Origin of the sequence: Streptomyces sp. NPDC001407 (assembly GCF_042895325.1) — a bacterium.
GTDB lineage: Bacteria > Actinomycetota > Actinomycetes > Streptomycetales > Streptomycetaceae > Streptomyces.
This window is the reverse complement of record NZ_JBIAWF010000026.1, coordinates 57,672-114,075: the sequence shown is the minus strand read 5'-3', so window position 1 is coordinate 114,075 and position 56,404 is coordinate 57,672. Positions and strand designations below refer to the sequence as shown.

The 56,404-nt window shown below is 71.7% G+C and carries 50 protein-coding genes (1 of these 50 running past the window's edge); 23 read left to right on the top strand and 27 right to left on the bottom strand.

What is annotated here, in order from left to right; all coding sequences use genetic code 11:
* Nucleotides 1-12 precede the first annotated feature (12 nt).
* Nucleotides 13-1,470 (bottom strand): adenosylhomocysteinase, encoded by a 1,458-nt coding sequence (gene ahcY / locus ACFY1P_RS29125; RefSeq protein WP_361528924.1) that lies wholly within the window; start codon nucleotides 1,468-1,470, stop codon nucleotides 13-15.
* 382 nt (nucleotides 1,471-1,852) lie between these two features.
* On the opposite strand from ahcY, the gene ACFY1P_RS29120 reads away from it, so the two are divergent.
* Complete coding sequence (locus tag ACFY1P_RS29120) at nucleotides 1,853-3,814, top strand: fructose-specific PTS transporter subunit EIIC (protein WP_390752259.1); 1,962 nt, start codon at nucleotides 1,853-1,855, stop codon at nucleotides 3,812-3,814.
* 34 nt (nucleotides 3,815-3,848) lie between these two features.
* Here the strand turns inward: ACFY1P_RS29120 and ACFY1P_RS29115 are convergent, their stop codons facing one another.
* The 6 genes from ACFY1P_RS29115 to ACFY1P_RS29090 all read right to left on the bottom strand — a co-directional run bounded on the left by ACFY1P_RS29115 (nucleotide 3,849) and on the right by ACFY1P_RS29090 (nucleotide 9,691).
* Nucleotides 3,849-4,817 (bottom strand): cation diffusion facilitator family transporter, encoded by a 969-nt coding sequence (locus ACFY1P_RS29115; RefSeq protein WP_361528930.1) that lies wholly within the window; start codon nucleotides 4,815-4,817, stop codon nucleotides 3,849-3,851.
* An 87-nt stretch (nucleotides 4,818-4,904) separates the two neighbouring features.
* Complete coding sequence (gene manA / locus ACFY1P_RS29110; protein WP_390752258.1) at nucleotides 4,905-6,110, bottom strand: mannose-6-phosphate isomerase, class I; 1,206 nt, start codon at nucleotides 6,108-6,110, stop codon at nucleotides 4,905-4,907.
* An 84-nt stretch (nucleotides 6,111-6,194) separates the two neighbouring features.
* Entirely contained in the window at nucleotides 6,195-7,343 is a 1,149-nt protein-coding gene (locus tag ACFY1P_RS29105; protein ID WP_361528936.1) for an SIS domain-containing protein, read from the bottom strand.
* 63 nt (nucleotides 7,344-7,406) lie between these two features.
* Nucleotides 7,407-7,583, bottom strand: a complete 177-nt coding sequence (locus ACFY1P_RS29100) for a Trm112 family protein (protein WP_361528939.1) — start codon at nucleotides 7,581-7,583, stop codon at nucleotides 7,407-7,409.
* 173 nt (nucleotides 7,584-7,756) lie between these two features.
* The gene (locus ACFY1P_RS29095) at nucleotides 7,757-9,115 is read right to left on the bottom strand and encodes a phosphomannomutase/phosphoglucomutase (RefSeq protein WP_361528942.1); all 1,359 of its coding nucleotides are present in this window, start codon (nucleotides 9,113-9,115) and stop codon (nucleotides 7,757-7,759) included.
* 135 nt (nucleotides 9,116-9,250) lie between these two features.
* Complete coding sequence (locus ACFY1P_RS29090) at nucleotides 9,251-9,691, bottom strand: DUF3499 domain-containing protein (RefSeq protein ID WP_361528945.1); 441 nt, start codon at nucleotides 9,689-9,691, stop codon at nucleotides 9,251-9,253.
* Nucleotides 9,692-9,963: 272 nt separating this feature from the next.
* Here ACFY1P_RS29090 and ACFY1P_RS29085 point away from each other — a divergent pair, with 272 nt between their 5' ends.
* The gene (locus ACFY1P_RS29085) at nucleotides 9,964-10,473 is read left to right on the top strand and encodes a metallopeptidase family protein (protein WP_390752257.1); all 510 of its coding nucleotides are present in this window, start codon (nucleotides 9,964-9,966) and stop codon (nucleotides 10,471-10,473) included.
* Nucleotides 10,474-10,578: 105 nt separating this feature from the next.
* On the opposite strand, the gene ACFY1P_RS29080 is transcribed toward ACFY1P_RS29085, so the two are convergent.
* The 3 genes from ACFY1P_RS29080 to ACFY1P_RS29070 all read right to left on the bottom strand — a co-directional run bounded on the left by ACFY1P_RS29080 (nucleotide 10,579) and on the right by ACFY1P_RS29070 (nucleotide 16,528).
* Nucleotides 10,579-12,153: a DUF5719 family protein gene (locus ACFY1P_RS29080; RefSeq protein ID WP_361528951.1), complete on the bottom strand. Its 1,575-nt coding sequence runs from the start codon at nucleotides 12,151-12,153 to the stop codon at nucleotides 10,579-10,581.
* Nucleotides 12,150-15,872, bottom strand: coding sequence for a glycosyltransferase (locus ACFY1P_RS29075; RefSeq protein ID WP_390752256.1), 3,723 nt, complete (start codon nucleotides 15,870-15,872; stop codon nucleotides 12,150-12,152). Before ACFY1P_RS29075 ends, ACFY1P_RS29080 begins: the two co-directional genes overlap by 4 nt.
* Nucleotides 15,873-16,264: 392 nt before the next feature.
* A complete protein-coding gene (locus tag ACFY1P_RS29070; RefSeq protein WP_004952403.1) occupies nucleotides 16,265-16,528 on the bottom strand; it encodes a WhiB family transcriptional regulator in 264 nt (87 codons plus the stop codon).
* Nucleotides 16,529-17,200: 672 nt separating this feature from the next.
* Between ACFY1P_RS29070 and ACFY1P_RS29065 the strand changes: the two genes are divergently transcribed.
* The 3 genes from ACFY1P_RS29065 to ACFY1P_RS29055 are packed head-to-tail and all read left to right on the top strand — an operon-like array spanning nucleotide 17,201 to nucleotide 20,063.
* Nucleotides 17,201-17,725, top strand: coding sequence for a cysteine dioxygenase family protein (locus ACFY1P_RS29065; RefSeq protein ID WP_361528957.1), 525 nt, complete (start codon nucleotides 17,201-17,203; stop codon nucleotides 17,723-17,725).
* 44 nt (nucleotides 17,726-17,769) lie between these two features.
* A complete protein-coding gene (gene cofD / locus ACFY1P_RS29060; protein WP_361528960.1) occupies nucleotides 17,770-18,735 on the top strand; it encodes a 2-phospho-L-lactate transferase in 966 nt (321 codons plus the stop codon).
* Complete coding sequence (locus tag ACFY1P_RS29055) at nucleotides 18,732-20,063, top strand: coenzyme F420-0:L-glutamate ligase (RefSeq protein ID WP_390752255.1); 1,332 nt, start codon at nucleotides 18,732-18,734, stop codon at nucleotides 20,061-20,063. The genes cofD and ACFY1P_RS29055 overlap by 4 nt, the downstream gene beginning before the upstream one ends.
* Before the next feature lie 318 nt (nucleotides 20,064-20,381).
* Here ACFY1P_RS29055 and ACFY1P_RS29050 read toward each other — a convergent pair whose 3' ends face one another.
* The 3 genes from ACFY1P_RS29050 to ACFY1P_RS29040 form a co-directional block, all read right to left on the bottom strand.
* Entirely contained in the window at nucleotides 20,382-21,284 is a 903-nt protein-coding gene (locus ACFY1P_RS29050; protein WP_361528535.1) for a DNA-3-methyladenine glycosylase 2 family protein, read from the bottom strand.
* A 74-nt stretch (nucleotides 21,285-21,358) separates the two neighbouring features.
* A complete protein-coding gene (locus ACFY1P_RS29045; RefSeq protein WP_390752254.1) occupies nucleotides 21,359-22,441 on the bottom strand; it encodes a sugar phosphate nucleotidyltransferase in 1,083 nt (360 codons plus the stop codon).
* An 81-nt stretch (nucleotides 22,442-22,522) separates the two neighbouring features.
* Nucleotides 22,523-24,019 (bottom strand): N-acetylmuramoyl-L-alanine amidase, encoded by a 1,497-nt coding sequence (locus tag ACFY1P_RS29040; RefSeq protein WP_390752253.1) that lies wholly within the window; start codon nucleotides 24,017-24,019, stop codon nucleotides 22,523-22,525.
* 137 nt (nucleotides 24,020-24,156) lie between these two features.
* Here ACFY1P_RS29040 and ACFY1P_RS29035 point away from each other — a divergent pair, with 137 nt between their 5' ends.
* From ACFY1P_RS29035 to ACFY1P_RS29005, 7 genes are all read left to right on the top strand, one after another.
* Nucleotides 24,157-24,909, top strand: a complete 753-nt coding sequence (locus ACFY1P_RS29035) for a TIGR03089 family protein (protein WP_361528530.1) — start codon at nucleotides 24,157-24,159, stop codon at nucleotides 24,907-24,909.
* A gap of 122 nt (nucleotides 24,910-25,031) precedes the next feature.
* Nucleotides 25,032-26,312 (top strand): LCP family protein, encoded by a 1,281-nt coding sequence (locus ACFY1P_RS29030; RefSeq protein WP_390752252.1) that lies wholly within the window; start codon nucleotides 25,032-25,034, stop codon nucleotides 26,310-26,312.
* A gap of 227 nt (nucleotides 26,313-26,539) precedes the next feature.
* A complete protein-coding gene (locus ACFY1P_RS29025; RefSeq protein WP_390752251.1) occupies nucleotides 26,540-28,330 on the top strand; it encodes an LCP family protein in 1,791 nt (596 codons plus the stop codon).
* A 152-nt stretch (nucleotides 28,331-28,482) separates the two neighbouring features.
* A complete protein-coding gene (locus ACFY1P_RS29020) occupies nucleotides 28,483-30,192 on the top strand; it encodes an LCP family protein (RefSeq protein WP_390752250.1) in 1,710 nt (569 codons plus the stop codon).
* A gap of 123 nt (nucleotides 30,193-30,315) precedes the next feature.
* The gene (locus ACFY1P_RS29015; protein ID WP_390752249.1) at nucleotides 30,316-30,777 is read left to right on the top strand and encodes a hypothetical protein; all 462 of its coding nucleotides are present in this window, start codon (nucleotides 30,316-30,318) and stop codon (nucleotides 30,775-30,777) included.
* Between the two features lie 4 nt (nucleotides 30,778-30,781).
* Nucleotides 30,782-31,132 carry a hypothetical protein gene (locus tag ACFY1P_RS29010; RefSeq protein ID WP_361528520.1) on the top strand — a complete coding sequence of 117 codons (351 nt, stop codon included), beginning with the start codon at nucleotides 30,782-30,784 and terminating at the stop codon, nucleotides 31,130-31,132.
* Between the two features lie 9 nt (nucleotides 31,133-31,141).
* The gene (locus ACFY1P_RS29005; RefSeq protein WP_361528518.1) at nucleotides 31,142-31,468 is read left to right on the top strand and encodes a DUF4288 domain-containing protein; all 327 of its coding nucleotides are present in this window, start codon (nucleotides 31,142-31,144) and stop codon (nucleotides 31,466-31,468) included.
* A gap of 42 nt (nucleotides 31,469-31,510) precedes the next feature.
* Here the strand turns inward: ACFY1P_RS29005 and ACFY1P_RS29000 are convergent, their stop codons facing one another.
* The gene (locus ACFY1P_RS29000) at nucleotides 31,511-32,527 is read right to left on the bottom strand and encodes a glycosyltransferase family 2 protein (RefSeq protein ID WP_361528516.1); all 1,017 of its coding nucleotides are present in this window, start codon (nucleotides 32,525-32,527) and stop codon (nucleotides 31,511-31,513) included.
* A 223-nt stretch (nucleotides 32,528-32,750) separates the two neighbouring features.
* On the opposite strand from ACFY1P_RS29000, the gene ACFY1P_RS28995 reads away from it, so the two are divergent.
* Entirely contained in the window at nucleotides 32,751-34,223 is a 1,473-nt protein-coding gene (locus ACFY1P_RS28995) for an LCP family protein (RefSeq protein ID WP_361528537.1), read from the top strand.
* Between the two features lie 104 nt (nucleotides 34,224-34,327).
* On the opposite strand, the gene ACFY1P_RS28990 is transcribed toward ACFY1P_RS28995, so the two are convergent.
* Nucleotides 34,328-34,876: an acyl-CoA thioesterase gene (locus tag ACFY1P_RS28990; protein ID WP_361528514.1), complete on the bottom strand. Its 549-nt coding sequence runs from the start codon at nucleotides 34,874-34,876 to the stop codon at nucleotides 34,328-34,330.
* A gap of 119 nt (nucleotides 34,877-34,995) precedes the next feature.
* Between ACFY1P_RS28990 and ACFY1P_RS28985 the strand changes: the two genes are divergently transcribed.
* A complete protein-coding gene (locus ACFY1P_RS28985; protein WP_361528512.1) occupies nucleotides 34,996-36,297 on the top strand; it encodes an LCP family protein in 1,302 nt (433 codons plus the stop codon).
* A gap of 18 nt (nucleotides 36,298-36,315) precedes the next feature.
* Here ACFY1P_RS28985 and ACFY1P_RS28980 read toward each other — a convergent pair whose 3' ends face one another.
* Nucleotides 36,316-37,104, bottom strand: coding sequence for a VOC family protein (locus ACFY1P_RS28980; RefSeq protein WP_361528510.1), 789 nt, complete (start codon nucleotides 37,102-37,104; stop codon nucleotides 36,316-36,318).
* Nucleotides 37,105-37,569: 465 nt separating this feature from the next.
* On the opposite strand from ACFY1P_RS28980, the gene ACFY1P_RS28975 reads away from it, so the two are divergent.
* The 6 genes from ACFY1P_RS28975 to ACFY1P_RS28950 all read left to right on the top strand — a co-directional run bounded on the left by ACFY1P_RS28975 (nucleotide 37,570) and on the right by ACFY1P_RS28950 (nucleotide 40,848).
* Complete coding sequence (locus ACFY1P_RS28975) at nucleotides 37,570-37,836, top strand: hypothetical protein (RefSeq protein WP_390752248.1); 267 nt, start codon at nucleotides 37,570-37,572, stop codon at nucleotides 37,834-37,836.
* Nucleotides 37,817-38,335 carry a DUF6879 family protein gene (locus ACFY1P_RS28970; RefSeq protein ID WP_338063981.1) on the top strand — a complete coding sequence of 173 codons (519 nt, stop codon included), beginning with the start codon at nucleotides 37,817-37,819 and terminating at the stop codon, nucleotides 38,333-38,335. Before ACFY1P_RS28975 ends, ACFY1P_RS28970 begins: the two co-directional genes overlap by 20 nt.
* 9 nt (nucleotides 38,336-38,344) lie before the next feature.
* Nucleotides 38,345-39,193, top strand: a complete 849-nt coding sequence (locus tag ACFY1P_RS28965; protein ID WP_361528507.1) for a helix-turn-helix transcriptional regulator — start codon at nucleotides 38,345-38,347, stop codon at nucleotides 39,191-39,193.
* Between the two features lie 862 nt (nucleotides 39,194-40,055).
* Entirely contained in the window at nucleotides 40,056-40,265 is a 210-nt protein-coding gene (locus ACFY1P_RS28960) for a DUF397 domain-containing protein (protein WP_102924229.1), read from the top strand.
* Nucleotides 40,266-40,519: 254 nt separating this feature from the next.
* On the top strand, nucleotides 40,520-40,654 hold the full coding sequence (locus ACFY1P_RS28955; RefSeq protein ID WP_390752247.1) for a hypothetical protein: 135 nt from the start codon (nucleotides 40,520-40,522) through the stop codon (nucleotides 40,652-40,654).
* Nucleotides 40,655-40,659: 5 nt separating this feature from the next.
* Nucleotides 40,660-40,848 (top strand): hypothetical protein, encoded by a 189-nt coding sequence (locus ACFY1P_RS28950; RefSeq protein ID WP_361528503.1) that lies wholly within the window; start codon nucleotides 40,660-40,662, stop codon nucleotides 40,846-40,848.
* A gap of 180 nt (nucleotides 40,849-41,028) precedes the next feature.
* Here ACFY1P_RS28950 and ACFY1P_RS28945 read toward each other — a convergent pair whose 3' ends face one another.
* Nucleotides 41,029-42,189, bottom strand: a complete 1,161-nt coding sequence (locus ACFY1P_RS28945) for an acyl-CoA dehydrogenase (RefSeq protein WP_361528501.1) — start codon at nucleotides 42,187-42,189, stop codon at nucleotides 41,029-41,031.
* Between the two features lie 206 nt (nucleotides 42,190-42,395).
* Between ACFY1P_RS28945 and ACFY1P_RS28940 the strand changes: the two genes are divergently transcribed.
* Entirely contained in the window at nucleotides 42,396-43,736 is a 1,341-nt protein-coding gene (locus ACFY1P_RS28940) for a UDP-glucose/GDP-mannose dehydrogenase family protein (protein WP_361528499.1), read from the top strand.
* 790 nt (nucleotides 43,737-44,526) lie between these two features.
* Here ACFY1P_RS28940 and ACFY1P_RS28935 read toward each other — a convergent pair.
* The 3 genes from ACFY1P_RS28935 to ACFY1P_RS28925 are packed head-to-tail and all read right to left on the bottom strand — an operon-like array spanning nucleotide 44,527 to nucleotide 47,440.
* On the bottom strand, nucleotides 44,527-45,708 hold the full coding sequence (locus tag ACFY1P_RS28935) for a dipeptidase (protein WP_390752246.1): 1,182 nt from the start codon (nucleotides 45,706-45,708) through the stop codon (nucleotides 44,527-44,529).
* A 5-nt stretch (nucleotides 45,709-45,713) separates the two neighbouring features.
* Complete coding sequence (gene purE, locus ACFY1P_RS28930; protein ID WP_361532935.1) at nucleotides 45,714-46,292, bottom strand: 5-(carboxyamino)imidazole ribonucleotide mutase; 579 nt, start codon at nucleotides 46,290-46,292, stop codon at nucleotides 45,714-45,716.
* Nucleotides 46,289-47,440, bottom strand: coding sequence for a 5-(carboxyamino)imidazole ribonucleotide synthase (locus ACFY1P_RS28925; RefSeq protein ID WP_361532932.1), 1,152 nt, complete (start codon nucleotides 47,438-47,440; stop codon nucleotides 46,289-46,291). Before ACFY1P_RS28925 ends, purE begins: the two co-directional genes overlap by 4 nt.
* A gap of 222 nt (nucleotides 47,441-47,662) precedes the next feature.
* On the opposite strand from ACFY1P_RS28925, the gene ACFY1P_RS28920 reads away from it, so the two are divergent.
* A complete protein-coding gene (locus ACFY1P_RS28920) occupies nucleotides 47,663-48,151 on the top strand; it encodes a GtrA family protein (protein WP_390752245.1) in 489 nt (162 codons plus the stop codon).
* A gap of 24 nt (nucleotides 48,152-48,175) precedes the next feature.
* Here the strand turns inward: ACFY1P_RS28920 and ACFY1P_RS28915 are convergent, their stop codons facing one another.
* Nucleotides 48,176-49,435: an ATP-binding protein gene (locus ACFY1P_RS28915; protein ID WP_361532926.1), complete on the bottom strand. Its 1,260-nt coding sequence runs from the start codon at nucleotides 49,433-49,435 to the stop codon at nucleotides 48,176-48,178.
* 61 nt (nucleotides 49,436-49,496) lie between these two features.
* Nucleotides 49,497-50,177 carry a response regulator transcription factor gene (locus ACFY1P_RS28910; RefSeq protein ID WP_361532923.1) on the bottom strand — a complete coding sequence of 227 codons (681 nt, stop codon included), beginning with the start codon at nucleotides 50,175-50,177 and terminating at the stop codon, nucleotides 49,497-49,499.
* 469 nt (nucleotides 50,178-50,646) lie between these two features.
* On the opposite strand from ACFY1P_RS28910, the gene ACFY1P_RS28905 reads away from it, so the two are divergent.
* Nucleotides 50,647-52,179 carry an oligopeptide:H+ symporter gene (locus ACFY1P_RS28905; RefSeq protein WP_361532920.1) on the top strand — a complete coding sequence of 511 codons (1,533 nt, stop codon included), beginning with the start codon at nucleotides 50,647-50,649 and terminating at the stop codon, nucleotides 52,177-52,179.
* 81 nt (nucleotides 52,180-52,260) lie between these two features.
* On the opposite strand, the gene ACFY1P_RS28900 is transcribed toward ACFY1P_RS28905, so the two are convergent.
* The 5 genes from ACFY1P_RS28900 to ACFY1P_RS28880 all read right to left on the bottom strand — a co-directional run.
* Complete coding sequence (locus ACFY1P_RS28900; protein WP_390752244.1) at nucleotides 52,261-53,247, bottom strand: neocarzinostatin apoprotein domain-containing protein; 987 nt, start codon at nucleotides 53,245-53,247, stop codon at nucleotides 52,261-52,263.
* Nucleotides 53,244-54,083 carry a hypothetical protein gene (locus ACFY1P_RS28895; protein WP_390752243.1) on the bottom strand — a complete coding sequence of 280 codons (840 nt, stop codon included), beginning with the start codon at nucleotides 54,081-54,083 and terminating at the stop codon, nucleotides 53,244-53,246. Before ACFY1P_RS28895 ends, ACFY1P_RS28900 begins: the two co-directional genes overlap by 4 nt.
* 640 nt (nucleotides 54,084-54,723) lie before the next feature.
* On the bottom strand, nucleotides 54,724-55,536 hold the full coding sequence (locus tag ACFY1P_RS28890) for an LPXTG cell wall anchor domain-containing protein (RefSeq protein ID WP_361534131.1): 813 nt from the start codon (nucleotides 55,534-55,536) through the stop codon (nucleotides 54,724-54,726).
* Between the two features lie 108 nt (nucleotides 55,537-55,644).
* A complete protein-coding gene (locus tag ACFY1P_RS28885; RefSeq protein ID WP_361534134.1) occupies nucleotides 55,645-56,139 on the bottom strand; it encodes an ATP-binding protein in 495 nt (164 codons plus the stop codon).
* 183 nt (nucleotides 56,140-56,322) lie between these two features.
* Nucleotides 56,323-56,404, bottom strand: the final stretch of a protein-coding gene (locus tag ACFY1P_RS28880) for an STAS domain-containing protein (RefSeq protein ID WP_361534137.1). It continues 287 nt past the right edge of the window; only the last 82 of its 369 coding nucleotides appear in the window; its start codon lies beyond the right edge, outside the window; it ends in the stop codon at nucleotides 56,323-56,325.

Genomic DNA, 56,404 nt, shown 5'->3' with positions numbered 1-56,404 from the left:
ACCGGGGCGGTGTCAGTAGCGGTAGTGGTCCGGCTTGTAGGGGCCCTCGACCTTGACGCCGATGTAGGCGGCCTGCTCCGGGCGGAGCGTGGTCAGCTTGACGCCGAGTGCGTCGAGGTGGAGGCGGGCCACCTTCTCGTCGAGGAGCTTCGGCAGGACGTAGACGTCCGTCGGGTACGACTCCGGCTTGGTGAAGAGCTCGATCTGGGCCAGGGTCTGGTCCGCGAAGGAGTTCGACATCACGAAGGACGGGTGGCCGGTGGCGTTGCCGAGGTTGAGCAGGCGGCCCTCGGAGAGGACGATCAGGACCTTGCCGTCGGCGAACGTCCAGGTGTGGACCTGCGGCTTGACCTCGTCCTTGACGATGCCGGGGATCTTCGCGAGGCCGGCCATGTCGATCTCGTTGTCGAAGTGGCCGATGTTGCCCACGATGGCCTGGTGCTTCATCTTGGCCATGTCGGCGGCCATGATGATGTCCTTGTTGCCCGTGGTGGTGACGAAGATGTCGGCGGTCTCGACGACCTCGTCCAGGGTGGTGACCTGGAAGCCGTCCATCGCCGCCTGGAGGGCGTTGATCGGGTCGATCTCGGTGACGATGACCCGGGCGCCCTGGCCGCGCAGGGACTCCGCGCAACCCTTGCCGACGTCGCCGTAGCCGCAGACGACCGCGACCTTGCCGCCGATGAGGACGTCGGTGGCGCGGTTGATGCCGTCGATCAGGGAGTGGCGGCAGCCGTACTTGTTGTCGAACTTCGACTTGGTGACGGCGTCGTTCACATTGATCGCCGGGAAGAGCAGCGAGCCGGCCTGCTGCATCTCGTAGAGGCGGTGGACGCCGGTGGTGGTCTCCTCGGTGACGCCGCGGATCTCGGACGCCAGCTGGGTCCACTTCTGCGGGTTCTCACCGAGCGTGCGGTTCAGCAGCGTGAGGATCTGGGCGTACTCCTCACTGTCGGCCGTCGACGGGTCCGGGGCCGCGCCGGCCTTCTCGAACTCGACGCCCTTGTGCACGAGGAGGGTGGCGTCGCCGCCGTCGTCCAGGATCATGTTGGGGCCGCCGGTGGCGGTGCCGGGCCAGGTCAGCGCCTGCTCCGTGCACCACCAGTACTCCTCCAGCGTCTCGCCCTTCCAGGCGAAGACGGGGACGCCCTGCGGGTTCTCCGGGGTGCCCTCCGGGCCGACGGCGATGGCGGCCGCGGCGTGGTCCTGGGTGGAGAAGATGTTGCAGGACGCCCAGCGGACCTGAGCGCCCAGGGCGACCAGCGTCTCGATGAGCACGGCCGTCTGCACCGTCATGTGCAGCGAGCCGGTGATACGGGCGCCTGCCAGCGGCTGCGCCTGTGCGTACTCCTTGCGGATCGCCATCAGGCCGGGCATCTCGTGCTCGGCGAGGGTGATCTCCTTACGACCGAAAGCTGCCAGCGACAGGTCCGCGACCTTGAAGTCCTGGCCGGTGGAGGTGGTGGTCATACGGGCTGCTCCTCCTGAAGGGGCGAGCGAGGTTGGGTACGGCTGTGCACGCGGTCAGTGTGCGGGCACGGCTGACTCCCCGCAGGTGGCTGGCACCTGCCCGGACACACCCGTCCCCTTGGCCGCAGCGCAGTCCGTCGGAGGCCCTCTCTCCCTCGGCCGGTCCGTCGCGCGGGCCGCCCGACCGCCATCAGCAGCGACGTCTGGCTCTGGTCACGAATCTACACCGATGGTGGTGGTGAACCCCAGCCCCGTCCGGCCCTGTTCCGCCCTCGGAGGTCGTGATCGCTTTTCTCCGCAGGCGTCGTGTTGCAGGATTCGATCAACGCGCGGACGGGGGATCCGTCGGCGCTGCCGCGTGCCGATCTGTGAGGAGATCCATGTGACCAGTCCAGCCGGCCCCGCCGAGGGCGCGGGGGTCAGGGGGCCGGGGCTCAGGCTGCTGGCGGTGACCGCCTGTCCGACGGGTATCGCCCACACCTATATGGCGGCGGAGAAGCTGGCGCAGGCCGCCGAGGCGCTCGGTCATGAGATCAAGGTGGAGACGCAGGGGTCGATCGGGGCGGAGAACGTCCTGACCGACAACGATGTCAGACAGGCGGACGGTGTCATCGTCGCCGCCGACAAGGACGTCGACCTGAGCCGCTTCGCCGGGAAGCGGGTGCTGTCGGTCGGGGTGGCCGAGGGGATCCATCATCCGGAGCGGCTGATCGAGCGGGTGCGGACCGCCCCGGTGTACGAGGGCTCCGGGGGCGGCGTGCCGCCGGCAGCCCGGGGCGGCGGCAAGGAGCGGGGTGCCGTCTACAAGGCGCTGATGAACGGCGTCTCGTACATGATTCCGTTCGTGGTCGTCGGCGGGCTGCTGATCGCGGTGTCGCTCGCGCTGGGCGGGCACACCACGGCGCAGGGGATCGTCTTCGACAACTCCTTCTGGAAGTCGGTCAACGACATCGGCACCATCGGCTTCACGCTGATGATCCCGGTCCTCTCCGGCTATATCGCCTATGCGATCGGTGACCGGCCTGCGTTGGTGCCGGGCATGGTGGGGGGCTGGATCGCGGGGCACGGGGAGCTCTACGACAGCAAGGCGGGCGCGGGCTTCATCGGGGCGATCGCGACGGGGTTCCTGGCCGGTTATCTGGTCCGGTGGATCAAGAAGGTCGAGGTCCCGGCGTTCGTCCGGCCGATCATGCCGGTGATCGTGATCCCGGTCGTGGCGACGTCCGCGCTGGGCCTGTTCTTCGTCTATGTGATCGGGCGGCCGATCTCCTGGGTGTTCGAGCATCTGACGAGCTGGCTGGGCGGGCTGACGGGCACGAGTGCGGCGCTGCTGGGCGTGCTCCTCGGTCTCATGATCGCTTTCGACATGGGCGGGCCGGTCAACAAGACGGCGTTCCTCTTCGGCACGGGCCTGGTCTCCAGGAACCCGGAGATCATGGGGATGTGTGCCGCGGCCATTCCCGTACCGCCGCTCGGGCAGGGGCTCGCGACGCTGCTGCGGCGCCGGCTGTACACCGATCAGGAGCGGGAGACGGGCCTGGCGGCGCTGTTCATGGGGTTCTTCGGCATCACGGAGGGCGCGATCCCGTTCGCCGCCGCCCGGCCGGCGCGGGTGATTCCCGCCAATATGCTCGGCGGCGCGGTGGCGGGGGCGGTCGCTGGGCTGGCGGCGGTGAAGGACAGCGTGCCGCACGGCGGTCCGATCGTCGCGGTGCTGGGGGCGGTCGGCGGGGTGCCGATGTTCTTCGTCGCGATCGCCGTGGGCACGGCGGTGACGGCGCTGACGACGGTCTCGCTGATGTCGCTCGGCGGCGGCCGTACGGCCGTGGGTGTGCCGGCGGCGGGCGCTGCCGCCGTCCCGCCGGAGGTTCCGCCGGCCGAGGAGGGCGCGGCGCTGTCCGGTTACCTCACCGAGCGGACCGTACGGCCGCGGCTCGTGGCGAGCGGCAAGGAGGCGGCGATCCGGGAGATGGCCGAACTGCTGGCGGCCTCCGGCAAGGTGACGGACGTCGAGGGGCTCGTGCGTGCCGCGCTCGCCCGTGAGGAGCTGGGGACGACGGGGCTCGGGGAGGAGATCGCCGTGCCGCACGCGAAGACGGACGCGGTCTCGGCGCCGGTCGTCGGTTTCGCGCGGTCCGCGGAGGGGGTCGAGTGGGGGGCGCTGGACGGCACGAGGGCCCGGCTGGTCTTCATGATCGCGGTGCCGGTGGCCGACGCGGGGGACGAGCATCTGCGGCTGCTGGCGATGCTGTCGCGGAAGTTGATGGATCCCGCGTTCCGGGAACGGTTGCTCGCGGCGGAGGAGCGGGGGGAGATCGTGGAGGCGCTCCGGGAGGTCGGGTAGGGGCGCTCCCCCACCCGGCCTCCGGGGGTTCTCGTCAGTGGCGGGCGGGGCCGCCCGGGGTCGCCGCCGGGTCCTCGCCCGCCGTCGCCGCTTCCTCGCTGTAGATGTCGGGTTCGAGGTAGATCGCGCGGACGATCGGGACCGCTTCGCGGATGCGGGCCTCGGCGGCGTCGATGGCGCGGGCGACCTGGGCGGCGGTGTCGTCGTGCCGTACGGCGATCTTGGCCGCGACGAGGAGTTCCTCGGGGCCGAGGTGGAGGGTGCGCATGTGGATGACGCCGGTGACGGTGTCGCCGTCCACGGCGGCGGCGCGGATCTTCGCGATCTGTTCCGGGCCCGCGGCCTCGCCGAGCAGCAGGGACTTGGTCTCGGCGGCCAGGACGAGCGCGATGAGGACGAGCAGGATGCCGATGCACAGCGTGCCGATGCCGTCCCAGACGCCGTCGCCGGTGGCGAGGGTCAGGCCCACGCCGAGGAGGGCGAGGACGAGGCCGATGAGGGCGCCGAAGTCCTCCAGCAGGACGACGGGGAGTTCGGGGGCCTTGGCCGTGCGGATGAAGGAGCGCCACGACTGCTTGCCGCGCAGGGCGTTGGACTCCTTGATCGCCGTGCGGAAGGAGAAGCCCTCGGCGACGACCGCGAAGACCAGCACGCCGACCGGCCAGTACCAGTGCTCCAGCTCGTGCGGTTCCTTGATCTTCTCGAAGCCTTCGTAGAGCGCGAAGACGCCGCCGATGGTGAACAGGACGATGGAGACGAGGAATCCGTAGACGTAGCGCTCCCGGCCGTAGCCGAAGGGGTGCTCCTCGCTCGCCTTCTTCTCCGCCTTCCTGCCGCCCAGCAGGAGCAGCAGCTGGTTGCCGGAGTCGGCGACGGAGTGGACTCCTTCGGCGAGCATGGACGACGAGCCGCTGAACGCGAACGCGACGAATTTGGCCACGGCGATGGCCATGTTGGCCCCCAACGCGGCGACGATGGCCTTGGTTCCGCCTGATGCGCTCATGGGTGCGGCATGTCCCTTTCGCCGGGGTGTTGCTTTGCGCTTCCTTTACGGCGGGTCATTGTCGCAGCCGTCGGGCGGGGTCCGGGGTCAGAGGGCGACCGTGGCGCGGAAGACGGTGGCGTCGTCGCCGGTGAGTTCGGCGCTCTCGCCGGCCCGTACGAAGGCGGACTCGCCGCGGCGAAGGCGCAGCTCGGTGCCGTCGGGGGTGCGCAGGGCCGCGGTGCCGAAGACGCACAGGAGGATCTGGGGGGCGCCCGCGGGGAGGGCGGCGGGGGTTTCGGAGGCGGGTGCGAAGACGTAGCGGGAGAGGCGGAATTCGTCGACGGGTGTCGCGTAGACCTCTTCGCCGCCGGCGTCGGCCTCGGGGCGCAGGACGGCGGGGTCGGTGCTCTCGAAGCGGACGACGCGGAGCAGTTCGGGGACGTCGATGTGTTTCGGGGTCAGGCCGCAGCGGAGGACGTTGTCGGAGTTGGCCATGATTTCGACGCCGAGGCCGTCGAGGTAGGCGTGGGGGACGCCCGCGCCGAGGTAGAGGGCTTCGCCGGGGCTCAGGCGGACGTGGTTGAGGAGCATGGCGGCGATGACGCCGGGGTCGCCGGGGTAGTGGCGGGCGATGGAGGCGTAGGCGGCGTACGCGTCGCGGTGCGGGCCGTCCTCGGCGGCGAGGCGGGCGCAGGCGGTGGCGGCGGCGTGGACGGTGTCGGCGACGGCGGTGTGTTCGGCGGTCAGGACGGCGGTGAGGACCTCGCGCAGGGCGTCGGCTTCGGGCTGTGCGTGGAGGAGGTCGGCGTAGGGCTTGAGGGAGTCGACGTCGAGGGCGGCGAGCAGTGCGGCCGTCTCGGCGGGGGCGCGGAAGCCGCAGAGGCCCTCGAAGGGGGTGAGGGCGCAGAGCAGTTCGGGTTTGTGGTTGGCGTCGCGGTAGGTGCGGTGGGGTGCGTCTGCGGGGATGCCGCGGGCTTCCTCGTCGGCGTATCCGGCCTTGGCCCGGTCGAGGTCGGGGTGGACCTGGAGGGAGAGCGGGGAGGCGGCGGCGAGGAGTTTGAGCAGGAAGGGCAGCTGGGGTCCGAAGCGGCGTACGGTCCCGGGTCCGAGTTCGGCTTCCGGTGCGTCGGCGATGGTGTCGCACAGGGGCCGGGGTCCACTGCCGCGGTCGACGCGGGAGGGGGCACCGGGGTGGGCGCCCATCCAGAGCTCGGCCTGCGGTTCGCCGGTGGGGTTGGTGCCGAGGAGCTCGGGGATCGCGGTGGTGGAGCCCCACGCGTAGGGGCGCACGGTGTTGGCGAGGCGGTCCATGGGGCGGCTTCCTGACTGTTCGTACGGCTGGCGTCGCGTTCACGAGCCCGGTCGTCGGTCACGGGTCCGTGCCCTTCCCGCGTTCTACGGGGTGGAGGCGAGCGCCAGATAGACGGCGGCGAAATCCGTGATGGCGAGGAGCTCCGCGGCGGTCTCCAGCGGGGTGCCGCCCTCGGTGGCCTCCAGCTCGCTGATGGGGGTCTCACGCTGGAGGACGAATTCGCGGGCGGCGGGTCCGGGTGAGGTGATGTCGGGGGCGCGCTCGCGGAGCAGCACGACGCGGGCGTGGAGGGCTTCGGGGTCCTCGACGCGGTCGCGGAAGAAGTCCTCGGGGTCGGCGCCCGCGGCGAAGTCCCCGGCGAGCAGGGTGCCGTGGGCGGTCAGTGCTTCGGGCAGTTCGGCGGCGAGGGCGGGGCGGCCGGAGAGTGCGGCGAGGACGGTGGCGAAGTGGCGGCCGACGGCGCCGGCGAGGTCGCCTTCGGACCAGATCAGCGGGAGGGTGCCCGCGAGCTCGGCCGCGAGGGTCTTGGCGGGGTTGCTGTAGGTGGCGTGGGCGGGGCCGCAGACCTCGGCGATCTGGTCGAGCCGGTCGGCGAGGGATTCGACGGCGCCCTGGTCGGCGGCGAGCAGGCCGATGCGGTCGGCGAGGGCGAGGAGCGGGGTGAGCAGGGCCCAGAGGGTGCCGGGGCCGACGGGGAGCGCGGCGGCGGTTTCCGCGCCGCCGGTGGGTGCCTCGCCGGGGGCTGCGGTCAGCGGGATGGTCAGGCCGCGAACCTGCTCGGTGGCGTCGGCCAGGGGGGTGCCGTCGGGGGTGACGCAGACGACGGAGCAGCCTCGGCGGTACGCCTGCTCCAGCAGGATCGCGAGGCCGGGTTCCGTGCCGTCGGGGGTGGCGACGAGCAGCAGGTCCAGCGGGCCCGTCCAGCCGGGGAGCGTCCAGCGCAGGGCGCCGGGGGCGGGGGCGACGCCGGTGGGGCGGATGAGGGTGAAGGGGGCGCTGCCGCCGGCGAGGGCGGTCAGCAGGTCGGCGGCGTAGCCGGCGGCGGGGGCGGGTCCGGCGAGGAGGACGGCGCGTGGGCGGCCGTCCGGCCGGAGCGCGCCGATGCCCGCTTCGGTGGCGTTGCGGGCGGCCGTGCGGACCCTGGCGCCGGATTCCGCGGCGCCGCGCAGGAGGCCGCGGAGATCGGCTCGGGAGAGGGCTTTCGGGTCATCGAGGAGTGACTCGTCGAACACCGTTGATCAGCCTCCGATCGCCGTGGCGTACGCCGTACGGGTGTGTGCCGGGCCGGGCGGGCGTCAGGCGGGGCGCCGGGCCTCGTCGACGAGCAGGACGGGGATGCCGTCGCGCACGGGGTAGGCCAGGCCGCAGGTCTTGCTCTCGCAGACCAGCTCCGCGCCCTGCTCTTCCTCGTGGAGGGGTGCGTGGCACTCCGGGCAGGCGAGGATCTCCAGAAGACCGGCTTCGAGCGGCATGGGGGTTCCCTTCGGCGTGTACGTCCCTTGCCCGGCAAGCGTAGTCGCTCGCGCTGGGGGTGGCGGTTATCCGGGGCGGGTGGGGCCGCGGCCGGCGCTTCGGGTGGCGGGTGGGACGGGCCGGTGTCGCGCCGGCCCGTCCTTTCCCGCTTCCCGGGGTCCCGCTTCTTGCGTTACGCGCGGACGAGGGCGAGGACCTCGTCGCGGAGGCGGGCCACCGTCTCGGGGTCGCGTGCCTCGACGTTCAGGCGGAGGAGCGGCTCGGTGTTGGAGGCGCGGAGGTTGAACCACCAGTCGGCGGCCGTGACGGTCAGGCCGTCGAGCTCGTCGAGCCGGACGTCGTCGCGGCCGGCGTAGGCGGCCTTGACCGCTGCCGCGCGCCCGGCCTGGTCGTCGACGGTGCTGTTGATCTCGCCGGAGGCGGCGTAGCGGTCGTACTGCGCGACGAGCCGGGACAGCGGCTCGTCCTGGCCGCCGAGGGCGGCGAGGACGTGCATCGCGGCGAGCATGCCGGTGTCGGCGTTCCAGAAGTCGCGGAAGTAGTAGTGCGCGGAGTGCTCGCCGCCGAAGATCGCGCCGGTGCGGGCCATCTCCTCCTTGATGAAGGAGTGTCCGACGCGGGTGCGGACGGCCTTGCCGCCGTGTTCCTTGACGACCTCGGGCACGGACCAGGAGGTGATGAGGTTGTGGATGACCGTGCCGCCGGGGTGCTTGGCGAGTTCGCGGGCGGCGACCAGGGCGGTGATGGCGGAGGGGGAGACCGGGTCGCCGTTCTCGTCGATCACGAAGCAGCGGTCGGCGTCGCCGTCGAAGGCGAGGCCGATGTCGGCGCCGACCTCGCGCACGCGTGCCTGGAGGTCGACGAGGTTCTTCGGGTCGAGGGGGTTGGCCTCGTGGTTGGGGAAGGTGCCGTCCAACTCGAAGTACATCGCGTCGAGTTCGAGCGGCAGGCCGTCGAAGACGGTGGGGACGGTGTGGCCGCCCATGCCGTTGCCCGCGTCCACCACGACCTTCAGCGGGCGGATGGCCGACAGGTCGACGAGGCCGCGCAGGTGCTTCGCGTAGTCGCCGAGGACGTCCCGCTCGGTGATCGTGCCGGGGGTGGCGGCGGGCTCGGGCGCGCCGGTCTCCATCCACCGCTCCGTGAGCGCGCGGATGTCGGAGAGGCCGGTGTCCTGGCCGACGGGTGCGGCGCCGGCGCGGCACATCTTGATGCCGTTGTACTGCGCGGGGTTGTGCGAGGCGGTGAACATCGCGCCGGGCAGGCCGAGGGCCCCGCTCGCGAAATACAGCTCGTCGGTCGAGCAGAGCCCGATCTCGGTGACGTCGACGCCGAGCGCCGCGGCGCCCCGCGCGAAGGCCCGGGACAGGCCGGGCGAGGAGGGGCGCATGTCGTGCCCGGTCACGATCGCGTCCGCGCCGGTGACCTTGGCGAAGGCAGCGCCGAACAGCTCGGCCAGCGGCTCGTCCCACTGGTCGGGGACGACACCGCGGACGTCGTACGCCTTCACGATCTGCGACAGATCAGCCACAGCCAACCCCTCCTGGAGTCCTTTACGGGGAGACAAACCTACCTGGAGGCACTGACAATCCGGGCATCGGAGGAGTGGAAGGCCGGGTGCGGACGGGTGTTGACGGCGGTGGGCCGGGGAACGGGCGCCGGGGCGTCAGGAGTCGGGCGAGCGCAGGACCCTGAGGTGGCCTCGGCGCGCGACCTCCATCGGGTCGGCCTCGCGGCCGCCGGGCGCCGGGGCGCCGGGGGTGCCGGCCGGTCCCGTCAGGCGCTCCTGCGGACGGGCCGCTTCCCGCACGGCGTTGGCCAGCGCTTCGAGGTCGTCACCGCTGGGGCGGGCGGGGCCGGTGTCGAGGGCGAGCCGGACCACGTCCCAGCCGCGGGGTGCGGTCAGGCGCTCGGAGTGCTCGGCGCACAGGTCGTAGCAATGGGGCTCGGCGTAGGTGGCGAGCGGTCCGAGAACGGCGGTCGAATCGGCGTAGACGTACGTCAGCGTCGCGACGGCCGGGCGGCCGCACGCGGTGCGCGAACAGCGACGTACAGGGCTCACGAGGTTGGACGGTACCGCACTCTTGAGCGGTCCGCGACGACTCACCCCCGGCTCACTCCTCCGTGTCGGCTCCGTTCGCCCCGTGGACGCCGCTTCCGTACCGCCTGGTTGAGCTGTGTGGAGGCCCTGCGGGCAGGGCGCACCGGCGGTGAAATCTGTCATCAAGCTGTCCGCACAGTGTCCTTCAACGAGCATGACACCGTCCTGCACATGGCCGTAATTGATCGCAGAAGTGACTGAAACATTCATCCGGCGACATTCGGCTGATATGCGATCACTACGTGCACACGGGCGGACGACGGCTACCCTCAGGAGTGATGGACAGCCCCGTACCTCCTCCGGTCACCTCCGGAGGCGCCCCCAGCCCCGCCGGACCGCGGCCGCGTCACCGCGACCGCCACGGACGCGGCATGCGCGGACCGATCGCCCCGCCCCAAGTGCCGCTGTCGGTCAGCCGGGGCGAGGCGTTCGTCGACCTGGTGCACGACTCGGCGGAGCGGCTGGAGCGGCTCTGGCCGCAGCTGTCCGCGGTCGACTTCGTCGTGCGCGAGGTCCCGGTGACCCCACGTGACGGACGCGGCACCATGAGCGACACCGAAGGGCTCGACGCCTTCGAGTTCGACGGCGAGACGGTGCCGCTCGGGCGGTACGTCGCCGCGCACGGCGACACCCCGGACCGGATCGTCATCTACCGGCGGCCGGTGGAGATCCGCACCAAGTCCCGCGACGAGCGCGCGCTGCTCGTGCACGAGGTCGTGGTGGAGCAGGTCGCCGAACTCCTCGGGCTGGCACCGGAGTCGGTGGACCCGCGCTACGGCCAGGACTGACCGCCGCGGCACCGGCCCGCGCTCCGGCGACGCCAACAGGGCATCCGCGCGGGAGGTTTGAGCGCCGGTGCCGCGCCAATGGTCAGAAGGTGACAGCCGGCCAGGTCACCGGTTCAGCATCGACAGGTCCTGACCGGCCTCCGGGACGGCCACCGTGGAGCGGTCGTCCGGTACGGGCTGGATCGTGAACATCGGCACGCCGTCCTTGGGCAGCGCGAGCATCCGCGAGGCGTGCACCGGGCCGCCCGAGACCTTCTCCACGGTCACCGCGTAGCTCCCCTTCGCGCCGGAGGGCTCTGGCGGCTCCACGGACAGCGTGGTGCCGGGCTTGACGGTGTACGTCTTGCTGACGGCACCGCCCCCGTCGCTGCCGGCCGAGGAGGTGACCTTCACCTGGGCCGCTTCCCTGCCGGGCGCGACCAGGGCGAGGGTGCTGCTCTTCGCGCGGTTGTCGGCGACCGTGCCGCGCTTGTCGACCGGCGGGGTGGCGGCGATGAAGGCCGTCTCCTGCTTGTCGTCCTTGCCCCGGGTGACCCGCACCGCGGCGACCACCGGCGTGCTGCCGCCGTCCGCCGTGAGCAGCAGCGAGCCCGCCTCGCCGCGGGTGACGTCCCCGAGGTCGACGGCCGTCGTCATGCCGCTCTTGACGTGCACGCTCTCGTGCCCGGCCGGGGTGATCGCGCTGTTCGCCCCGGCGAAGCGCAGCTTCAGGTCGGCGTCGTCGGAGCCGGGTGCGAAGACGTAGAGGCGGACGGACGTGGCGTCGCCCGGGATGCCCGGGAGCACGGCGTCGGGTGATGCCTCGGCGGAGGGCGGCAGCCAGTCGCCGCCGAGCTTCTCGTCGGACGCCTGGAGCGCCGCACCGACGCGTCCGGAGCGGGCGGCCACATGGAGCGTCGCGTTCTCCGTGGGGGCGTCCGTGAGGGTCGACAGGAGCACCGGCACGGTGGAGCGCGGCGGGATGTTGATGCCCTCGCCGGCGGCCGCCTGGATCCGGCCGTCCTTGCCGTACATCTCCAGGTCGACGACGGCGGGCGTGCTGTCCGGGTTGGTCAGGTGGACGTAGTCCTGGCGGCCCTTGGCGGTGCTCGCGCCCGGGAACCAGAAGGACGTGTCGGGTGCCGTGCAGGTGAGCCCGTGCAGTCCGCGGCCGCTGCCCGCGCTCACCACGGTGCTCTGCTGCGCGGTCCAGCCGGGGGCGAGAGTGCCGTCGGCGGTGCCGATGAGGGCGGGGGCGTCGGAGCGGTCGGTGGTGGCGGTGACGGGCTTGCCGGGCTCCTTCAGGGACAGCACCGTCGCACCGGCCGCCACCGCGCCCTGGGCGTCGTCCTTCTTCTTGCCCTTGGCGTCGGACTTGCCGTCGGACTTGGAATCCGGCTTGCCGTCGTCCTTCTTCGCCGGGCCCGCCGCCGTGCCGCTCGCCGCGAGCAGGTCCGCGGTGGCCTTGCGCGTGCTCGTGCGGACGGAAGCGCCGGCCGGAGTGAAGGCGGTGTACGTCGTCTCCCCCACGTCCGAGGAGGTGGGCGCCGGGCAGAGCAGCATCGAGCGCTCCACGGGCAGCCGGGCGGGCGCCTTCGCGGCCGTACCGGCGGTGCCCGACGGTGCCTCGAACACGGCGACGCCGGTGACCGCGGCGAGCGCCGCCACCGCGCCGAACAGGGACAGGGTGGTGCGCTTCACTGCTGCTCGCTCCCGTCGCGGTGCTGGTGCTGCTGCCGGCCACCGTCGCCGTACGTCGTGTCGTAGTGCTGCTGTCCGTAGCCGTACGGGTCGTACGTCTCCGCCGCGTACGGGTCGGCGGGATAGTGCGCCTGTTGCGCGTACTCACCGCCCTGCTGCTGGTACGAGCCGTCGTAGGCGCCGCCGTAACCGCCCTCCTGGTAGGGCTGCTGGTCGTACGTGTAGCCCTGGGCGTCGCCCCACTGGCCGTACTGCTGCTGTTGCGGGACGGCGGCGTAGGGGTCGGCGGTCTGCTGGGCGTACGGGTCGGCCGTGGGCTCGGGCGCGGGGGGCTCCGGTGCGGTGGGGGCGGGCGTTGCCTCCGCCTGGGCGGCGGCGCGCAGGCGGCGGGCCCGGCGGCCCTCTCCGGCGGCCGACTGCGCCGGTACGGAGGGTGCCGCGGGGGCGGCGGGCGCCGGGGCGCCGGTCTCCGGCAGGTCGTCGTCGACCTCGCGGCGGCGGCCCGGCAGGGCGAGCACCACCAGGACGGCGGCGAGGAGTCCCTGGGCCCAGAGCCACGCCGTGTGCGCCAGGGGGGCCTGGTAGGTCAGGGCGAGCTTTCCGCCTCCGGCGGGCAGTTCGAAGCCCTGCGCCCAGCCGTCGACGGTGGTGCGCTTGAGCGCGTGGCCGTCGAGGGTGGCCTGCCAGCCGGGCGCGGCCTTGTCGGCGACGCGCAGGACGCGGCCCTGGGGGCCGTCCGGGATGGTGGTGTGTGCCTCCACCGGGCCGGAGGCGACCGTCACGGGCGCGGACTGCTGTGCGGCGTTCTGCCCGGCGCCGGGGGTGATGGTGACGCGGGCGACGTCGCGGTCGACCCGCCACAGCGAGCTGCGGTCCTGGCGGCTGAGCCGGGTGAGGCCCGGGGTGGTGTCCAGGACCCGGCCCATGGAGCGTGGCGCGCTGTCGCGGACGAGGACGTAGCCGACGGCGTAGTCGCCGAGGATGCCGGCCTGGTCGGCTCCGGATCCCGCGACGAGGCCGGCGACGGCGGTGTCGAGCTTCTTGTCGCCTCCGGCGGCGACGGCCAGTTCGGCGTCGCCGGTCCGGGTGCCGGAGCCCCGGACCAGGGCGTAGCCGACGTGTCCGCCGGTGCCGTCGAGCACCAGGGTGCGGGCCTGGTCGCGGGTGCCCGCCTCCTCGGCGACGAACGCCGGTACCTGCTCCGGGGAGCGCCGCTCCAGCGGCCCGTCGGCCCCGGCCGCCATCCACACGGCGGCGGCGACCAGGGGGCCCGCCACGGCCGTCAGGGCGATCAGGGCGGCCACGGGCTGACGCCAGCCGAAGCTGAGGGCGGCGACGCGCTCGCGGGCGCCCTCGGCGCCCACGACGGCCGCCGCGATGAGCGCCAGGCAGTAGACCAGGGCCGCGGGCCCGGCCCAGCCGCTGCCGTTCGCCAGGGCGGCGCACAGGAGGGCGGCGAGCGCCACCGCCCAGGCGGTACGGACCGCGCGGGTCCGGTCGGCGCGCAGCAGGGCGGCGAGGGCGGCCAGGACGACGCCGGTGAGCAGCAGGCCGCCGAAGGTCTTCGGGCCGCCCGGGTCGCCCGCCAGGAGGTGCCAGGGCGCGGTCGTGCCGTGCCCGTGGTCGAGGCCCGCCTCGGTGAAGAAGCGGCCGGGGTCGGTGAACAGCCCGAGCGACCAGGGGGCGAGCACGAGGAGCGGGGTGAGGACGACGGCGAGGAAGCGCGGCCCGTGGAGGGTCAGCCACGCGCCGCCGCCCCGCACCGCGTGCACGGCGAGCGCGCCGAGGCCCAGGACGACGGCGAGCGGCCAGACGAGGGGGGTGAAGGCGGTGGTGACGGTGAGCAGGAGCGCGTACGTCCAGGAGGCGCGCCAGGTGGGGCGGGCGCCGGGGACGCGCAGTGCGGTGGCGGCGACGGCCGCGCGGGCCATCAGCGGCAGCAGGATCGCGAGGACGGCGGTGCCGACCCGGCCGGTGGCGAGGGCGCCGGTGGTGGCGGGCAGGAAGGCGTACGCGACGCTCGCCCAGGCGCGCAGCAGGCGGGAGGAGACGAGCGGGCGGGAGGCGAAGTAGGCGGTGAGTCCGGCCAGTGGCACGGAGCAGACCAGCAGGAGGGTGAGGGTGAAGCCGGTGGAGCCGAGGAAGAGCGTGCCCAAGGCGGCGAGTACGGCCAGGTAGGGGGGCGCGCTGCCGGTGTTGCCGACGCCGACGGGGTGCCAGCCGCCGGTGTAGCGCGCCCAGAGGCCGGAGACGCCGTCGGGCACGGGCAGCAGGGCGCCGCCGGACAGCGAGCCGCCGCCGAAGAGCGCGCGGCAGGCGATCACCGAGACGAGCAGCAGGAGGGCGAAGAGGACGGGGGCCGGCTTGCGGGCGATGCGCCGGAGCCGGGTGAACTGTTCGACTTCCAGGAAGTCCGCGTCGTCGCCGCCGGGTCCGGATTCGACGGCGCCGTGGCGTCCGGCGGAGGAGAGTTCCGCTTCGGAGCGGCCGCCGAGGTTGCTCGCGAGCTGTTCGACGGTGGCCCGGACGGTCGCGCCGGGTGGCGGGAACAGGGGCCGCAGTTCGCTCGCGGCGACGGTGGAGGCGCCCCGCCTCTTGCGGGCGGCGCGGAGCCGGCCGGGGCGCAGCAGGGTGCCGAAGAGTCCGGTGAGTTCGTCGAGTGCCTGTCCGGGTGCCTTGCCGAGGAGGTAGCCGACGGTGCGCAGCAGGGTGCCGAGGACGAGCCGGAGCATGACGTACGGCAGGAGCGGGCCGCGGGTGTTGGCGAGGAGGGCGTAGACGGCGCCCGCTTTGTCGACGCGGTGGGGGTTCACGGCGGAGCGGCCGGCGCAGTCGACGGGGCGGCGTTCGCGGGCGGCGGCCTCGGCGTGCCGCATGACGGCGTCGGGGGCGACGAGCACGCGGTGTCCGGCGGTGTGAGCACGCCAGCACAGGTCGATGTCGTCGCGCATGAGGGGCAGGCGGGGGTCGAAGCCGCCGAGCTGTTCGTAGACGTCGCGGCGGACGAGCATGCCGGCGGTGGAGACGGCGAGGACGGGGCGGACCTGGTCGTGCTGGCCCTGGTCCTGCTCGCGGCGCTCCAGGCCGGTCCAGCGGCGGCCGCTGCGGGCGATGGAGACGCCGACCTCCAGCAGCTGTCTGCGGTCGTACCAGCTGCGGAGCTTGGGGCCGATGACGGCGGCGTCGGGTTCGGCGTCGGCGACGCGCAGCAGTTCGTGCAGGGCGCCGGGTTCGGGGGCGCAGTCGTCGTGGAGCAGCCACAGCCACTGGACGGGGTCGAGGTCGTCGTGGCGGTGGTCGGCGCGGCCGCCCTGGTCGTAGGGGTCCTCCTGCCAGGTGCGGCTGACGGGGTCCCAGCCGCTTGAGCGCTTGAGGTACGGGAGTTCGCCGGGGTCCGGTGCGGGGACCGCGCGGACGGCCTCGTCGACGGCGGCGCCGAATCCGGCGCGGCGGGCGAGGTGCAGGACCCGGTCGGGGCCGAGGGCCTCGGCGAGCAGTCGCGCGGAGTCGTCGGTGCTGCTGGTGTCGGCGGCGACGGCGCTCTGGACGGGCCGTTCCTGGCCGAGCAGTCCGGTCAGCGCGTCGGGCAGCCAGCGGGCGCCGTCGTGGGCGACGAGCACGGCGGTCACGACGTGGCGTGGGAACGCCGGGGGGACTGCGGGGTCGAACGTGGCAGAGGTGGCCGGGTAGTGGGCCGCCGTATTGCTGTGCACGGACATCGAGGTACGGGCCCTCCGGCCGGGGTCCGGGGGTCGCCCCCCGGAGGACTGCTGTGCGGTTGCTGGCTGCGGTCGAGCGGTGCGCTCGACGGGCCACCACACTAGGGCCTCTCCGGCGGTGTGTGCCCCCGCGTGTCCCCGTCAGCGGGTGCGGGCTCCCGGGCCTCGGAACACGGTCGCGCCGGGTGTCCGTGCGGCGCCCGGCCCGGTGGCGGGGGTGCCGCCCCGGCGGGCGGATATGCCGTGTCCGGGCCGGTGGCCGCGAACGCGGCGGTCCGCCGCTCGCTGTGGAACGCGGCAGGCGGACCGTGCGTCACGAGCGGAGTGCGGCGTCGCTATTTCTCTTCGTCGGACTTCAATAAGACTGTCCACAGAACTGTTTGTCCGATCAATCAGACCGCTGCTTTCTTGAGGCGGCGGCGCTCTCGCTCGGACAAACCTCCCCAGATGCCGAAGCGCTCGTCATTGGCAAGGGCATATTCAAGGCACTCCGAGCGGACCTCGCAGGCGAGACAGACCTTCTTGGCCTCGCGCGTGGAACCACCCTTCTCGGGGAAGAAGGACTCGGGATCGGTCTGAGCGCACAGCGCGCGCTCCTGCCAGCCGAGCTCCTCGTCCGCCTCCTCGACCAGCAGTTGCTGAAACAGCTCGGTCATGTGCGCCCCTCGTCTGTCATTTGCGTCCCCGTGCTGCCTTCATCAAGTGCGGCAGAACAACACGGGTGAAATTACAAGTGTGCCGATCCGGGCCAGTCAAGCCGAGATCTGCTATTGGGCCCCTTATTCACTCTGCGGAACCAAAGCCAAGCAGAAAGTGTCCGAAACATTACAAGTCCGGACAGAATCCACCGCCCGTCCTCGACAGCCCCATCCTCTTCCTGAAGGAGAGGACGTCACGCACGGCAATCCCGTTGCACCGTCCGGCCGAATGATGTTTACGGCCGCGACTCGTGCGCCACCTGTCCGCGACCCCTGGGCCGCAAACCTTTCAGCACCCTCAGTTACCGGATGAGGTGAAAGATTAACCCCAAAACGGACACGCAGTTGACAGAGCGCGGTCGGGCCCGTCACCTTTGGTGGCATGCCAGCCATCGCCGCACTCAGCCTGACCCGTGACTACGGGTCCCGCTGCGCCGTGCAGGCACGCTGTCGCTGTTCCAGCTGTTGATGCCCACGAGCTCCGGCTGAGCTTTCCTCACGCTCCACCTCGTTCCACCCTTCCCGCCCGTCCGCAGGGCCAGCGCTCCCACGCCCGGACGCGTCCGTACGCGTCCGGCGCACCGCCTCCCGCGCGCAGCGCCCCAGCACACCCGCCGAGGAACCCCGCACATGAACAGCGACGTCCAGATCGCCGGTGACCCGCTCGCGATCCCGCACCTGATGCCGCCCGTCCCCGCGCACCCCGCGACCATCGCCGAGTTCGCCGGGCTGGCCCGCTCCATCGCCGCCGACACCACCTCCTGGGCGCACCTCGTGCAGTACGACGCCACCAGCCGCTGGTACCACCGGCTGCGCACCGGCCCCGGCTACGAGGTGTGGCTGCTGAGCTGGGTGCCCGGCCAGGGCAGCGGGCAGCACGACCACGGGCCGTCCTCCGGCGTGCTGACCGTCCTTCAGGGAGAGCTCACCGAGGTCAGCTGGGGCGGCGGCGCCCAGGGCGGCGCACGGCGTCGGCTGCGCGCCGGTGATCAGCGCGTCTTCGCGCCCGGCTACGCCCACGAGGTCGTCAACGACTCCCTCGGCCCGGCCGTGAGCCTGCACGTCTACTCCCCCGGCCTGACGGAGATGCCCATGCGTCACCGTCGGCCCGCGGCCGCCGTGTTGCCCGCCGACCGGGATGCCGTGCGCGGCTGACGCCCCTCACAGGGATGTCACAGGCGGCTGACACACTGTTCCGCATGCAGCGCATTGTGGTTCTGGCCGGCGGGATCGGGGGCGCCCGCTTCCTCCGTGGCCTCAAGTCAGCAGTCCCCGACGCGGACATCACCGTCATCGGGAACACCGGAGACGACATCCACCTCTTCGGCCTCAAGGTCTGTCCCGACCTCGATACCGTGATGTACACCCTCGGCGGGGGCATCCACGAGGAGCAGGGCTGGGGCCGGGCCGGGGAATCCTTCGCCGTGAAGGAGGAGTTGGCGGCCTACGGCGTGGGGCCCGAGTGGTTCGGGCTCGGCGACCGCGACTTCGCCACGCACATCGTCCGTACACAGATGACCGCCGCCGGCTATCCGCTCAGCGCCGTCACCGAGGCGCTCTGCCGCCGCTGGCAGCCGGGCGTGCGGCTGCTGCCGATGAGCGACGACCGCGTCGAGACCCACGTGCTGATCGACGACCCGGACGGCGAGGGCCGCAAGGCCGTCCACTTCCAGGAGTACTGGGTGCGGCTGCGCGCGGCCACCACCGCGCACGCGATCGTCCCCGTCGGCGCGGAGGAGGCGGGGCCCGCGCCCGGCGTGCTGGAAGCGATCGCCGCGGCCGACGTCATCCTCTTCCCGCCGTCCAACCCGGTCGTCAGCGTCGGCACGATCCTCGCCGTGCCCGGCATCCGCGAGGCCGTCGCCGCCGCCGCGGCGCCCGTCGTGGGCCTCTCCCCCATCGTCGGGGACGCGCCCGTGCGCGGCATGGCCGACAAGGTCCTGGAGGCCGTCGGGGTGGAGTCCACGGCCGCCGCCGTCGCCCGCCACTACGGCTCCGGGCTCATCGACGGCTGGCTGGTCGACACCGTCGACGCGGGCGCCGTGGCCGAGGTCGAGGCCGCCGGGATCCGCTGCCGGTCCGTCCCGCTGATGATGACCGACGTCGAGGCCACCGCGCGGATGGCCGAGCAGGCGCTGGCCCTCGCCGAGGAGGTGCGCGCGTGAGTGGCCTGCCGCAGGAGGACGTCCCGGCGTACCGGGTCTGGGCGCTGCCCGGCATCCCCGAGGTGCGGACCGGGGACGACCTCGTCAAGCTCATCGCCTCGGCGGCCGGTGCGGAGGGGCTGCCCGGCCTCGCCGACGGCGACGTCCTGCTCGTCACCTCGAAGATCGTCAGCAAGGCCGAGGGCCGGATCGTCCGGGCCACCGACCGCGAGGCCGCGATCGACGCCGAGGCCGTACGGGTCGTGGCCCGGCGCGGCACCCTCCGCATCGTCGAGAACCGGCAGGGCCTGGTCATGGCCGCCGCCGGGGTCGACGCGTCGAACACCGAGGCCGGCACTGTCCTGCTGCTGCCCGAGGACCCCGACGCCTCCGCCCGCGCCCTGCGCGCCGGGCTCAAGGACGCGCTGGGGGTCGATGTCGGTGTCGTCATCACCGACACCTTCGGCCGCCCCTGGCGCAGTGGGCTGACCGATGTCGCGATCGGCGCTGCCGGGGTGCGCGTCCTCGACGACCTGCGCGGCGGTGTGGACACCCACGGCAATCCCCTGAACGTGACGACCGTCGCCACCGCGGACGAGCTGGCCGCCGCCGGTGACCTCGTCAAGGGGAAGACGGCGGGGCTGCCGGTGGCCGTGGTGCGGGGGCTGCCGCACGTGGTGGGCGACGACGGCGCCGGGGCGCGCGCGCTCGTCCGCGCCCCCGCCGGCGACATGTTCCGGCTGGGCACCTCCGAGGCCGTACGGGAGGCGGTGACGCAGCGGCGCACGATCCGTGAGTTCACCGACGAGCCCGTCGACCCGGGTGCCGTGCGGCGGGCCGTCGCCGCCGCGATCACCGCGCCCGCCCCGCACCACACGACGCCCTGGCGGTTCGTCCTGCTGGAGTCCGAGTCCTCGCGGACGCGGCTGCTCGACGCCATGCGCGACGCGTGGATCTCCGACCTGCGCGGCGACGGCTTCAGTGAGGAGAGCATCGCCAAGCGGGTGCGGCGGGGCGACGTCCTGCGCAACGCCCCGTATCTGGCGGTGCCGTGCCTCGTCATGGACGGCTCCCACACGTATCCGGACGCGCGGCGCAACGCGGCCGAGCGGGAGATGTTCGTGGTCGCCGCCGGGGCCGCCGTCCAGAACTTCCTGGTCGCGCTGGCCGGTGAGCGGCTGGGATCGGCGTGGATCTCGTCGACGATGTTCTGCGCGGATGTCGTGCGGTCGGTGCTTTCGCTGCCTTCGGGGTGGTCTCCGATGGGGGCGGTGGCGATCGGGCACGCGGCGGCGCCGGCTCGGGAGCGGGTGGGGCGAAGCGTTTCGTCTTTTGTCGAGGTGCGGTGAGGTAGGGCCGGGGGTCTGTGGCTGGGCGGGGTGGTCGGGTGCGGGTTGCTTGCGCCTGCGGTGGGCTTTGTTCCCCAGCCCCGCCCCTTCCCGGAACTGGGGCGCTGCCCCAGACCCCGATGTGCGGGTACGTCGGCTGACGCGCAGCGCCTGCGGCGCTAGTCCTCAAACGCCGGACGGGCTGGAAAACCAGCCCGTCCGGCGTTTGAGGACAGCGCGCGAAGCGTGCTTCGGGGGTCTGGGGGCTTGCCCCCAGTTCCGGGAAGGGGCGGGGCTGGGGAACAAAGCCCGCCGCAGGCGCCACTGGCCCGCGCGCCCTCAGATCGCCCTGATGTCGTTCACCGAGAAGCGTGGTGCCCTGCGCGGCGGCGCCACCCCCGCGAGGAGGATCAGGCGGCACGCCCGGTGGCGTTGGCCCGCGTAGGGGGTCAGAAGGTCGAGCATCGCCGCGTCGTCCATCCCCCGCCGGCCCGTCAGCGCATAGCCGACGATCTTCGGAAGGTGCAGGTCGCCGACCGTGACCGCGTCCGTCGCGCCGTTGCTGCGCTGGAGGGTCTCCGCCGCCGTCCACGGGCCGATGCCGGGGACGGCCTGGAGGCGGGCGGCGGCCTGGCGTTCGTCCATGGTGGCGGCCTCCTCCAGGCGGGCGGCCACGCGTGCGGCGCGGACGATCGTCGCGGACCGCTTGCCGTCCACACCCGCCCGGTGCCACTCCCAGGAGGGGATCAGGGCCCAGCCCCGCGGGTCGGGCATGACGCGCATGCGGGGTGCCGGGCCGGGGGCGGGTTCGCCGTGGCGCTGGAGGAGGAGGCGCCACGCGCGGTACGCCTCGTCGCTGGTGACCTTCTGCTCCAGGACCGAGGGGATGAGCGACTCCAGGACCAGCCCGGTGCGGGCGAGCCGGAGCCCCGGGTTGCGGCGGTGGGCCTGGTGCACGAGGCGGTGGCGGGGCGTGAAGGCGGCCGGGTCGTCCGTGCCGCCGAGGAGGGCCGGGAGGTGGTCCAGCAGCCAGTCGGCGCCGGGGCCCCACGCCTCCGCGTGCACCTCGCCGCCGCGAGCGGTCACATGGAGCGTGCCCGGTCCTTCCGGCGTGCGGCTCGCGCGCCAGACGGAACCGTCCGCCCCCACTCGGTAGGCCGGGTCGCCGGGGCCGCGCGCGAGGACGCCGAGGGTGCGCCCCAGGTCGTACGGGCCCGGCGGGACCCACGTGCGCGTCGCCATCCAGCCAGCCTACGTCGGCGGACCGACAAATCGGATTCCCTGATTCCGCTCAACGCACCCCCGCCGGACGCGCCCTACTGGTCGGAGGAGAAGCGGATCGCCCCCGCGTCGATCCGCGCGTCGCACCAGATCCGCGCCCCCGCCCGGAGCTCGTTGTCGGCGCCCACCCGCGCGCCGTCGCCGATGACCGCGCCGTCGAGGACCGTGCGGGCCCCGATCCGCGCGCCCGCGCCCACCAGGGAGTCGCGCACCTGCGCGCCCGCCTCGATGACCGCGCCGTCGAGGACCGTGCTGCCGTCGACCCGCGCGCCCGGCTCCACCACGGCCCCGGCGCCGATCACCGTGCCGCCGGTGAGCTTGGCGTCGGGGGCGACGTCGGCGGTGTCCAGGACGAGCCAGTCGCCGCAGCGGCCCGGCACGGCCGGGGAGGGTGCCCGGCCGAGGACCAGGTCGGCGGAGCCGCGTACGAACGCCTGGGGGGTGCCCAGGTCGAGCCAGTACGTGGAGTCGACCATGCCCTGGAGGTGCGCGCCCGCCGCGAGCAGCCCGGGGAAGGTCTCGCGCTCGACCGAGACGGGCCGGTCCGCGGGGATGGAGTCGATCACCGAGCGGTTGAAGACGTACGCGCCCGCGTTGATCTGGTCGGTGACGATCTCCTCGGGCGTCTGCGGCTTCTCCAGGAAGGCCGTCACCCGGCCGGTGGCGTCGGTGGGCACCAGGCCGAAGGCGCGGGGGTCCTCGACCCGGGTCAGGTGCAGGGAGACGTCCGCACCGGTGGTGCGGTGGGTGTCGACCAGCGCCTCGATGTCGAGGCCGGTGAGGATGTCGCCGTTGAAGATCAGCACCGGCTCGTCCGGCGCCGAGCGCAGCCGGGAGGCGACGTTGCGGATGGCCCCGCCGGTGCCGAGCGGCTCCACCTCGGTGACGTATTCGAGGTGGAGGCCGAGGGCGGACCCGTCGCCGAAGTACGGTTCGAAGACCTCGGCCAGATAGGACGTGGCGAGCACGATGTGCTCGACGCCTGCGGCGCGGGCACGGGCCAGCTGGTGGGTCAGGAACGGGACGCCCGCCGCCGGGACCATGGGTTTCGGCGTGTGCATCGTGAGGGGGCGCAGCCGTGTCCCCTTGCCGCCCACCAGGAGGATCGCTTCAGTCACCTTGTCGTCTCTGCTTCCTGCTGGGGCCGGGCCTTGATCGGCGGCCAGTGTATGCAGACCGGCGGGCGCCGCCGTCCCCGGTCAGCGGCCCTGGAGGCGTGCGGCGGCCGTACGGGCCGTGCCGAGCTTGCTGTAGAGGCGATCGCCCGGGCACTCCGTGGCGTAGCCGTCACGGTGTCCGGAGATGGCCTTGAGCTTGACGGAGGTTCCCTTCTTGAAGAGGTTTCCGCCGCCGGACACCAGGGTCGCGGTGCCGCGCGGGTTGACGCCGAACAGGCCGAGTTTCCATGCGGTCAGGGAGGACAGGGCGTTCACCGCCGCCTTCGGCGGGGTGGAGCTGGCGAACGTTCCGAGAACGGCGATGCCCATGCTGTTGGTGTTGAAACCGAGGGTGTGCGCACCCATGACCGGCTTCGCCACACCACCGGCGCGGCCTTCGTAGATGGTGCCGCACTTGTCGACGAGGAAGTTGTAGCCGATGTCACGCCATCCGCTGCTCACGACGTGGTAGCGGTAGATACCCCGAATGACGGACGCGGACTCGGAGCAGCTGTAGTTGTTGCCGGAGGCCGTGTGGTGGACGAAGGCGGCCTTGACGGTCTTGGTGTACGCGAAGGCGCGCTCGCGGAGCGATTCGTCCGCGCCCCAGCCGGCCCGGGTGACGATGCGCGGGCGGGAGGCGGTGTAGCGGCCGTCGGGGGCGGTGTTCTCGTCGGAGTCGGAGGGGCCCTCCTGGTCGTAGCCGTCGTCGGGGTCCACGTTGCCGCGGGGGTCGCCGCCCTCGTCGCTGTCGTTCCAGTCGCTCGAGTCGTCGTTCTCGGTGTCCCCCTCGGGTTCGTCCGAGGGCATTTTGTTGCGGCCGGTGCCGGTGGCGGCGATGTCGGAGCGGGCGGCGTTCCTGCCCGCGGCGGGGATCTCGGTGGCGCCGAGCGGGGCGAGCGGGGCGTTGGCGGCGGAGCTGGCGCGTTCCTCGTCGGTGCCGGGCGGCACGACGGGGACGCGGCGGGAGCTCTGGGCCGGGGCGGCGGCGCCGGGGTCGACGAGTTCGAGGCGCATGCCGGTGGGCAGGGCGCGGCCCTCGGGGGTGCGTTCGGTGGCGGCGTCGGGGCGGACGCGCAGCTGGATGGCGTCGGAGGCGCCGACCCACAGGGGCGCGGTGGAGCCGCGCAGCCGGCCGTTGCGCGCTTCGCGGGAGTCGAGGTCGGGGCGGTCGTCGTCATGGGTCTGGACGTCCTGCCAGCCGGACCAGGCCCGGCTGCCCACGGCGCGGGTGCGCACCTGGGCGCGGCCGCGGAGTTCGGCCCCCGCGTCGTCCCACACGATGCCGATCAGGGAGAAGGGCTTGACCTCGCGCTGGGGCACGCCCTGTTCGGCGGGTCCGTTGGTGCGCGCCCGGTCGGAGCCGCCGAGGCGGACCAGCGGCACGGACTGCGTCGAGCCGGGGACGGTGTTCGGGGCACCGGTGACCGAGGTCGCACCGGAGGAGGCGCCCGCGGGGGCTGCCCCCGACGAGGTGGCCAGGAAGGGCAGGGTGAGGGCGGCGGCGCTGACCGTCGAGGAGACAAGGAATCCACGCATGAAAGAAATCCTGGACATATGCCGATAAGTCTGTCCATTCAAGGGAGGCGGAAAGTGACGGCCAGTCGGCCGCCGCACCGGTTCGCGCGCGCTTTCCCGACTGCCCGTCAGCGGCCCCGCCGCGTACCCTGGCGGCGATGAACGCCACCGATCGCACCCCCGCCGACCTGCTGCGTTCCGCGCTCGCCGCGGACCCGGCCCGCCCGCTCGTGACCTTCTACGACGACGCCACCGGCGAGCGCGTGGAACTGTCCGTGGCCACCTTCGCCAATTGGGTGGCGAAGACCGCCAATCTGCTCCAGGGCGAGCTCTCCGCCGAGCCCGGCGACCGGCTCGCGCTGCTGCTGCCCGCCCACTGGCAGACGGCCGTCTGGCTGCTCGCCTGCTCCTCCGTCGGCGTCGTGGCCGACGTGGGCGGCGACCCGGCCGCCGCGGACCTCGTGGTGAGCGGCCCGGACACCCTGGAGGAGGCGCGCGCCTGCTCCGGGGAGCGCGTCGCGCTCGCCCTGCGCCCCTTGGGTGGCCGGTTCCCCCAGCCGCCGGAGGGCTTCGCGGACTACGCCGTCGAGGTGCCCAGCCAGGGCGACCGCTTCGCGCCGTACGCGCCCGTCGACCCGGACGCCCCCGCGCTCGCGGTGGACGGCCTGGAGCTGACGGGGGCCCAGCTGGTCGAGCGGGCGCGCACGGACGCCTTCCAGCACGGGCTGGGCGCGGGCTCGCGGATGCTGTCCGGCCTGCCGTACGCCACCTGGGACGGCCTCTCCGCCGGGCTGTTCGCGCCGCTCGCCTCCGGCGGGTCGGTGGTGCTGTGCCGCAACCTCGACCGGCTCTCCGGCGGCGGCCTGGACAAGCGCCGGGAGAGTGAGCGCGTCACCGTGACGGCCCTCTGACGCTGCCGCATCGCCGGGACCGCGCGATGATCGGGGATACGCGCCGGCCCCAGCGCACCGCCGGCACCGCACGGAAAGGCCCGGCAGAAATACGTACCACCCCGTGAGGGAGGGACGCAGCTGTGAACGACGGCACCGACGCTCCCTCCCTCGCGCCCCGGCGGCGCCGCCGCTGGCTGCGCTGGCTGGCGCTGGGCCTGGCCGTGCTGACGCTCGCGCTGGCCGCGGTGGGCTGGGTGCTCTACGAGCGGCTCAACAGCAACATCCACACCGACACGGACACCGCGAACGAGCTGGCGCAGTACGAGCGGGAGCGCCCGACGGCCCTGGTGGCCGGGGCGCAGAACATCCTGATCATCGGCTCCGACACCCGGGGCGGGCCCGGCAACGGCCAGTACGGCGAGGACAGCGGGACCCAGCGCTCGGACACCACGATCCTGCTGCACGTCTCCGCCGACCGGCGGAGCGCGACGGCCGTCAGCCTGCCGCGCGACCTGATGGCCCAGATCCCCAGCTGCCGGCGCCCGGACGGCAGCCGGACGAACGAGCGGTTCGCCCAGTTCAACTGGGCCTTCGAGCTCGCGGGGCCGGCCTGCACGATCCGTACCGTCGAGAACATCAGCCACATCCGGATCACCCACCACGTGATCGTGGACTTCAACGGCTTCAAGCGGCTGGTGGACGCGGTCGACGGCGTCGAGGTGTGTCTCAAGCAGCCGATCGACGACCACGAGGCGCACCTGAAGCTGCCCTCGGGCCGTCAGGTCCTGCACGGGGAAGCGGCGCTGGGCTTCGTCCGCGCCCGCTACAGCCTCGGCAACGGCAGCGACACGGAGCGGATGGGCCGACAGCAGGCCTTCCTGGGCGCGCTGTTCACCGAGATGCAGAGCGACGGCGTGCTGCTCAACCCGACGCGGCTCTACCCCGTGCTCGACGCGGCGACCTCCTCGCTCACCACGGACGCCGGGCTCGGCTCGCTGCGGAAGCTGTACGACCTGGTGCGCACGGTGCGGGGCATCCCCGGCGACCGGGTGCAGTTCCTGACGGTGCCGCGCCGCCCGTATCCGTACAACACGGACCGCGACGAGCTCGTGCAGCCGGACGCCGACCAGCTTTTCCGGCAACTGCGGGAGGACAAGCCGGTGTCGGTCAGCGCGAACGTCCGCCCGGCCGACAGCAAGCCCGGCGGCGGTCACCCCGGCGGCGGCCCGGGACGGCACGGCAAGGCCGAGGAGCCCGGGGCGCCGGAGGGGACCGCGGGGCCGGAGGCGCCGGGCGGATACCAGGCACCCACCGATTCCGGCACTCCGGCAGACCCCTCGCCCTCACTGTCGCCCTCGCCCTCGCCCACCGCGCCCCCCACGTACGAGGGAACGACCGCCTCACGCGGCAACTGCGGATGAATGCCCCGAAACATACGATCGGGTTTTTCGCGGCGGCGAAAGGATTGGGCAGATTGCCCAGTTGTAGGGGAGTGGAATTTGTCACCGGCGTCGCTTGCCGCTGAACTGGGCGGATAGTGTGAGCGATCCGGTGCGCACGGCCGGGCTGACCGCGCACTGAAAGACGACGTGACCGAGCGCCTCGGGGGGCAGGCGCCGCGTGGCACCGACGGAGGATTCAAGCGACCGTGGACGCGCAAGGCCGTGGGCGGGCGGGCGGCATCGACCCCGCCGACCAGTGGGTCTTCGACCCCAAAACCGGCAGCTACGAGCTGCGCCTCGACCATGCCGAGGGGTCTGATCCGGCCTCCGAGCAGGGTTCGGCCCCCTCCGCACCCACCACCCCACCGGCCACGGCGAGTTCCTTCGTCCCCTCCGGAAGACTCTCCCCCAAGCGCCCGGGCTCCAAGGCACCCAAGCCGGTGCCCGGACAGCGCGGCACCGGCGGTGGCGGCGGCGGCCGCAGGGGCGGCGGGCCCAAGACGGCCGCGGGCCGGCGCCGGCCCAAGCCGAAGAAGACCGCGAAGAAGAAGGTCATGCTCTGGACGGGCGGCACGCTCGCCTTCGTCCTGGTCGGCGGCTCGCTGGGCGCGTATCTGCTCTACGAGCACTTCAACAACAACCTCAGCAAGGTCGATGTCGGCGTGGACAACGCCGCCGTCACCAAGGGCCCGGTGAACATCCTCGTCATCGGCACGGACAAGCGCTCGGGCAAGGGCAACGAGGGCTACGGCGACGACGGCAGCGTCGGCCACGCCGACACCACGCTGCTCTTCCACGTCTCCGAGGACCGCTCCAACGCCACCGCGATCTCCATCCCGCGCGACATGATCACCGACATCCCGGAGTGCACGACCAAGCAGGACGGCAAGACCAAGGCCATCCCCGGCTCCAAGGGCGTCCGCTTCAACGAGAGCCTGGGCCAGGAGGACCGCGACCCCGGCTGCACCTGGCGGACCGTCGAGGCGCTCACCGGGCTGAAGGTCAGTCACTTCATGATGGCCGACTTCAACGCCGTCAAGCAGCTGTCCAGCGCGGTCGGCGGCGTCGAGGTGTGCCTGGGCAAGGACATCGACGACCCCAAGTCGCACCTGAAGCTCAGCAAGGGCCGGCACGAGATCGCGGGCGAGGACGCGCTCGCGTTCGTCCGCACCCGGCACAGCGTCGGCTTCGAGAGCGACCTGGACCGCATCAAGCTCCAGCAGCAGTTCCTGAGTTCGATGATCCGGAAGATGAAGTCCGGGGACACCTTCTCCAACCCCAAGAAGCTCTACGACCTCGGCGACGCGGCGACCAAGTCGCTCACCGTCGACACGGGCATAGGCTCGGTCAGTGACCTGACCAAGCTGGCGAAGGACCTCAGCCGCGTCAACCTCAAGAACATCACCTTCGCGACCCTGCCGGTCCTGGACAACCCGGCCGAGGGCAAGAACCACAAGACCGTCGTCCTGGACAAGGCCAAGGCCGATCCACTGCTGGCCATGGTCAAGCAGGACGTCTCCCTGACCGAGGTCAAGGAGAAGGAGAAGAAGGCGCAGGACGCCCAGGACGCCAAGCAGCAGGCGCTGCTCAAGGGCCCCAAGGCCGAGCCCGCCGCCGTACGCGCCAAGGTGCTCAACGGCAGCGGCCGGATCGGCGCCGCCCAGGAGGCCGTCGCCTGGATGCAGAACTCCAAGGGCATGCCGCGCACCACCAACGGCGGCAACGCGCCCGGCGGCAAGAAGGTCGACAAGACCCTGCTGGAGTTCGCGCCCAACCAGGCCGACCAGGCGCGCCGGCTCGCCGACGCCATGGGCCTGCCGGCCGACGCCCTCAAGGAGACCACGGCCGACGCCGCTCCGATGGCGGACATGACGCTCACGCTCGGCGCCGACTTCAAGGCCGCCGGGACCCCCGTCTCCGCACCCGCGGCGCCCGAAAAGGCACCGGAGGGCATCCAAAAGGTCGAAGCGGACGACAAGAACATCTGCGCCAAGTGAACCTAGGCGTGGCACACACGCATCTCACTGGTCGGGCCACCCTCCGGTGAGGCGCGTGGCCCGCACGTGCGCGCGGAACCACCCGCGCCCACGGCGCACCTAAGACGGCATGCCTGCCCATCGGGCCGGAAGCACCATTCAGGGGAGGCCCGATGCGGCAGAGCAGTGTGCGGGGGTCGCGCTCGCGCGGCCGCGTCCCGGGAGCCCGTGACGGCGAGGGGAAGAAGAGCGGCAAGGGCGCACCCGCCGACGGCGCGAAGGTAGCGCCGCCCTCCCGCCGGGCGCGCCTGGCGCGAATAGCCCGCTGGACCGCGCTCTGCCTCGCGGTCCTGGTCCTCGGCACCTCCGCCGCGGGCTACTTCTACTACCAGCACCTCAACGGCAACCTCAAGAAGGACGCCCTCAACCTCGGGGACAAGCGCCTCGACCGGAGCGCCGCCAACGCCGACGGCCAGCGCCCGCTGAACATCCTCGTGCTCGGCTCGGACAGCCGTAACACCCCCGAGAACGTCGCACTCGGCGGCGCCCGCGAGGACGCCGACCGCAAGCCGCTCGCCGACGTGCAGATGCTGGTGCACGTCTCCGCGGACCGCAGCAACATGTCGGTCATCAGCGTCCCGCGCGACACCCGCACCACGATCCCCAAGTGCACCGACCCGGAGGACGGGAAGGTCTACCGCGAGACCAGCAGCCAGATCATCAACACCAGCCTCATGAACGGCGGTCCGGGCTGCACGGTCGCCACCTGGGAAGAGCTCACGGGCATCCCCATCGACCACTTCATGATGATCGACTTCTCGGGTGTGGTGAGCATGGCCGACGCCGTCGGCGGCGTGCCGGTCTGCGTCGACAACAACGTCTACGACGACAAGTCCGGGCTGCGGCTGACCAAGGGCGAGCACAAGGTCAAGGGCGAGCAGGCGCTCCAGTGGCTGCGCACCCGGCACGGCTTCGAGGACGGCAGCGACATAGGCCGGACCCACGCCCAGCACATGTACATGAACGCGATGGTCCGTCAGCTGAAGTCCGGCACCAAGCTCAGCGACCCGGGCCAGCTCACCGGCCTCGCCGAGTCCGCCACCAAGGCACTGACGGTCGACAAGGACCTCGGCTCGGTCAAGAAGCTCTACGACCTGGCCGAGGATCTCAAGCAGGTGCCGTCCGGCCGCATCACCATGACGACCATGCCGTGGGCCACCGACCCGCAGGACCCCGACGCGCACGTCGTGCCCAAGGCCGGTGACGCGGACAAGCTGTTCTCGCTCGTGCGCAACGACATCGCGCTCGACGGCAAGGACAAGAAGAAGGACCCCAAGCCCTCCCCGTCGGTCCCCGCCGCGCCCAAGGGCAGCGTCCCGGTGACCGTCTTCAACGGCACGGGCACCGCGGCCCAGCCCGTGGCCACCGGCCGGGGCAGCGACATCGCGGCGTTCCTCGTCGGGAAGGGCTTCACCAAGGCCACCGCCGACTCCACCCCCCGCTCGCAGCTGGACACGACGCTCAGCTACGCCAAGGCGTCCCAGCGCGGCGACGCCGAAGCGGTGGCCAAGGCCCTCGGGCTGCCGGACAGCGCGCTGCGCATGTCGACGGCCGTCGAGGAACTGACCCTGGTCATCGGCGCCGACTGGCGCTCGGGCACGGCCTACCCCAAGGACCACGCCGGCGCGGACGACAAGGACGACGCCGACGGCAAGGGCGACGGCGGCGCGTCGGGCGACAAGTCCGGCGACAAGAACGGCGACAAGTCCGGGGACAAGGGCAAGAAGAAGGACGCCGACGACAAGGCCCCCGAGAGCGCGGACCCGCTCAACGGCAACGACACCTCGGCCTGCATGAAGGTCAATTCGCTGAATCGTTTCTGACGGGGGCGTTCCCGGCCGGATCACCCTTGGCGGGTGAGAGTTCCGCGATCCCGGTGACTTCACGTAGTGAGCTCGGTACTCTCTGCGTCTGTGGCTCAGAAGCGCTCACGAAAGGCAGCTTGCATGAGGAACGTCTCCCGGGTCTGCGTACTCGCCGCGGTGAACCTGATGGCAGCCCTCGCGGCGGTGACGGGGTCGGCCACTGCCGCCCCCGCCGAGACCGCCCACGGCGTCCGGGTGTTCGAGGAGTGCCGCAGCGACGGCACGTCCTTCACCGACAGGCTCATCCCCGGCCACTGTCTCCGCAACGGCGGCTACCGCCTGGAGATGCAGTACGACGGCAACCTCGTGCTCTACTCCGGCTCCCGCGCCTGCTGGGCCAGCGGCACCGACGGGACCAACGAGGTCTACGCGAAGTTCTCCGGGGACTGGAAGCCCGACTCCCCCTACATGACGCTGGAGTCGCCCGTCGGGGAGCTGCGGAAGTACCGCGGGAAGTACACCGGGCTGCACAAGTCCGGGAACGTCAGCCTCAACAACAAGGGCGAGATCTGGATCGCCTACGGGAAGATGGCGGGCTGCTGATCGCATGCGTACCCCTCATCACGGACGCCGGGGTGCCGTGCGGGCGCTCCTGACCCGCTTCGCGCTGGCCGCCGTCCTGGCGGGCGGCGCGGCGGCCGGCCTGCCCACGGCCGCGCAGGCGGCCACCGCTCCCGTGAGCGTCGCCCCCGAACTCCGGCTCGGCGACGCCTGCGTGGCGAACGACAACCTGGGAGAGATCGCCAACAACTTCATCTCCCGCTGCCGGAAGGGCTCCATCCGCTCGGTGTTCCCCGGGCAGCACTACGGCGACACCCTCGGCTATCTCAAGGGCTGCCGCCTGAGCTCGTGCAACACCGCCTGGAAGCTCCTCAACGACAACCGCTTCAAGAAATAGCCCGGGAACATGAGCACTTACGTCGCTGTCCTGCTGTGCGAGTCCTCGGCCGGCACCGAGGGCCGCACCCCGCTCTTCCAGGAGAGCTTCGTCCTGCTGACGGCCGAGGACGAGGCGGAGGCCCGCGCGAAGGCCGAGGCGCACGGCAAGGGCCTGGAGACGAGTTACGAGAACGAGGCCGGTGAGCTGATCACCTGGCGGCTGCGGCACGTGGTCGACGTCAGCGAGGTGCTCGACGAGCGCCTGGCCGACGGCTCGGAGCTCTACGCCCGGCACTTCAGGAACTACGCCGCCTACCGCTCCTTCGAGCCGCTCCTCTCGGGGGAGCGGCTCTGACGCGTCCGTGGGGACCGGCGGCGTGGCCGGTCCCCACGGAGGTCAGCCGTTCTTGACGGCCGGGCGGCGGCTGGCGATGACCTTCTTCGCCAGGGAGCGCGGGCTGGTCAGGAAGCCGTACCCCCACGACATGTGCATGGTGGCCAGCGCCACCGGGATCTGCGCCCGCGCCTTGAGCGGCAGTCCCTTGCCCGCCGGGACCGAGCCCGCCACGATGGCGGCCAGATAGCCGCCGGGCACGACCAGCGCCCACGGGCTGACGGTCGCCCCCACGACCACGCCCGCCGCGATGGCCACGACGGCGGTCGGCGCCGCGAGGTAGCGGAGGTTGATCGAGCCCTGGTGGTAGCGGGCGACGACGTGCCGCCAGCGGCCGTAGTCCTTGTACTGCTTGGCCAGCGCCTTCACCGACGGGCGCGGCCGGTAGGAGACCTTGAGCTCCGGGGAGAACCAGATCAGGCCGCCCGCCTCGCGGATCCGGAAGTTCAGCTCCCAGTCCTGGGCCCGGATGAACTCCTCGTTGTAACCGCCCTGCTGCTCCAGCGCCTCGCGCCGGAACACGCCGAGATACACGGTCTCGGCGGGCGCGGCCGCGCCGCCGGTGTGGAAGGCGGCGTTGCCCACGCCGATCTTCGAGGTCATGGCGGCGGCGACGGCCATCTCCCAGGCGTTCTCGCCCTCGGCGTGCATGATGCCGCCGACGTTCTGCGCGCCGGTCTCGTCCAGCAGGCGCACGGCCGTGGCGATGTAGTCGGGCGAGAGCATGCCGTGCCCGTCGACGCGGACCACGACCGGGTGGCGGGACGCCTTGATCGCGGCGTTGAGAGCGGCGGGCGTCCGGCCGGTGGGGTTCGGCACGGTGTGGACGCGAGGATCTTCCCGCACGAGCTCGGCGGCGATCTCGTCCGTACGGTCCGTGGAGGGGCCGAGGGCGATCACGACCTCCAGCTCTCCGGCGTACTCCTGCTCCAGGATGTGCCGCACGGACGTGCGCAGATGCCGCTCCTCGTTGAGGACCGGCATGATCACGGAAACGGCGGGCGGCTGCTGTTCGGGCATGGTTCCTCGGGGGGTACGGGGGTCACCCACCCGGCTGGGCCGGGGTCGGCGGAATCGTCGGTCACGTTACCGCTAATGGCGGACACCGGCGTTCTCCGGCCGGGTGGCCGGGTGACCCGGAACGGCGTGGGGGCACGGCCCTTTGATCGTATTGACCTACCGTGACCGGTCCCTGGCCCGCCCCAGGTCGCCCCTGCTGCCGTCCGTCGCGGAGGTCTCCCCCATGACCGCACCGGCCCGCACGACCCGCCCGAACGGACCGCGCCACGGCGCTCCCCGCCGACCACGCTGGGGGGTGCGCGTCGCCGCGGGGGTGGCGGCGCTGATCCTGGGCACCTCGGGCGTCGGGCACGCGGTCGTCAGCGGGATCGACAGCCGCATCGGCCGGGTCGACGTCTTCCGCGGGCTGTCGAACCGGCCGGCGAGCGGCCAGGGCACCAATCTGCTGATCGTCGGCACAGACTCCCGGGACAAGATCACCCAGGAGGAGCGGCGGCTCTACCACCTGGGCGGCTCGCCCTGTCACTGCACCGACACGGTGATGCTGGCGCACCTCTCCGCCGACCACGACCGGGCCACCGTGGTCAGCCTGCCGCGCGACACCTACAGCGAGATCCCCGACCACGTGGACGAGGCGGGCCGCCCGCACCCCGCGCACGCGCAGAAGCTGAACGCGGCGTACGCGGAGGGCGGCCCGACGCTGACCGTACGCACGGTGGAGCACCTCACCGGCGTGCACATCGACCACTATCTGGAGGTCGACTTCACCAGCTTCATGAAGACCGTGGACGAGGTGGGCGGCGTGCGGCTGTGCACGGACCGGCCGCTCCAGGATCCCTTCAGCGGGCTGAACCTGCCGGTGGGCACCAGCACGCTCAACGGCGGCCAGGCTCTGCAGTACGTCCGCTCCCGGCACCTCGACGGCGCCGCCGACCTGGGCCGGATGCAGCGGCAGCAGCGCTTCGTCGCGGCGCTGCTGCACCGGGTGTCGCAGAGCGGGGTGCTGCTGAACCCGGTGATGTTCCAGCAGGTCGTCGACACGCTGCTGGGCTCGGTACGCGCCGACCGGAGCTTCGACAGCGGCGAGCTGATCGGGCTGGGCCAGGCCATGCGCAACCTCAAGCCCGCCGCGACGGAGTTCCTCTCGGTGCCGATCTCCTCCGCGAACTTCCCGGTGCCGCGTGTCGGCTCGACCGTGAAGTGGGACGACGTCGCCTCCGCCAAGCTCTTCCAGGCCCTGCGCGAGGACCGGCCGCTCACCGCGCACCCGTCCGCCCGGCTCCACGACGCGAAGGCCCCGGCCCGGCGGCAGGAGGCGCCGACGCCGGTGGACGTGGCGCCCTCGGAGGTGCGGGTGCAGGTCTACAACGGCAGCGGCCGCCAGGGCCTGGCCCGCGCCACGGACCTGGCGCTGCGCGCCACGGGCTTCAGCACGACGGGCCTCCCGACGGACGCGGCCCCGGGCCCCGCCCAGACGCGCACGGTGATCGCCTACGACCCACGCTGGGACCGCTCGGCCCGCTCCCTGGCGGCAGCCCTCCCCACGGCAGAACTCCACCCCGTCCCGGGCCAGGGCCCCCTGATGCGCGTCACGCTCGGCACGGACTTCACGACGGTCCACGAGGTCCGCGGCCGGACACCACAGGGAGGCGGCACGCCGGGGGTGACCACGGGGGACCGGGTGGTGTGCCCTTGAGCGGGGGGGGGCGGGCGGTGATCGGCGGGCCGGGCGGCTGACATCCTGCCTTGGTCCTGACCGCAGCCGCGCCCAGGCGCTCGCACCCGCGAACCCGCGGAACCCTAGTCCGCCAGCCCCTCCGCCTCGCGGGAAGAGCGCAGTTCCATGATCGCCCGGCGGCGGGCCAGCCGGTGCGTGCGGCGGATCTGCGCCTCCTGGTAGCGCCGCCGGTCCTTCTCCGTCTCCGGCTCCACCGGCGGCACCCGCCTCGGCTTGCCGCCGTCGTCGACGGCCGCGAAGACGAGGTACGCGCTGCCGACCTGGACCGCCGGGGTGGACTCGTTCCACCGCTCGGCCATCACCCGCACGCCGATCTCCATGGAGCTGCGGCCCGTCCAGTTGCACTGGGCCTGCACATGCACGAGGTCGCCGACCTTGACCGGCTCGAGGAAGGCCATCTCGTCCATGGAGGCGGTGACCGCGGGGCCACCGGAGTGGCGGCCCGCGACCGCGCCGGCGACGTCGTCCACCAGCTTCATGATCACGCCGCCGTGGACCGTACCGAGGAGGTTCGTGTCACCCGCGGTCATGATGTGGGAGAGGGTCGTGCGCGAGGCGGACGTCGGCTTGCCCGGTATGTCCGACTCCAGATCCGGGTCCTGAATGGTCATGTCCACCACTGTATGCCCGGGCGCTCCACGGGACCGGATTTGCATCAGCTCTGCAACAGCCCTGCCCCGATCATGTAGCCGTCCGCCTGTCGGCCGTACGGGCGGGCACACTCGACTCCATGAGTGATTGGCCCGAAGGACGGACGGACGAGCGGCGGGACCGGTACGGACGCGGCAGCGCGAGCGCCGAGCCGGAAGGCGTCCGCGCCATGCCGCATGTCCGCCGTGACGCCCCGCCGCGCCAGTACCGGCCCGTACCCGGCCAGAACTCCGGCGGCGGCACGAGCGCTCCCCGCGCCCCCCGCCCCGACGACGGCTACAACACGGGCCAGGTCTACGGGCACGGCGGCCCGGTGGGCCCGGACCGCGGCGCCGGTGGCGGCGGGGGCGACGGCCGGGGCCCGCGCGGCCGCGGCGGCCGGACCAGCCCGCCGAACTGGCGCAAGCGGATCACGGTCGGCCTGATCGCGTTCGTCGTGCTGCTGCTGGCGGTCTCCGTCAGCACGTACTTCTGGGCCGACTCGAAGATGCGCCGCGAGGTCGACCTCGGCAAGGTGCAGGACCGCCCCTCGGGCGGGAAGGGCACGAACTATCTGATCGTCGGCTCCGACAGCCGCGAGGGCCTGTCCGACCAGGACAAGAAGGACCTCCACACCGGGTCCGCCGACGGCAAGCGCACCGACTCGATGATGATCCTGCACACGGGCGACAACGGCACCACGATGCTGAGCCTGCCCCGTGACTCGTACGTCACGATCCCCGCCTTCACCGGGCCGAAGTCCGGCAAGCACATCCCGCAGTCCACGCACAAGCTCAACGAGGCGTATTCGGACGGTGGGGCGGAGCTGCTGGCGCAGACCATCGAGTACAACACCGGGCTGCACATCGACCACTACGCGGAGATCGGCTTCGGCGGCTTCCGCAATCTGGTCGACGCGCTCGGCGGTGTCGACATGTGCCTGGACAAGCCGGTGAAGGACCGCGACTCGGGCGCGGACTTCAAGGCGGGCTGCCAGACGCTGAACGGCGCGCAGTCGCTCGCCTTCGTACGCCAGCGCCACCAGGAGGCCGACCAGGACCTGGGGCGGATGCGCAATCAGCAGAAGTTCCTGAACACCCTGGCCAAGCAGGCGGCCTCGCCGTCGACGGTCCTCAACCCCTTCCGCCTCTACCCCGTCATCGGCTCCGGGCTGGACACGCTCGTCGTCGACAAGGACATGGGGCTCACCGACCTGATGTCGATGTTCTGGTCGATGAAGGGCGTCACGGGCGGCGACGGCAAGCAGCTGACCGTGCCGATCTCCAACCCCAACCTGCCCACCCGGAGCGACGGCGTGGCGGTCAAGTGGGACTCGGTCAAGGCCAAGCAGCTCTTCGACCAGCTCAAGAACGACGAGAAGGTCACCGCCGCCGACAAGTGACGCCGGGCGCGCACCGGGTCAGGCGGCTTCCGGCCCGGTCGCGTTGATCACGGCGAAGATGCCGCCCTGCGGGTCCTGCACGACGGCCATCCGGCCCGCCATCATGTCGAACGGCGGCTTGAGGACATTGCCGCCCGCGCGGACGAGGGCGTCGACCGTGCTGTCGGTGTCGTCGACCGCGAAGTACGTCAGCCAGTGCGAGGGCGTGCCCTCCGGGAGCTTGTCGAGCCCCTGCATCCCGCCGACCGTCCGTCCGTCGACGTTGAGCGCGAAGTAGCCGTCCGCGCCCTCCATGGGCTCCGCCTTGATGCCCAGGGCGGCGGAGAGGAAGGTCGAGGCGGCGCCGGTGTCGCTGGTGTCGAGCTCGTTCCAGATCAGCGCGCCGGGCTCGTTGACGACGCCCGCGCCGGGGAAGTCCCGGGCCTGCCACAGTCCGACGACCGCGTCGGTCGGGTCGGAGACGAGCGCCATCCGGCCGAGCGCCATCACGTCCATCGCCGGCATCATCACCTTGCCGCCCGCCTTCGTGACCTTCCGCTCGGTGGCGTCGACGTCGGCGGCCGCGAGATAGGTGGTCCACACGGTCGGCGGCGTCGGCCCGCCGTCCGGCGACATCGCGGTCATGATGCCGGCCACCGGCTTGCCGCGCAGCGTGCAGACGGCGTACCCACCCGTCTCCGGCGGCCCGACCTCGCCCTGCCACCCGAAGAGGTCGCGGTAGAAGTCCAGGGCGGCTTGCTGGTCGGGCACCATGAGATCGACCCAGCAGGGGGTGCCGGGCGCGTACGGGCCGGTTACATCGGGCATGTCGACTGCCTCTCGGGGGTGCGGTTCGAAGACCCCCCGCCCCCACCCTCCGCGCCGCACCACCCCTTCGCCAGCGGCGGGCGGCCGTACGGGGCGTGGAGCGGCTACGCCTCACGCGGTCAAGCAGCAGTACGGCCCCCGGCGATCACGCCGGGGGCCGTACTGCTGCTTGACCGGGCAGGCTACTTCGGCAGGTTCCTCGCCATCACGATCCGCTGCACCTGGTTCGTGCCCTCATAAATCTGCGTGCTTTACCGGCCATACGGCTCTGACCTGCATGGATACCCCTCCCGAAGGGGTACTCCCCAGGATTCCCCCAGGATCGCCACTGCGTTGCCCCTGCCCAGGGTCGTGCATGGAGTCTCGCGCGGCTAAGGCCCTCCGCCTGCCCCCCCTTGACGGTGCTCAGCCGGAAGAGTGAGGCTCGTGCACATCCGTGCAACCGACTCGGTAGAGGAGTGCCCAATGGCCCTAAGGTTCTTGGGGATTTGGCCCAACACCCCCGATGACGGCTCACCCACGATCTGGCTGGACGACACAACCGGCGACCTGATCATCCAGTCATGGAAGGCGGACGAGGAGACCGTCCGGCAAGCACAGGAAGTCGGCTCGGTGCCCGGCCACTCCACGGACGTTCCGGAGCACGAGACCGTAATCCGGCTGCCCGCAAACATGCTCCAGTTCATCCCCCGCCCGGACAGTGAGGACAACGGTGGCAACAGCGGTTCGTGAGGCTCTCGCGAAGGCGCAGCGCTCAGCGATGCACCTTGAGATGCGGGACAGCTACATGCGGGATGACCCCGAATTCATCCGCTGGCAGGAGGGGCACCGGTACGACCCGGCCGACCGTGAATCGTGGTGGCGCTCGTGGCTGGACGTGGTGGCCGAGACGACCAGCCGGGGTGTGGTCATGCGGCGGCTGCGCGTGGTCTCCGAGCCACTGAGTGACTACGTGCGGTACGAGTACGACGGCACGTTTACGAACGTCGCAGCGGGTGAGGACGTGCGTTGGCTGCCTCGCTCGCGGGCGCGTGATCTGCTGCTCCCCGCGCTGGACGGGTGGGTCATGGACGAGGAAACCGTGATCCTGCACCACTTCAGCGGCGAGGGTCAGTGGACCGGCCCTCGCATGGAGGTTCTGCACGAACCGGCGTTGGCCGCGCAGTACGTCACGGCGTACGAGGCAGCGTGGGAGCGCGCGATTCCTCACGCGGAGTACCGGCCGAGCTGATCACGCACCATGGCTGTCTCTGCTTCTTCCAGTGCCCAGGAGGCCCGGCAGGCTCTCGCGGATCGACTCGGGGAGCTTTGCCGGGATGCCGGGCTGACCGGGGCCGAACTTGCTGATCGCTGCGAGTGGAGCCGGTCCAAGTCGTCCCGGATCATGAACGGCCGTACACCCCCGTCCGCCGACGACATTCGGGCGTGGTGCCGGGCGTGCGAGGCCGAGGGCCAGGCCGAAGACCTGATTGCGATGCTTCGGACGGCCGAGGGCATGTGGGTTGGCTGGCGACGCATGGAGCGGGCAGGGCTCAAACAGGCCCAGGAGGCCCGCCTGCCGCTGTACCGGCGGACCCGCCGTTTCCGCTCCTACTCCTCCTGGCTCGTGCCGGGCATGATCCAGACGCAGCCGTACACGACGGCAGCTTTGCAAGCGATCCAGCAACGGCGCGGCCTGGTGGACGACGTAGCCGAAGCCGTTGCCGCCCGGATGGAGCGTCAGCGGGTCCTGTACGAGGGTGACCGGCAGTTCGCGTTCCTCGTTGAGGAGTCGGTGTTGCGAACCGGGATCGGCGGCGCTGAGGTCATGGCCGGACAACTTGGCCACCTGGTCTCCATTGCCTCACTTCCCAACGTCAGCCTGGGAATTGTGCCCATGACGCCGGATCGGGAGCGCTGGCCGGCCGAGGGCTTCTGGATCTATGACGCGGCGCAGGTCAACGTCGAGTTGATCTCTGGATACCTCACGATCACGCAGCCTAGCGAGATAGCCCTGTACGCCGAGACGTTCGCGGAAATGGCAGCACTGGCGGTCTACGGGGCTCCCGCTCGTGCACTGATCACGTCGGCCTTGGATGCCCTCGGGTGATTGGCGTGCAACCTCGTGCAATCGCCTATGAGTTGAGGTTCCGCTCTCCCTAGCGTGGTCGGCATCAGGACGACGCGAGGGGTCCACCCATGACCAACCCAACGACGCATCCCGCTCCGCCCGTTGAGCTGCCGCTGAGGCTCGACAGTGACCCGCCCCCGGTACCGGGCTGCGATGTGTGCATGGCGTTGAGCGAAGAACGCAGTGAGGCACGGGCCAATGGCGACATGTCCAAGGTCTCGGACGTGAACGTAGAGATCCGGAGTCACCCTCACAAGAAGCGGCGGTGCTCGTGATTCCCATGGCGCAGTACAAGAGCGCACGTGCTGAGGTGGAACACATTGCGGCGCTCGTCCGGGCCGCCCTCATCCGTGCCGGGCTCTCTGAGGATGACGTATCGCAAGTGCGCGGCCGGGTAACTGGCAACGGGTGCGCGTACGTGGACATGGGCGTCTTGCGAGTCGGCGCGGCTACCAAGTTCCTCGAAGCTCTGCCGCTGGCGCGGGTCGGCCCGGAGAACGCCGACGAGGGCCCCAGGCTCCCGGCTGAGAGTTTCTGACCTTCCAAAGCTCCGGCGTGCCCACTGCCCCCGTGGCGGACAGCCGGATAGCCCCCGACCGGACAAGCCCAGAGTAGGGACAGGTCGTGTCCCGTCTGAGTTGACGTGCTCAGACTCTCGCCCCGGTCCGTCCCTTAACTGGGGTGCTGCCCTGGGCAGTGAGGGCAACCGCTTCGGCCCCAGGGAAGCCGAAGCACAAACCCCCGCCCCGATCGCTCAGCAACAGGAAGGGCTAGCGGCCGGGGCGGGTTGCACGACGGCGCGGGTCCCGCATCCCCGCAGTACGGCGAAGGGATAGGCACGATGACCGGAGTCCCCGAGTTCGAATTCCGCACGTCCAGCGCATGCAAGTACGACAACAACAACAAGCTGTGTGTCGAGGTGGCGACCAACGTTCCAGGTAGGGTCGCGGTCCGCAACTCCGCGACGGGCCAGACGGTCGAGTTCACGGCCGTGGAGTGGGCGGACTTCCTCCCCGGTGCCAAGTTGGGGGAGTTCGACGTCACGGCGTAGGGAGTCGTCATGCAGCAGTGCCCCTTGTGTGGTGCTAGGGCGGAGCGCGATCCGGAGCACGCTGGGGTGATGCGCTGCATGTCGTGCTGGGAAGTGTGGGCGCTGCCGACTGATCGACGGTGCCCAGGAGCAGGGCGGGGCACATTCGCCCCCGCTCTGCGGCTGTTGGAGGAGTACCGGGACTTGAACCGCTGAGCAAGCAAAGGTACGCCTCTGCGCCGTGATCACGTTCGGCAGAAAGGGAGGGTGCGAAAGTGGGTAAGAAGAACGAAGACGAGTGGGACCCGCAGGCCAACCAGGATCAGGCGACCGATCCTGACACCCGGGTCTCTCAGAACGGTGACGAGCACAGCAGCATGGCGGACGACGAGGACCGCGAAAGGAAGTAACGCCTGTGATCCACGGCGAGAACCTGGTGAAGGACCTGCGGCGTGATCACGGTTTCATCCACGTCGGACGCACCAGGGACGGTAAAGCCGTGGTCATGCGCAAGAGCGACAAGTGGACCGTCGTCCCGCTTCGCTGGCTCACCGAAGAGGCCGTGGACACCATCAAGGCCCAGGCCGGAATCAGTCTCGTGTGAGTCGTCCAGCAGCAAAGGAAACGCCCCTGCCGGTAATGGCAGGGGCGTTCGTTTTCGCCCCGGCGTCGGCCCAGGGTTTCCCCAGCGTGACGCCCGTGATCGGCCCGAAACGGGCCCGAGCAGGCCAGAAGCCGTCAGGGCTCACGAACCACCTCAGATGGCCTCTGACCTGCGAAAACGCTACTTCGGCAGGTTCCTCGCCATCACGATCCGCTGCACCTGGTTCGTACCCTCATAAATCTGCGTGATCTTGGCGTCGCGCATCATGCGCTCCACCGGGTAGTCGCGGGTGTAGCCGTAGCCTCCGAGGAGCTGGACGGCGTCCGTGGTGACCTCCATGGCGACGTCGGAGGCGAAGCACTTGGCGGCGGCGCCGAAGAAGGTGAGGTCGCCGTCGAGGCGCTCGGACTTGGCCGCGGCGGAGTAGGTGAGCTGGCGGGCGGCCTCCAGCTTCATCGCCATGTCGGCGAGCATGAACTGGATGCCCTGGAAGTCGGCGATCGGCTTGCCGAACTGCTTGCGCTCCTGGACATAGCCCTTGGCGTAGTCCAGCGCGCCCTGCGCGATGCCCAGCGCCTGCGCCGCGATGGTGATGCGGGTGTGGTCGAGGGTCTTCATCGCGGTCGCGAAGCCGGTGCCCTCCTCGCCGATCATGCGGTCGGCGGGGATGCGGACGTTGTCGAGGTAGATCTCCCGGGTCGGGGAGCCCTTGATGCCGAGCTTCTTCTCCGGCGCGCCGAAGGAGACGCCCTCGTCGGACTTCTCCACCACGAAGGCGGAGATGCCCTTGGAGCGCTTCTCGGGGTCGGTGACGGCCATGACCGTGTAGAACTCGCTGACGCCCGCGTTGGTGATCCAGCGCTTCACGCCGTTGAGGACGTAGTGGTCGCCGTCGCGCACGGCCTTGGTCTTCATGCCGGCCGCGTCCGAACCCGCGTCGGGCTCGGAGAGGGCGTACGAGAACATCGCCTCGCCCTTGGCCAGCGGGCTCAGATAGCGCTTCTTGAGGTCGTCCGAGCCGGAGAGGACGACGGGCAGCGAGCCGAGCTTGTTGACCGCCGGGATCAGCGAGGAGGAGGCACAGACGCGCGCGACCTCCTCGATGACGATCACGGTGGCGAGCGCGTCGGCGCCGGCGCCGCCGAACTCCTCGGGCACGTGCACGGCGTGCAGATCGGCGGCCACCAGCGAGTCGAGCGCCTCCTGCGGGAAGCGGCCCTCCTCGTCCACCTCGGCGGCGAACGGCGCGATCTTCGCCTCGGCGAGCGAGCGCACGACCTTGCGGAGCTCGTCGTGCTCCTCGGAAGGCCGGTACAGGTCGAAGTCCTTTGTTCCCGCCAAGGCGTACTCCCCTGAGAGTTAACTACCGTTTAGTAACCCGATTCTAGGGGCGGCGTCCGGACGGGGATACGTGAGCTTGCCGACAGCCTCCGCACGACGGTCCGCGCCGCCCCCGGGTTTCCCGGCGTCTCCCGAGATCCTTCCCGGGGCACGCCCCGACTATGCTCGGGCAGCGCAGTCCGGCCCGTCAGCACATGGAGCACCGCATGGCCCCCAGGATCACCGTGATCGGCACCGGCTACCTCGGCGCCACCCACGCCGCCGCCATGGCGGAGCTCGGCTTCGAGGTGCTGGGCCTCGACGTGGTGCCCGAGAAGATCGAGATGCTCGGCCGGGGCAAGGTCCCGATGTTCGAGCCCGGTCTGGAGGAGCTGCTCGGCCGCCATGTGGCCGGGCTGGAGGGCTCGACCGGGCGGCTGCGCTTCACCACCTCCTGGGAGGAGGTGGGCGAGTTCGGCGACGTCCACTTCATCTGCGTGAACACCCCGCAGAAGCACGGCGAGTACGCGTGCGACATGTCCTACGTCGAGGCCGCCGTCTCCTCCCTCGCCCCCGTGCTGCACCGGCCCGCGCTGGTCGTCGGCAAGTCGACCGTCCCGGTGGGCAGCGCGGCGCGGCTCGCGGGGCTGCTCGCCGAGCTGGCCCCGGCGGGCGCGGACGTGGAGCTCGCCTGGAACCCGGAGTTCCTGCGCGAGGGCTTTGCCGTCCAGGACACGCTGCACCCCGACCGGATCGTCGTCGGCGTCGCCGGTGAGCGCGGCGAGAAGCTGCTGCGCGAGGTGTACGCGACGCCGGTCGGCGAGGGCACGCCGTTCGTCGTCACCGACTACCCCACGGCCGAGCTGGTGAAGACCGCCGCGAACTCCTTCCTCGCCACGAAGATCTCCTTCATCAACGCCATGGCCGAGGTCTGCGAGGCCGCGGACGGCGACGTGGTGAAGCTGGCGGAGGCCATCGGCCACGACGAGCGGATCGGCAAGAAGTTCCTGCGGGCCGGCATCGGCTTCGGCGGCGGCTGCCTGCCCAAGGACATCCGGGCCTTCATGGCCCGCGCGGGCGAGCTGGGCGTCGACCAGGCGCTGACCTTCCTGCGCGAGGTCGACTCCATCAACATGCGGCGCCGCGGCCACATGGTCGAGCTCGCGCGGGAGGCGGTCGGCGGCAGCTTCCTCGGCCGCCGGGTGGCCGTGCTCGGCGCCACGTTCAAGCCGGACTCCGACGACGTACGGGACTCCCCGGCGCTCAATGTCGCCGGGCAGATCCACCTCCAGGGCGGGCAGGTCACCGTCTACGACCCCAAGGGGATGGAGAACGCGCGGCGCCTCTTCCCGACCCTGACGTACGCGCCGACCGCGCTGGACGCGGTGCGGGGGGCGCATGTGGTGCTGCACCTGACGGAGTGGGGGGAGTTCCGGTCGCTTTCTCCCGCGGAGCTGGGGGGTGTGGTGGCTGAGCGGTGTGTTCTGGACGGGCGCAATGCGCTTGACGCCGGCGCTTGGCGGGAGGCTGGGTGGACGTTCCGGGCTATGGGGCGGCCGCAGGCTTAGGGCCCTCTCCCCAGCCCCGCCCCTTCCTGGCTGCGTCTAATTTGCGGCTCCGCCGCGTGGGGGGGCACTGCCCCAGACCCCCGGCCGCGGGCCGGTTGGCGCCTGCGGCGCTTCCTCCCCTACCCCGCCCCTTCCCGGCTGCGTCTCATTTGCGGCTCCGCCGCGTGGGGGGGCACTGCCCCAGACCCCCGGCCGCGGGCCGGTTGGCGCCTGCGGCGCTTTGTTCCCCTACCCCGCCCCTTCCCAAAACTGGGGGCAAGCCCCCAGGCCCCCGAACCGCGCTCCGCACGGTGTCCTCAAACGCCGGACGGGCTGAAGACAAAAGCACGGCGGGCCCGGCTGTAATGAGTGCCCCGGACGGGCGGAAGGAAGAACGCGGCGCACCCCACAACCCGATGTCACCCTCCGGCGGGAGGGGGTGGGGTCGGAGGGTGGGGTTCTGGAACGCGGTGCGACTTCACAGCGCTCAATACGAGGCACCGTGCCCGCACCGCGTTCCAGGTCCTCAGCCCGGAGGCCCCACCCCCGGCACCCACCACACACCCAAGCCCGGCCGGCGATTGAGGCCGCCCGCCGCAGGCGCACACAACCCGCACCTAAAAACGAACCCGCACCCAGCGGAAAACGCACCCACCACACACCCAAGCCCGGCCGGCGATTGAGGCCGCCCGCCGCAGGCGCACACAACCCGCACCGAAACAACGCCCCCGCACCCAGCGGAAAACGCACCCACCACACACCCAGCCCGGCCGGCGATTGAGGCCACCGCGCGCCAGCGCGGTCCGGCGGATCAGCCGTCCAGAGACTCCCGCGTCGCGTTCGACGGGCCCCTCGTCGTAGCCGCGGCCACAGACTCCGCCGCCCGAAGCACCCGCACCGCATTCCCCCACGTCAGCTTCGCCAAGTCCCCCTCCGACCACCGCCGTCGCAAAAGCTCCGCGATCAGGTTCGGATAGCCCGACACATCCGCCAGATCCGACGGCGTGAAGGCCGTGCCGTCGAAGTCGCCGCCGATGCCGATGTGGTCGATGCCCGCGACCTCGCGCATGTGGTCGAGGTGGTCGGCGACCGTGGAGGCGGTGGCGAGGGGGCGGGGGCTGGCCGCCTCGAAGGCGCGGTGGACGGCCATCGCCTCGGCCGTGGTGTCGAGGTGGTGCAGGCCGTGGGCCCGCATGTTCTCGTCGGCGGCGCGGGTCCAGGCGACGGCCTCCGGGAGGATGAACTTCGGGACGAAGGTGGCCATGGCCATGCCGCCGTTGGCGGGCAGCGCCGCCAGGACGTCGTCCGGGACGTTGCGCGGGTGGTCGCAGACGGCCCGCGCGGACGAGTGCGAGAAGATCACCGGCGCCTCGCTGACCCGCAGGGCGTCCCGCATCGTGCCGGCGGAGACGTGCGAGAGGTCGACGAGCATGCCGAGGCGGTTCATCTCCCGCACGACCTCCTCGCCGAAGGCGGTGAGCCCGCCCGCCACGGGCTCGTCCGTCGCGGAGTCGGCCCACGGGACGTTGTCGTTGTGGGTCAGCGTCATGTAGCGCACGCCGAGGCGGTGCAGGGCGCGGAGCGTGCCGAGGGAGCTGTTGATGCTGTGGCCGCCCTCGGCGCCCATGAGGGAGGCGATCCGGCCCTCGGCCCGCGCCGCCTCCATGTCGTCCGCGGTGAACGCGAGCCGCAGGTCGGCGGGGTAGCGGGCGGCCAACTGCCGTACGGCGTCGATCTGTTCCAGCGTGGCGCTGACGGCCTCGTCACCGGCCATGTCGGTGCGGACGTACACGGACCAGAACTGCGCCCCCACCCCGCCCGCGCGCAGGCGGGGCAGGTCGGTGTGGAGGTCGGCGCTCTGGTCGGTGGCGATGTCGCGCCGGTCGAGGTCGTAGCGGACCTGCTGGCGCAGGGCCCAGGGGAGGTCGTTGTGGCCGTCGACGACGGGGTGGGCGGCGAGCAGTTCCCGGGCGCGGGCCAGGTGGTCGCTCACGGCGGTCACTTCCCGAAGCCGAAGCCGTCGTTGCCCGTGGCCTTCGCCCGCAGCCGGCGGCCCTTCTCGGTGGCCTGTTCGTTGAGCTCGTCCTGGAAGCGGCGCATCCGCTCCAGCAGTTCGCCGTCGTGGGCGGCGAGCATGCGGACGGCGAGCAGGCCGGCGTTGCGGGCGCCCGCGACGGAGACGGTGGCGACGGGGACCCCGGCCGGCATCTGCACGATGGAGAGGAGGGAGTCCATGCCGTCGAGGTACTTCAGCGGCACGGGCACGCCGATCACCGGCAGCGGGGTGACGGAGGCCAGCATGCCGGGGAGGTGGGCCGCTCCCCCGGCGCCCGCGATGACGGCCTTGAGCCCGCGGCCGGCGGCCTGCTCCCCGTACGCGATCATCTCGCGGGGCATCCGGTGCGCGGAGACGACGTCGACCTCGTAGGGGACGTCGAATTCGTCGAGAGCCTTGGCGGCGGCCTCCATGACGGGCCAGTCGGAGTCGGAGCCCATGACGATGCCGACCAGGGCATCAGAGGGGCGCGCGCCAGCGCTCGATGAGGGGTGGTGGCCGGGTGACGGGCGGGCGCTCATTCGGTGATCGTTCCTCGCAGGTATCCGGCGGCGTGGCTCGCGCGCTCGCGCACGTCGGCCAGGTCGTCGCCGTAGGTGTTGACGTGGCCAACCTTGCGGCCGGGCTTCACGTCCTTGCCGTACATGTGGATCTTCAGGCCGGGGTCGCGCGCCATGCAGTGCAGATAGGCGGAGTACATGTCGGGGTAGTCGCCGCCGAGGACGTTGGCCATGACGGTCCACTTCGCGCGCGGGCGCGGGTCGCCGAGCGGGAGGTCGAGCACCGCGCGCACGTGGTTGGCGAACTGCGAGGTGATCGCGCCGTCCTGGGTCCAGTGGCCGGAGTTGTGCGGGCGCATGGCCAGCTCGTTGACGAGGACGGCGGGGGTGCCGTCGGCGCGGCGGATCTCGAAGAGTTCGACGGCGAGGTGGCCGACCACCCCGAGCTCCTTGGCGATTTTGAGGGCGAGCTGCTGCGCGTGTGCGGAGAGCTCCTCGGAGAGGCCGGGGGCGGGGGCGATGACGGTGTCGCAGACGCCGTCGACCTGGATGGACTCGACGACGGGATAGGAGACGGCCTGGCCGTGCGGGGAGCGGACGACGTTGGCGGCGAGCTCGCGGACGAAGGCGACCTTCTCCTCGGCGAGCACGGGCACTCCGGCGCGGAAGGGTTCACCCGCCTCTTCTGCGTTACGGACGATCCAAACCCCCTTTCCGTCATAACCGCCGCGCACCGTCTTCAGGACGACGGGGAAGCCCTCGCCCTCCGCGGCGAACCGCTCGACGTCGGCGGGGTCCTCGACGATCCGGTGCCGTGGGCAGGGCACTCCGATCGCGTCGAGCTTCGCCCGCATCACGCCCTTGTCCTGGGCGTGCACCAACGCGTCGGGCCCGGGGCGGACGGGAATCCCGTCCGCTTCCAGGGCCCGGAGGTGCTCGGTGGGTACGTGCTCGTGATCGAAGGTGATCACATCGCAGCCTTGTGCGAAAGCACGAAGGGTTTCCAGGTCGCGGTGGTCGCCGATGACGACGTCGCTGACCACCTGGGCCGCCGAGTCCTGCGGGGTGTCACTGAGCAGCTTGAACTTGATGCCGAGGGGGATGCCCGCCTCGTGGGTCATACGGGCGAGCTGACCGCCGCCGACCATGCCGACTACCGGGAACGTCACGCCCCCAGGGTATCCGCACGTGCGAACCGCTCCCGACCCCTCTTGGAGGATCATCCTAAGAGAGGGGGGCTCGCGCGATGGCCGATATGGCGTGCGTTCGCTCCGCGTTCACCGATGCCCTCTCTCGGTGGCCGGGAGCGCTGGATAGCATGAATGCCGCCCATGTCCCCGGACAGCCCCACACGACGGAGCCTGACGATCTTTATGAGTCAACGGCACACCATGCGTTCCCGGCTGCAGAGGCTGGCCCGCGAGATAGCGAAATTCGGCGCGGTCGGGGCCATCGGGTTCGTGGTCAACCTCATCGTCTTCAACATCTGCCTGCACGGCTTCCACCTCGCCGTGGTGCGCTCTGGCGTGATCGCGACGGTCGTCGCCATCGCGACCAACTACGTCGGCAACCGCTACTGGACCTACCGCGACTGCGACACCAGCCGGCGCAGTCGCGAGCTGTCGCTGTTCCTGCTGTTCAGCGGCATCGGCCTGGTGATCGAGAACGGCATCCTGGCGCTCTCGCACTACGGCTTCGGCCTGACGTCCCCGCTCGCGGACAACATCGCGAAGAACGTCGTCGGCCTCGGCATCGGCACGGTCTTCCGCTTCTGGTCCTACCGCACCTGGGTGTTCCGGGCCCTCCCGGCGCGCGAGGCGGTTCAGACGGCGGAGTCCTTCCTCACGGATCAGCCTCCGGCCCGCATCGACGCACCGTAGGTCGTAGCAGTAGGCGCCGGCGGCTCAGATCACGCCGCCGCCGTCCGTCCCGCCTCCTTCGAGGCTCAGGAACAGCGCGAAGACCGGCGGGTTGGCCTGGAGGAGCTCCAGGCGCCCGCCGTCCGCCTCGGCGAGGTCGCGGGCGACCGCCAGGCCCAGCCCCGTGGAGTTCCGCCCGCTGACCGTCCGCTCGAAGACCCGCGCGCCCAGGTCCGCCGGGACGCCCGGCCCCTCGTCGGTGACCTCCACGACCGCCTGGGTGCCGGTGACACGGGTGCGCAGGGCGACCGTGCCGTCCCCGTGCATCAGCGAGTTCTCGATGAGCGTCGCGAGCACCTGCGAGACCGCGCCCGGGGTGCCGACGGCCCGCAGCCCCTGCTTGCCGGAGCGCACGATGGCCCGGCCCTCGCTGCGCGAGGCGGGCCGCCACTCCTCGATCTGCTGCTTGACGACCTCGTCCAGGTCGAAGGTGACGGCCGAGCCGGCCTTGGGATCACGGGAGTTGGTGAGCAGCCGCTGGACGACGTCGGTGAGCCGCTCCACCTGGGTGAGGGCGATCGTCGCCTCCTCCTTGACCGTGTCCGGGTCGTCGGTGAGCGTGATCTCCTCCAGCCGCATCGACAGTGCCGTCAGCGGCGTGCGCAGCTGGTGCGAGGCGTCGGCGGCGAGCCTGCGCTCGGCGGTGAGCATCCGGGCGATCCGCTCCGCGCTGGAGTCCAGGACGTCCGCCACGCGGTCCAGTTCGGGCACGCCGTAGCGGCGGTGCCGGGGGCGCGGGTCGCCGGAGCCGAGGCGCTCGGCCGTCTCGGCCAGGTCGATCAGCGGGGCGGTGAGCCGGTTCGCCTGGCGTACGGCGAGGAAGACGGCGGCCACCACGGCGAGCAGGGCGACGGCGAGGATGACCAGCAGGGTGCGGCCGACCTCGCGGCTGACCGTGGAGCGGGACGCCTCGACCCGTACGGTCTCGCCCTGCCCGCCCTTGAGCTCCGCGGTGATGAGGCCGCCCTTGGGGCGGGTACCGATCTCGATGACCGGCCGGCCGGGGATCTCGATCCGGGCGTAGCGCTGGGGCGTGATCTGCTCGCTGAGGATGCCCGACTCCACCCGCTCCCCGCCGACGAGCCGGCTGTCGACGATGGACTCCAGGCGTACGGCCTCCGACTGCACGCTCTCCTGCGCGCTGTTCTCGATCGTGCGGGTCTCGACGATGACGAGCGAGATCCCGAACACGGCGATCACGACGAGCACGACGGCGAGCGTGGAGTTGATCAGTCGGCGGCGCACAGTGCCCTCCGGGCGGGTGATACGTGAGCGGCCCGGCGGTGGGGCTCGGGGCCGGGTCGGCTCAGCTCTTCTCGAAGCGGAAGCCGACCCCGCGGACGGTGGCGATGTAGCGCGGGTTGGCGGCGTCGTCCCCGAGCTTCTTGCGGAGCCAGGAGATGTGCATGTCGAGGGTCTTGGTGGAGGACCACCAGGTGGTGTCCCAGACCTCGCGCATCAGCTGGTCGCGGGTGACGACCCGGCCGGCGTCCCGCACGAGCACCCGGAGCAGGTCGAATTCCTTCGCCGTGAGCTGGAGTTCCTCGTCGCCCATCCAGGCGCGGTGCGACTCGACGTCGATCCGCACGCCGTGGGTGGCGGGGGGCTGCTGCTGGGAGTCGACGGTGCCGCGGCGCAGCAGGGCGCGCACGCGCGCCAGCAGTTCGGCGAGGCGGAAGGGCTTGGTGACGTAGTCGTCGGCGCCGGCGTCCAGGCCGACCACGGTGTCCACCTCGTCGGCGCGGGCCGTGAGGACCAGCACGGGGAAGCCGTGGCCTTCGGTCCGCAGCCGGCGGCAGACCTCCAGGCCGTCCATGCCGGGCAGCCCCAGGTCGAGGACGAGCAGGTCCACCCCTCCCTTGAGGCCGGCGTCGAGCGCCGTGGGACCGTCTTCGCGCACCTCCACCTCATAACCCTCGCGGCGCAGGGCGCGTGCGAGCGGTTCCGAGATGGACGCGTCATCCTCGGCGAGCAGTACTCGGGTCATGGCTTGATGGTAGTCCGCCCGGGCGCACGTCAGAGGTGCACTCAGAGCTACCGACGGCAACACTTCTCCAAGAACAACTTCACCTTCGAACGTATGCGAATGGTTCCGACCTCACCTGTGATCCATGTCTCAACTCCTTCCTTATCCGGGCGGGGTGTGACGTATGGTGACCAGACGTCTGTAGCACCATCGGGGGACCTTCGGCACGACCACATCTCGCCGGAGGTCTCTGTTGTGCGCGGGGCTGTTCCCGCAGCCTTGTTACACAGTGAATGACCTGTCGGCCGGGTCCGCCGCGCGAAGGTGCGCGGGGGCGTGGATCCCGGAGTACGGCTGTCCTGCCGGTCCCTCGCGAGAGGGGCCGAACCCCTAGGGCGTGGGGGCGGGCAGTGCGGTAGCCGGTGCCGGCCAACCCCCACCCGGGCGCGCAACTGCTCCATCACGCGTCCCGAGCACACAAGGATCGACCATGGCGTCCAGCCTGACGAAGGGTGCTGCTCCTCAGGAGACCACTCCTGCTTCCAGCGGCAAGACCTTCCTTGGCCACCCCAGCGGGTTGGCCATTCTCTTCATGACCGAGATGTGGGAGCGGTTCTCCTACTACGGCATGAGGGCCCTTCTCGTCGTCTATCTGATCGCAGGCGGCCCGGACGCAAAGCCCGGCAGCCAGGGCGGCGGTCTGGCGATGCCCGAGGCCACCTCGGTCGCGATCTACTCCGTCTATGTGGCGATGGTCTATCTCCTCGCCATGCCGGGCGGCTGGTTCGGTGACCGTGTCTGGGGTCCGCGCAAGACGGTGGCCATCGCGGCCAGCGTCATCATGGCCGGTCACCTGGTCCTGGCCATCCCCGGGAAGCCGACGTTCTTCTTCGGCCTCGCGCTGGTGGCCATCGGCTCGGGTCTGCTGAAGGCCAACATCTCGACGATGGTCGGCCACCTCTACGACGGTCCCAAGGACCCGCGCCGCGACGGTGGCTTCACGCTCTTCTACATCGGCATCAACGTGGGCGCCTTCGCCGCCCCGCTGGTGATCGGCACCGTGGGCCAGAAGTACAACTGGCACCTGGGCTTCGCGATCGCCGCCGTCGGCATGGGCCTCGGTCTGCTGGTCTTCCTGCTGGGCACCCGCCACCTGAACGCGAAGAGCAGCCAGGTCCCGACCCCGCTGACGGTCGCCGAGCGCAACTCCTGGCTGAAGAAGGGCCTGATCTGGCTCGCCGTCGCGGCCGCCTTCTACGGCATCGTGGTCGGCACCGGCACCTTCACGATCAACTGGGCCCTGGTCCCGATCGCGCTGCTCGGCCTGTTCATCCCGATCTTCGTGCTGGCGCGCATCAAGCGCGACAAGGAGCTGACGGACACCGAGCAGACCAAGGTCAGCGGCTACATCTGGTTCTTCGTCGCGGCCGCCGTGTTCTGGATGATCTTCGACCAGGGTGGGTCGACGATGTCGACCTTCGCGGAGAAGAAGACCGCGGACAACGTCTTCGGCTTCGACTTCCCGTCCACCTGGTTCCAGTCGGTCAACTCGCTGTGGGTCGTCGCCCTGGCGCCGATCTTCGCCGCGCTGTGGCTGGCGCTGGCCCGCCGCAAGAGCGAGCCCAGCACCACGGTGAAGTTCGCCGCGGCGATGGTCTTCGTCGGCCTCTCGTTCGTCCTCTTCGCCCTTCCGATGTCGATGGCGTCCGACGGCACGAAGGTCAGCCCGATGTGGCTGATCGCGATCTACGGTCTCCAGACCGTCGGCGAGCTGTGCCTGTCCCCGGTGGGTCTGTCCCTGACCACCAAGATGGCGCCGGCGAAGTACGCCAGCCAGATGATGGGCGTGTGGTTCCTCGCGGTCACCGCGGGCGACTGCGTCATGACCCTGCTGATCACCGCGGGTGCCGACCTCAACGGCACGGCCGTGATCCTGGGCGAGGCCGCGGCCGCCGTCCTGGCGGGTGTCGGCATCTGGCTGAACCGCAAGAAGATCATCGGGCTGATGGGCGACGTCCGCTGACGCGGTCCGCTCGGTAACGCTTCGTAACGCAGAGCGCCCCCCGGGGTGATGGCGCGCCATCGCTCCGGGGGGCGCTTTGGTTTACGCCTCATCCGGAGGGCGCGCCTTCGCGCGGGTGGCGGCCCGGGGGCGCGCGCCCGCGTCCGGCGCCTCCGTGGCGCGTGACGGGTCCGCCCCCGGCCTGAACCACGGCAGGGAGCCGTCACGGGCCTCCGCGGGCCGCTCGGGCGGCCGTACGCGGCCCACCACCGCCATGCCCACGCGGAACACGCCCACCGGCACCACCACGCACAGCAGGATCCAGAAGAGCGTCACCCCCCACGGCCGCCCCACGTCCCACGGCTCCTCCACCAGCACCTTGTCCCCGTACTTCAGGGACACCTGGTAGTCGCCGTACGCCCCGGCCGCCAGCTCCACGTCCAGCGGGACGCGGGCCCGCGCGCCGGCCGCGATCGTGCCGCGCCAGCGCTGCTTCTCCCACTCGGGCGCGAGCACGCCGTGCGCGGTGCCGACCTCCAGGACGGGGTCCTTGACAGGGGTCGAGCCGAGGTTCCCGAGGGTGACGACCAGCCGCCGGTGCGGCGGCGCCCCGAACCACGTGAGCAGCCCGCTGCTCCCCTCCAGCCGCGCGTCCAGGACACCGAGCCGCTCCGCGCCATTGCGCGGCGGCAGGGAGGCGACGGGGTGCCCGGTCACCTTCAGCGCCGTGTCCGCGGCCGCCGGGGCGCCCGTGACGGTCGCCACGTGCACCACGCAGGGGCACGGCCTGGGCGGCTCGGCGACGGGCATCCGCCTGGTGAAGCGGCCGTCGCCGTCGGTGGTCACGGTGCGCCCGTCGGCGTTGGCGCAGGTGTCGGTGCCGCCGATCATGTCCTGGCCGCAGATGAGGAGCGTGAGGAGGGTGCGGGGCCGCCAGCCGGTGCCGCTGACGGTGAGGGTGGCGCCCTTGCCCGCCTCGGTCCGGTCGAGCCGCAGGGCGGGCCCGTCGGCGCCCGCGAGGCCGGCGGGCAGCAGCACACACGCCAATGCCAGCAGCAGGGCCGCCACGCCCGCCCTGCGGGCCTTCACGCCGCCGCTCCCGCACTCCGGGCCCGCCTGGAGCGGCGTACGAGCAGGAGCACAGCGGCGGCGAGGACCGCGGCGAGCCCGCCGAGGGCCGGGAACAGCCACGGGAGGGGCGTGTACGAGCCGGAGGCGGTCGCACGGGCGCCGCCGGGCGCGGTGGCCGTGAGGCGGACCCGTACGGAGTCCAGACGCGGCGCGTCCGCCCACCGCTCCGCCAGCCGCACGCTCCGGCCGGGCGCCAGTCGCGCGGGCACGCCGGTGGCCGTACGGCGCAGGACGGTGCCGAACAGGCCGTCCGCGCGGATGTCCAGGCGCGGGGCGAGCGCGGTGTTGCCGCGGTTGACCAGCGCGTAACGGATGACCGCGCCGCCGCCCTCGCGGCTGACGCGTACGTGCTCCACGGCGAGCGCCGGCAGCGCCGCACCGGCCACCCGCACGGCCAGCGGTACGCGCACCTGCCGCCCCTCCCCGCTGACGACGAGCGCGCCCGGATGCGCACCCGGCGCCGCGTCGGCGGGCACGGCTACGGCGAACGGCACGTCCGCGCGGGTGCGCGCCGGGATCTTCACCGTGCGCGCGGCGAGCGAGATCCAGGACCCGTCCGCCCGCACGTCGAGTGAGCGGGCGGTGTCACCGGTGTTGACGACGGACAGCTTGTCCTGGAACACGGTGCCGGGGTCGCCCTCCAGGTCGAAGGAGGTGCGGTCGTCGGGGCCGGGTGTGCTTTTGCCCGCGGGGGCGGGGGTGGCGGTCCATTGCTTCGTGTCGGCGCCGGTGCCGGCGGTGTGGGTGGCGGTCACGAGGGCGAGGCAGATCGCTGCGAGGTGATACGGCTTCATGGGCGGCTCCCGTGTGTCTCCGCCTGCGGCGGGCTTGTTCCCCCTACCCGCCCCTTCCCGGCTGCGTCTGATGTGCGGCTCCGCCGCGTGGGGGGCGCGTGCCCCAGGCCCCCGGCTGCGGGCCGGTTGGCGCCTGCGGCGGGCTTGTTCCCCCTACCCCGCCCCTTCCCGGCTGCGTCTCATTTGCGGCTCCGCCGCGTGGGGGGCGCTGCCCCAGACCCCGAGCTGCGGGCCCGTTGCCTCCCCCAGCTACCTCCCCCAGACTCCGTCCGGGGGCCCCCAGAGGTGCCCCCAACGGGCTGAAAAACAAAAGCATGGCGCGCCCGGCTGAAAAGAACACTGGCGCACCCGGGCTGGAATGGGCGCCCCGGACCGGCTGAAAGGAAAAGCGCGGTGCACCCCACAACCTGATCTCACCCACCGGCGGGAGGGGGTGGGGTCGGAGGGTGGGGTTCTGGAACGCGGTGCGACTTCACAGCACCCAACACGCCTCACAGCAACCGCACCGCGTTCCAGGTCCCCAGCCCGGAGGCCCCACCCCCGGCACCCACCACACACCCAGCCCGGCCGGCGATTGAGGCCACGCCCGAAGGGCGTCCCGCCGCAGGCGCACACAACCCGCACCACAAACCGCCCCCACCTACCGCACAACCCCCCGCCGCCGCGTAAGCCAAAGCACTCCCCCCACCCCCGCCAGCAACACCGTCCCGCCCAGCGCCCCGAGCGCCACCGCCGAATCCGCCGGCCCCGTCTGCGGCAGCTGGCCGCCACCGGAGGACCCACCACTCGCAGTAGACCCGCTCGCCCCACCCGTACCGCCGGACCCGCCCGTGGTCGAACCACCCGTCGTCGAACCACCCGTCGTCCCCGTGGAGGAACCACCAGTGGTCGAACCACCAGTGGTCGAACCGCCCGTCGACGAACCCCCCGCCTTGACCTCCAGCGTCAGCGACGGCTTGGGGTTGTTGGACGGCGTGCACGTGGTCGTCGTGCCCAGGGCGGAGATCGTGAGGGTGGACGCGGTGAAAGTGACCGTGCCGCTCTTCTTCGGGGTGTACGTGCCCGACAAGTCGCTGATCTTGATGGGGGTGTTGGCGGGGATCTCCTCGGAGTTGGCGGGGCCCTCCACGGCCACCGTGCCGCTGTCCGCGCCGCCGAGCTTCACGACGGCGCTCGGCTTCATCGCGCCCTTGCCGAGCGGGACGGGGCTGGAGGAGACGCCCTTCTCGAAGGACATGGTGAGCTTGTAGGAGTCGCCGCTCGCGACGCCCTTGATGTCGATGGGCGACACGGCGCTCTTGTCGCCGATGGGGGTCTTGCACTGGTAGTTGACGTCGACCGTGTCCGCGTGCGCGGCGGGCGCGGCCAGCAGCAGGGCCGTTCCCCCGGCGACGGTCGCGGCGAGCGCGAGCGCGCCCGTGCGGCGAGTGGGACGGCGCTGGATGTGGGACACCTCGGGTTCCCCTCTCGTCCGGTGCCGTAGCCGTGCATCACTGACGGCACATCAGATCGGGCGCCGACAGTACGCCGGGGACCTCGAGGAGGGAAGAGACGTAACGCGCTATGCCGGAGCGGCGAGCTCCGCCCAGACCGTCTTGCCGGCACCGGCCTCGTCGCGCACGACTCCCCAGTCCAGGCAGAGCCGCTGCACGATGAACATGCCGTGACCGCCGGGGCGGCCCGCGCGGTGCGGGGTGCGCGGGGCGGGGGTGCCGGCGCCGAGGTCGACGACCTCCAGCCGCAGCACCTTGCCCGCGCAGCTCACGCGCAGCTCCTCGGGGCCGCCGGCGTGCAGGCAGGCGTTGGTGACCAGCTCGGAGACGACCAGCAGGACGTCCTCGGCGGCCGCGCGGTGGTCCGCGGTGGCGGCGGGCAGCCAGCCCCAGTCCTGGAGCGCCTGGCGGGTGAAGTCGCGGGCGCGGGGGACGGCGCCGCTGGCCCCGACGAGGTGGAGGCGGCGCACCTGGCCCGCGGCCGGCGGGTGGGCATCGGCGGAGGCGCCGTCCGCGTCCGGACCGGGCTCGCCCGGCGGCGGGTACGGCCGCGTGGTGCTCATCAGCGCTTCACCTCACCGATTCACCGACTCAGGGTTTGATGGATACCAGGCACTTCAAACAGATGCGGTACAGATTCAGCAGACTCCTGCCCGACCGATCCGCAGGAACACCCACTTCTTCGGTGCGGCTCCTGTGACACGGGTAACCCGAGGGTTACACACAGGTGGGAGTGGTGACGACCGTCACTCGGAGATCGCGGCGTCGAGCGTGTCGTGCACGGTGAAGACGGCTTCCGCGCCGGTGATCTCGAAGACCCTGGCGACG

Bases quoted from the DNA above. Each gene is read 5' to 3' on its own strand.
- ACFY1P_RS29065 (WP_361528957.1), top strand. From the start codon at position 17,201: ATGAACAGCGACGTCCAGATCGCCGGTGACCCGCTCGCGATCCCGCAC.
- ACFY1P_RS29050 (WP_361528535.1), bottom strand. From the start codon at position 21,284: ATGGCGACGCGCACGTGGGTCCCGCCGGGCCCGTACGACCTGGGGCGC.
- ACFY1P_RS29100 (WP_361528939.1), bottom strand. From the start codon at position 7,583: ATGCCGCTCGAAGCCGGTCTTCTGGAGATCCTCGCCTGCCCGGAGTGC.
- ACFY1P_RS28965 (WP_361528507.1), top strand. From the start codon at position 38,345: ATGGCTGTCTCTGCTTCTTCCAGTGCCCAGGAGGCCCGGCAGGCTCTC.
- ACFY1P_RS28895 (WP_390752243.1), bottom strand. From the start codon at position 54,083: ATGAAGCCGTATCACCTCGCAGCGATCTGCCTCGCCCTCGTGACCGCC.
- ACFY1P_RS28910 (WP_361532923.1), bottom strand. From the start codon at position 50,177: ATGACCCGAGTACTGCTCGCCGAGGATGACGCGTCCATCTCGGAACCG.
- ACFY1P_RS28995 (WP_361528537.1), top strand. From the start codon at position 32,751: ATGACCGCACCGGCCCGCACGACCCGCCCGAACGGACCGCGCCACGGC.
- ACFY1P_RS28905 (WP_361532920.1), top strand. From the start codon at position 50,647: ATGGCGTCCAGCCTGACGAAGGGTGCTGCTCCTCAGGAGACCACTCCT.
- ACFY1P_RS29035 (WP_361528530.1), top strand. From the start codon at position 24,157: ATGAACGCCACCGATCGCACCCCCGCCGACCTGCTGCGTTCCGCGCTC.
- ACFY1P_RS29000 (WP_361528516.1), bottom strand. From the start codon at position 32,527: ATGCCCGAACAGCAGCCGCCCGCCGTTTCCGTGATCATGCCGGTCCTC.
- ahcY (WP_361528924.1), bottom strand. From the start codon at position 1,470: ATGACCACCACCTCCACCGGCCAGGACTTCAAGGTCGCGGACCTGTCG.
- ACFY1P_RS28990 (WP_361528514.1), bottom strand. From the start codon at position 34,876: ATGACCATTCAGGACCCGGATCTGGAGTCGGACATACCGGGCAAGCCG.
- ACFY1P_RS29115 (WP_361528930.1), bottom strand. From the start codon at position 4,817: ATGAGCGCATCAGGCGGAACCAAGGCCATCGTCGCCGCGTTGGGGGCC.
- ACFY1P_RS29070 (WP_004952403.1), bottom strand. From the start codon at position 16,528: ATGACCGAGCTGTTTCAGCAACTGCTGGTCGAGGAGGCGGACGAGGAG.
- ACFY1P_RS29040 (WP_390752253.1), bottom strand. From the start codon at position 24,019: ATGCGTGGATTCCTTGTCTCCTCGACGGTCAGCGCCGCCGCCCTCACC.
- ACFY1P_RS28940 (WP_361528499.1), top strand. From the start codon at position 42,396: ATGGCCCCCAGGATCACCGTGATCGGCACCGGCTACCTCGGCGCCACC.
- ACFY1P_RS29085 (WP_390752257.1), top strand. From the start codon at position 9,964: ATGGACAGCCCCGTACCTCCTCCGGTCACCTCCGGAGGCGCCCCCAGC.
- ACFY1P_RS28975 (WP_390752248.1), top strand. From the start codon at position 37,570: ATGGCCCTAAGGTTCTTGGGGATTTGGCCCAACACCCCCGATGACGGC.
- purE (WP_361532935.1), bottom strand. From the start codon at position 46,292: ATGAGCGCCCGCCCGTCACCCGGCCACCACCCCTCATCGAGCGCTGGC.
- ACFY1P_RS28985 (WP_361528512.1), top strand. From the start codon at position 34,996: ATGAGTGATTGGCCCGAAGGACGGACGGACGAGCGGCGGGACCGGTAC.
- ACFY1P_RS28960 (WP_102924229.1), top strand. From the start codon at position 40,056: ATGACCGGAGTCCCCGAGTTCGAATTCCGCACGTCCAGCGCATGCAAG.
- ACFY1P_RS29075 (WP_390752256.1), bottom strand. From the start codon at position 15,872: ATGTCCGTGCACAGCAATACGGCGGCCCACTACCCGGCCACCTCTGCC.
- ACFY1P_RS29015 (WP_390752249.1), top strand. From the start codon at position 30,316: ATGAGGAACGTCTCCCGGGTCTGCGTACTCGCCGCGGTGAACCTGATG.
- ACFY1P_RS29005 (WP_361528518.1), top strand. From the start codon at position 31,142: ATGAGCACTTACGTCGCTGTCCTGCTGTGCGAGTCCTCGGCCGGCACC.
- ACFY1P_RS28980 (WP_361528510.1), bottom strand. From the start codon at position 37,104: ATGCCCGATGTAACCGGCCCGTACGCGCCCGGCACCCCCTGCTGGGTC.
- ACFY1P_RS28885 (WP_361534134.1), bottom strand. From the start codon at position 56,139: ATGAGCACCACGCGGCCGTACCCGCCGCCGGGCGAGCCCGGTCCGGAC.
- ACFY1P_RS29010 (WP_361528520.1), top strand. From the start codon at position 30,782: ATGCGTACCCCTCATCACGGACGCCGGGGTGCCGTGCGGGCGCTCCTG.
- manA (WP_390752258.1), bottom strand. From the start codon at position 6,110: ATGGACCGCCTCGCCAACACCGTGCGCCCCTACGCGTGGGGCTCCACC.
- ACFY1P_RS29020 (WP_390752250.1), top strand. From the start codon at position 28,483: ATGCGGCAGAGCAGTGTGCGGGGGTCGCGCTCGCGCGGCCGCGTCCCG.
- cofD (WP_361528960.1), top strand. From the start codon at position 17,770: ATGCAGCGCATTGTGGTTCTGGCCGGCGGGATCGGGGGCGCCCGCTTC.
- ACFY1P_RS28920 (WP_390752245.1), top strand. From the start codon at position 47,663: ATGCGTTCCCGGCTGCAGAGGCTGGCCCGCGAGATAGCGAAATTCGGC.